Below are 57671 nucleotides of genomic sequence, written 5' to 3'. Positions count from 1 at the left end.
TCTTTGCTCTTTTGCAGGTAGCACCAATTAATAGTGCCCTGGCCAGATTCGTATTGGGTGGCTACTTTTTCTTCCAGCACTTCGCGTACGGCCCCGGTGTTGGCATCTGCAATACGCAGCTTTTCTTCTTTATGGTTGCGGGAGGTAGATACAAATGCCAGTTGCGTATCGTCTGCACTCCAATCCACATCATCAAACGTGCCGCTGCTGGAAATATCATCGCTCAGCGTTCCACGATGCGGGTCTGGCGGTACCTGTATATTTACTAAGCGGGGTGCATCGGTATGTATAATTACCCGGTGTATCATAACAACGGCGGAGTCGCCTGGCAGCGGATATTTCCACGATTGCAGGTTGGGTTTGCCAATGTTGGTACTTACCAGGTACATGTTGTTAACGTGGCGCTGATCCTGTTTAAAGGTGGCTATTTTGTGCGAGTCGTGCGACCAGCGTAAAACCGGTTTATCGCTATGGCTCCATCCGGCATTGTCGGTAGCATAACCAAAATCTGGAATACCGTCTTGTGTAAGCTGTGTTTCTTTACCGCTGGCAATATGGCGCATCCATAAGTTGTGATTTCTGATAAAAGCTGCCTTCTCCCCATCGGGCGATACTACTTCATTTGCGTGATGGCCACCGCCGGTGGTTGCGGGTATTGCTTGCTGCCGGGTAGGAACAGGAATACATTGCCCGGTTTGCAGGTTGTACAGCCATGTTTTACCCGCAGCAGTAAAAGTGATGCTTTGATAGTTGGCGGAAAAACTGAACGAGCGGAAGGGGAGTGCGTAGGGCTGATAAGTAGTGCCAGTTGCGCCGGAGAGCGCTGCGGCCAGCTTTTGCTGATTGAACGCTGCTGACTTTGTGGCTTTGGCGGGATTAACCAGTATAAACTCACTGCCCTTTGCGGTAAGCAACCGGTATACAAATTTACCGTCCGGCTGCCATTCCGGATTTACGTTGTTATTGTCAACCAGTGGTTCCGTACCGTAACTGAGTCTGCTTTCTGCCAGTTGGTAATTGGCGGGAGAAATTTGTTGCTGTGCCTGCAGAGTTTGTATAAGAAACATGCAGCTTGTAGTAATGAGTAGTGGGATACGTTTCATGTATATATGCCTATATGGTTATATGTGGGTCTAAAGATAATGTTGTTGTGGTTTCTAAAGTTATGAAGTATGTAAACAGCTGAATATTAAAGTTTAGTGGTGAGCGCGGGTGATTATTTGTAGATATCTTTTTTATTGGTTTCGGTGTATGGTGCGGTTGTTTTGAAGAATATTATATTTAAGCTAAAATAAATATATATGAGAAGAATGTTTTTGATGGCTGCTGTTTCTGTTGCGTTTATTGTGTGTTCCTGTACCAAACAAGGTACCTCTCCCGGTACTCTGCTTACTCCTGCTGCCAAAACTATGCAGGTGTTTTTGTCTGACGGAACCGAATTGAACAGTGTTCAGGATTTGCACGCTTATGTTCAGGAAAACGGTTTTACAGGTGATGTAAATGGATATCCTTTCAGGATGGGTATTGATGGCTTAAATAAAGGTCTTGATGAAGGGCTTGTAAAGGACACTACCGTTACATTTATACGTCAGTACAGTTTCCTTTTAAAGGTAATGGCAGTTGCTGAAGCTTATGCTACCTCTCTTTTTCACCCCGAAGATCCGTCTCTTTTGGGGTTGGTTGCGCATTTGCGGGATGTGCAGAAACATAGTTTTGCGCTATCTCAGAATCATAATGTTTTTGAGATGTTTGGCCTGCCTGGTGGACTGTCTCAATATGGAAACCATCCTCCTTCACTAAATAGTGATGGATTTTACCCCTGGGAGGTATTCTACCGGAATTGGCTGGATGGTATGATTAGCCAGTATATGAGTCATGTTTTTCCTGGAGCGTTTGCGTACGACTTTACCGGTGCCAAATTTATTTCAATGTTTAGAAATGTGTTGATGTTGAATTATGTTCCGGAGCCATTTAGCTTGTTTGAAGCTTTTCCATGGGCTTTGAATGCGCCGGTGGGACATACCATAGACGCTGTTTTTTTTAATATTCATGATAGAGGAACGGGGGCAGGAGTAATTGCTGACATTTTGCTGGATGAGGAGGGGCAGAGATTAGGGGTGCTTGTTAAAATAATGCACAGGTCTCTTTTGAGTGTAACGTATATGTACATAGGTCGTCGCGTTCAGGATGGGAATTCTACATACCACTGGAAAAGTACTGATCCTGCTGATAGTTTTAATCCATGGGATATTATGCCGGATTTCACTATTCTCGACCCCGTTGCCGGCGGTGGCCCGGTCATTACACCTCCTGAAATAGAGCCTTAGTTTCTGAAAAATATAGGTAAGGGCCTTCTCTTAAGGAGGGTCTTTGCTTTTTGTAATAATGGCTAATGCTTTGTGCCGGCCATATTGCTATAGTTAAATAAAAAAAAAGCAATGCCTGGAAAAATAGTAATTTTATTATCCCTGAATCAGTAACCAAAACTTACTATCTATGAATGTAAAAGAATACCTTATTCCTGCTGACGAAACAGATGTGTATATTACTGTAGCAGTGTCTACGGCGGGGGTAGCTTCCAGTGTTCTGGAACTGACGCTTACAAGCGGTATTAATCTGGAAATTGCTTCTTCCAGTGACCTGCCTCAGATGAATGGTTCGGGAAATATTAAAAAGACCTTGCTGGGAAAAGCTGCTGCTTTGGCAGGGGCATTAATAGAGGTAGATACCTCTATTACGCTGAAGCATATTCCTAAAACGGAATGGCCATCTTGTTTTGATAATCTGGATATTAAATACTTTCTGGAAGGGGGGAGCGCCAGCCAGCCATTGTTTTATCCACTGGAAGCAGTGGATAAAATCAAAACAGAATCGGGCAGAACCATTGTGGCTGAAAAATATATCCTTCTTAAAAACCAATAACCTTATATGATCCGCATTAACAAAGGTTGGCTGCTATTGGCAGCTGCCTTTAGCTTTTATAATGTAAGTGCGCAGGACGTAGCGCTGAAAGATTTGAGAACACCTAACTCACCAGGTTTTCAGATACTGGATATATCGCCTTCCAATATAGAGCGGCCCACCAATCCCAAAGCTTTTGCATTGGGGGTATTGAATCTTTCCACGCAGGGCTCTGTTATTCCTAAAAATTTTTCTTTTGAGTTATCGCCTTACTGGTACTTTAAGCCGCAAAACGCCACGGTATATAAATACCTGAACATACAAGGGCCGGATAGTAACCGGCATGTTTTTTCAGGTATACTGAATAAGCTGAGTGTATCGCTGGCTTCTTCTTTTATCGATTCTTCTTCGGGCAGTGTATTTAAAAATACCAATTATGTATCTGCCGGTATACGCACCAACCTGATAACCCTGCGGTCTGCGGGGCAGCACGCGCGTAACCGGGCGGCAGTAGCGGGTATAGCTGCCAGAATGAAAGCCTTTGGAGATAATAGCAGGGCAGCCAAAGGGCAGTTGAAAATATTGTTTGTGCAGTATGAAGATTCTGCCCGTCGGGCAATATCTGAAATTGCAAAGGCAGAAATGAAAGCAAAATCATTACAGGTGCAGGCGGAAATAGATAAGCTGGATGCGGCCTGGCCTGCTACCCTGGAAGGTTTGATGGATAATGATGCAGCGGTGCAGGAGTATTTTACCTCGCTGGAAGAGGCGCCGCTGTTTCAGTTAAATGTAGCTTATGCCTATTCCAGCGCTTTTCCGGATAATATGTATAAAAGCAAACGTTTTAACCGCAGCGGGCTGTGGCTGGATGCGGCGTTATCCGGTGCGGGGCTTACTACTAAGTTGAAAGCTTTTTCGTTGATTGCATCTGCAAGGTTTATGACAGATAATGTGCTTACAGATACTGCGCGTTTTGTATTTGACCGTAAAAACGCACTGGATGTGGGCGGGCGGCTGGAATACTCGCTGGAGCGTTTTTCTATTGGCATTGAATACCTGAAAAGAAGTTATTCCGGTGCTGGTGAATATAATAGCGAGCGCACGGTAGGAGTGATACAATACAAAGTGTCTGATAATTTATTTATTACGGGTACTTATGGTAAAAACTTTGGTAACGTTAAAAACCTGTTTACGCTGCTGGGGGTAAACTGGGGCATGGGTAAATCCACCGTAAGGGTGGAAGATTAATTTTTTTGCTACAAACGAAGGCAGGCGGTGTTGCGTGTACGATTAAACAAAGTGGAAACAATATATTATACAGCTGATTACCTCAAAAGCAACGAAGCTAAAATAGTGGACTAGTCATTTATTGTTGATAATCTGAAAGCAGCTGCCCCCTGAGTCTGATGGAGGCAGCTGCTTTTTTTATGCCAGCATCCGCTGCGCGTCCGGCTCTTCGCCGTTGGCCAATGCGGTTATACTGCTTAAAGTAGTTACAGCAATCTGTTTCAATGCTTCTTCGGTAAAGAAAGCCTGGTGGCCGGTTACCAGTACATTGGGAAAACTCATCAGGCGCTGTATGGCATCATCATCTATAATGCTGCCGGAGAGGTCTTTAAAAAACAGTTTTTCTTCCTGTTCGTATACGTCAATGCCCAGGTAGGCTATCTGTCCTGTTTTCAGCCCTTCAATAACATCGCCGGTGTTAATAAGTGCGCCGCGGCTGGTGTTAATAATGGTTACCCCTTTTTTCATCTGCGCAATGTTGGCTTTGTTAATAAGGTAACGGTTGTCGGGTGTAAGCGGGCAGTGTAGCGAAATAATGTCACTCTGCTGCAGCAGTGTTTCAAAGTTGCAGTAGCTAACGCCTGCTGCTGCCAGTTCAGGATCGCTTACAATATCGTAGGCTATTACTTTACAACCAAAGCCCATCATAATTTTACAAAAGGCCTCGCCTATTTTGCCGGTACCTACCACCCCTACGGTTTTACCATGCAGGTTAAAACCCAATAAGCCGTTGAGTGAAAAATTTTGCTCTCTTACCCGGTTATACGCTTTGTGTGTTTTGCGGTTAAGGGTAAGTAACATAGCCACAGCATGTTCGGCTACGGCTTCCGGAGAATAAGCGGGTACGCGGCATACGCGTATGCCATACTTTTTTGCGGTTTCCAGGTGTACATTGTTAAAACCTGCGCAACGCAGGGCAATTACTTTTACGCCTTTGGCAGCCAGTACTTCAATTACTTCAGGCGTAAGCCGGTCGTTTACAAAAACACATACGGCAAAGGTGCCATCCTCTACAGCATTCACAATATGTGGGCCCAGGTGGGTTTCCAGATATTCCAGCTGCAGATGCGGGTTGCTGTTGTGGGTGTTGAACGAAATTTTGTCGTAGGGCTTGGCTGAGAAAAAAAGTGTTTTCATACTGTATGTTTATTTATGGTAACAATGGTTATTGTTTTAACTGCTGCATATAGGCAGCAACCTCTGCCATGGGGGCTACCCATACTTCTTTCTCGTGTTGTTTAAGGTAGTGCAGCAGTTGACTGTGTTCGGCCAGGCCCTCGTTAATAGCATGTCCGCCGCCAACACCATGAAACAGGAACACCAGCAAGGTATGGCTTTTTATGGCTTCGTCTACCAGGTGAATCAGATAAGAAGCCGGCTGGTCCTGTATGGCAAAGGCGGGAATATCATCCAGCTTTATCTGTGCGGCGGTATAGAGCCCGCTGCTAACACCCCGCGCGCCCGGAAATTCATTTTTTACCTGTTCGTAAATGCTGGTATCGCCAATGCGCAGGTCGCCACAGGGAAAAGCAAAGGTGCGTTGTGTTTTACCGTCAATGGCTTGCAGTAAGGTGTTATTGGCTCGTATTTCACTTATTGCGCGGTTTACGGTGTATTTGCTCAGGTCGCGGTCCGGCTGTACCCAGGTGCGTCCGGGCAGTTGTGCGTTGCAGGGGTGAAAAAGTGTGTGGTTGCCCAGTTCATGCCCTTCCTGTGCAGCGCGCCGCCATTCTGGTATGCGGTTGCTTACGGCGGGTGCGCTGCCTACCAGATAAAAAGTGCCTTTCAGTTGCAGGGAATCCAGGGCGGGCAATACATTATCCAGATGGCCGTCTATACCATCATCATAAGTAAGTACTACAGCACATTTTTTCTGATTCCAGAGTGGGGGCTGTTGGGCGCAGGCTACTGAAGTGCTGATGATGAGCAGCAGGCTGCCAAGCATGTTGCGGTTGGTAAAAAGCATCGTTTATATTTGAAGTTAAACATACGAACTATGTATCAAAAGCGAACACTGTAACGTTGCAATTGCGTACAGGTGAATGGTTGGCTGTTTTTTAATACTATGAATTACAGTAGGTTGCGGTGTGGTGTGCTTATTGGTGGCAAAGGCGAAGTATGCCTATGTTTACCAGGTAAACTTATTTACATATGATCAGAAATTATCTGAAAACCGCCATCAGAAATATTGTTGCCCGTAAGTTTTATACGCTGATTAATATAGCCGGCCTTACTACAGGTATTGCTGTAGGGTTGCTGATATTGCTGTGGGTGCAGGATGAGTATAGTGTAGATGCGTTTCATAGCAAGGCTGATCATATTTACAAGGTGAATATTACCGACACAGGCGCGCATGGACGTATTTATTCCTGGATAATAGCGCCGGTGGCCACCTTTGCCCGGCAGGAGATACCGGCAGTAAAAGATGCCGCCCGTATAATGGGCACCGGCGGAAATGTTCCTTTTGCTTATAGGGATAAAGTGATGATAGAGGACAGGGTTGTGTTTGCCGACGCCTCTTTGTTTGGAATATTTGATTTTTCTTTTACCGGTGGTAACGCGCGGCAGCCTTATGCAAATGATGCATCGCTGGTGATAAGCCGTTCGCTGGCGGTAAAGTATTTTGGCAAAGAAGACCCCATAGGTAAGCAGGTGAATATTGGTAATGATGAGCTTTTTAATATCAGTGGTGTAGTGGAGGACATGCCTGTTACTTCTGCTGTGCGTTATGATGTATTTATTCCTATCCAGCGCTTCAATCGCCTTGCTTACAAAGAGGGGAATGTGAGTTATAATTCCACCAGCCGCCTGCCTTCTATGGATGCAGACTGGCACCGTTTCGGTTTTGAAACTTACCTGTTACTGAATAGCGGTGCTGATATAAAAAAGCTGGAAAGGCAGCTGCAGGCTATTCATGAACGTAACAAGCCTGATGATGCTCCGGTGCCCTATATTGCCCAGCCTTTAAAGCAGGTGCATTTGTACCGGGCAGATGGTACGGATGGTGGCATTGATACGGTGCGCATTTTTAGCCTGGTGGCGTTGCTGATAATGCTGGTGGCTTGTATTAACTATGTAAACCTGTCTACTGCACGCGCTATGCTGCGGGCAAAGGAGGTGAGTGTACGTAAAATGATTGGTGCAGCACGTTTTCAGCTGTTGATGCAGTTTTTAATAGAAACGGCGCTGGTATTTATGGTTGCGGTATTACTGGCAGTGGGGGTAATGTATCTGTTGCTGCCATTGTATAATCAGCTTTCGGGTAAACACCTGCTGTTACAGATGCAGAACAGACAGGCATGGCTGTATATAGGGCTGGCGTTGTTGGGTACACTGGCGGCTGCGGGTATTTACCCGGCGCTGCTGTTAAGTTCTTTTAAACCATTACAGGCGTTGAAGGGAAAGGTTACGGCGGGCGTGGGCAATGTATCGTTCCGGCGTGTGCTGGTGGTGGTGCAGTTTTCTGTATCGGTAGTGCTGATTATTGCTACGCTTATTATAGGTAACCAACTGGGGTATATCCGGAATAAGAATCTGGGATATGATAAGGAGAATACATTGTTTTTTACCATGCGCGATAAAATGCAGCCGCATTATGAGGCGGTAAAGGCTGAGTTGCTGAAGCAGCCGGGTGTGTTGGCGGTAACGCGTACCAGTGCCAATATGCTGCAGAATGGTGAATGGACGGGTGATACGGACTGGGAGGGTAAGCCGGAAAATAAGGCGCTGCGTTTCAGGCCTATGTGGGTGGATGAAACTACTATTCCTTTTTTTAAAATTCCCATATTGCAGGGTGCCGGTTTTACCGGTTCTCCGGCTGATTCTTTTCATATTATGGTAAATGAAACAGCTGTGAAGGAAATGGGCCTTACTGATCCTATAGGCAAACGCCTGCGTATTCAAAAAGTAAACGGTGTAATTACTGCAGTGGTGAAAGATTATCATTTCTCCTCTATGCGTGAGAAAATTGAGCCGGTTGCTATTCTCTACAATCACAATAACGCATGGCGTATGTATATTAAAATAGCGCCCGGGCATTCTGCAAAGGTAGCCGCAGCGGTGGAGCGGGAGTGGAAGCGTTATAATGGTCAGGTGCCTGCCAGTTATTCTTTTATGGAAGATGATTTTAATAAGCTGTATTTGTCTGAACAGCGTGTTTCTATGTTATCATGGGTATTTGCAGCGGTTACTATTATATTATCCTGCCTGGGTTTACTGGGACTGGCTACTTTTTCTGCACAGGTAAAGACCAGAGAAATTGGTATACGCAAGGTACTGGGTGCAGGTGTAACAGGTATAGTACAAATGCTGGCCCGCGAGTTTATGTTGCTGGTACTGGTTTCTTTATTAATAGGTATGCCGCTGGCCTGGTGGGCTATGAATAAATGGCTGGCTAATTTTGCTTACCGCACTTCTATTGGCTGGAGTGTGTTTTTGCTGGCGGGTATTGCTGCTTTATTAATTGCCTTTATATCGGTAGGTTTTCAGGCTGCCAAAGCAGCGCTGGCCAATCCTGTAAAGAGTTTGCGCAGCGAATAGTTTATTGTAGTTTTCTAATCTTCTGTTAATAAAATCTTTGATTCACAATCAGATAGTGACTGTTTGCCATTTATTTACTATTTTCAGCCGGTTTCAGTTAGTTCTTTTATGTGATGTGCTATATGTACCATCCGGACAACTATTTATTCACCTTAAAAAAATTGTTCCCCTTGATACATCATAACCTGTTGTTGATTCTGGCGTTGTTTTTTGTGATGGCTTTATTGTATATGCTTAGCCAGCGACTGAAAATTTCCTATCCTATTTTCCTGGTAATTGGTGGATTGGCAATTAGTTTTATACCCGGCCTTCCGCATCTGAATGTAGATCCTGATCTGGTATTTCTGATATTTTTACCTCCGTTGCTGTTTGAGGCTGCCTGGTACTCATCGTGGAACCAGTTGTGGAAATGGCGGCGATCTGTACTGAGTCTGGGCTTTGGGCTGGTACTGGTAACCTCGCTGGCCATTGCTTATTTTTCCTTACACATTATTCCTGATTTTACGCTGGCCCTGGGCTTTATGCTGGGCGGCATTATATCGCCGCCCGATGCGGTGGCAGCCACTTCTGTGTTAAAAGGTATGGAAGTGCCTAAACGGGGTACCACCATATTGGAAGGTGAAAGCCTGGTAAACGATGCAGCTTCTCTTACGGTACTCCGCTTTGCCATTGCTACCGTGCTTACGGGGCAATTTGTGTTTCAGAAAGCAGCGGTGGATTTTGCGGTGCTGGCGGTAATGGGGGTGTTTGTAGGTTTGCTTATTGCGCATATTCTGTATTATGTATTGCGCTACTGGGTAGGCTCTTCCAGCATTACCACGCCTATTACCCTTATTGCGCCGTACCTTATGTATATAGTGGCCGAACAATTTCATTGGTCGGGCGTACTGGCGGTAGTAAGCGGGGGATTGTTTCTTTCCTTCCGTTCCAGCGATTTTTTAAATTATCACACACGTTTACAAACCAAAGAAGTATGGGAAACGGTAGGGTTTCTGCTGAATGGTTTTGTGTTTATATTAATAGGGCTGGAACTTCCTGTTATTATTAAAGGCCTGGAAGGGTATGAACTGAGTGAGGCTATTTACTATGCCCTGGTTATCAGTGCTATGGTAATCGTTATCCGGATTGTGCTGGTGTATTTATCCACCTTTATACCCAGATGGCTGAGTAAAGACCTTCGTGAGAAGGAAAAAAGCCCGGGTCTGAAGCTACCTTTTATTATAGGCTGGGCAGGTATGCGTGGGGTAGTGTCGCTGGCATCTGCACTGGCTATTCCGCTTACGTTAAGCGATGGTACTACCGGCTTTCCGCACCGTAATCTTATTTTGTTTATCACCTTTGTGGTAATACTGGTAACCCTGGTGTTTCAGGGCCTTACATTGCCCTTGTTTATTCGCTGGTTAAAAGTGGAAGAAGTGGATGACTATATTCCGGAAGAAGAGCAGATTGAAGCTATACGCCTGGAACTGGCCAAACAATCTATTCAGTATCTCGATGCCAATTATGCGGTGGAAATGAGCCAGTATGAAACTGTGGGCCGTATTAAAGAGCAGTTGCAACGCAGCGTAAATGCTACGGAAAGTACCATGAATGAGGAGGATAAGAAAAAGGCATTGAGTTCTGTACGGGGCTTGTACCGGAAAATAATGCTGGAACTGGTGAGCCTGCGCCGGGATGGTTTGAAAAAGATGACGCAGCAAAACCAGTATGACGACCAGGTGCTGCGGGTAATGGAAAGCAGCCTTGACCTGGAAGAGGCCCGTTTAAACAAAGTGTAGCTTTTACCGCCGTAACCCGTTGAAGGGCATTTGGCAAAACATATTGTCCATATTTTATCAGCAAAGGGTTTGCCTTACCGGGTAAGCCCTTTGCTGTTTCTTGTTCTGGATTAAGTTTTTGCGGAGAAAAAAGGTGCAGGTTTGTGTTCTGAAACAATATTGTATGGACAGAAAAGATTTTCTCCGCAAAGGTTTAATGGGTACCGGTATGTTTGTGGCCAGCGCTGCTTTGGGTAATGTGCTGAAGAATGAGGTGGACGAACTGGCTGAACTGGAGCCTATGGGCTTTAATCATTTGCCTAATACAGCATCGAAAGTGAGTGAGAATATGGTACTGCACAAAGCGGCTACCAGAGGCCATGCCAACCATGGCTGGCTGGATACACACCATACGTTCAGTTTTGCCAATTACTATAATCCGGAACGCATGCATTTTGGGGTGTTGCGTGTGCTGAACGATGACAGGGTAGATGCCGGTATGGGCTTTGGCACTCATCCGCATGACAATATGGAAATTATTTCCATTCCGCTGGAAGGTGATCTGGAGCACAAGGATAGTATGAATAATGTGGCGGTAATACGCCAGGGCGATATACAGTGTATGAGTGCCGGAACAGGTATTTACCATAGCGAGTTTAATAAAAACTCCGATAAGCTTACCCGCTTTTTACAGATATGGTTATTTCCGCATACTAAAAATGTAAAGCCCCGGTACGATCAGGTTACGCTGAACCTGAAAGACCGGCACAATAAACTACAGCAGATTGTATCGCCCAATGCCAATGATACCGGCGTGTGGATACACCAGGATGCCTGGTTTCATATGGGCCGCTTTGATAAAGGGTTTACCACTTCCTATACCGTTAAAAAGCCGGGCAATGGTGTGTATGCTTTTGTAATTAAGGGCGATGTAACCATTCAGGGGCAGGCGCTGAACCAGCGCGATGGACTGGGCATGTGGAATACGGAAAGTATAGAAATTACGGCTGACTCGGCAGATGCGGAGGTACTGCTGATGGATGTGCCTATGGTAATAGGTTAGTAATTATGGCATATTTGTTTTGATTGTACAAGAAGCCGGGCCTGTTAAAACAGTAACCCGGCTTTATTGCTATTTACATACCATCTGACCGCATAGCCCATACCAGCTTCACGTGCCGGTAAGCGCCTGCGGCTGACCATTCACTATCATAATTTAAACCGTAGGGCCAGAAGTGGCCGCCACCGGTATTAATAACAGCACTGGTGCCATCGTAAGTTTTAATTACATCCACCGTGTTGGTACCCACAAACAGGCCGGAAGATATGTTGGCCGACCAGCCGGAAGATAATCCTACACCATACGTGTGTGCAATTTCGTGCATAGCAGTGCGTACGCCCTGGTAACTGGCAGTTGGCCCAAAACGGATATTGCCGTTAGTGCTGCCGTCGGCCGTAGCCACACCGGTGTTGTACTGTACCGTAAGGGTGCGTGCGGGCCAGTTAGCGCCTGCGTTGTAACGGGCGCAGGCATCGTTCATCGCATTGGTAATACGGGTTTGCACATCGGCTGGTACGCCGGTGCTGGTAAGTGTCCAGGTAAGCTGGCCGCTATAGGTAGCTGCCACAAATGCCCATTGCTGGTTTTCGCCACCCCAGTAGCTCCATTGTGCTATGCCGGCACCATCTGCCACGGATTGTCCGGCTACATCCAGGTCTTTACCGCTGTTGCGGTTAACAATACGGTAATAGCCATCGCCCAGGCTTATAAACTGCCATTGCTGGTTGTTGGCGCCTGAGTAATCCCAGATGTTTGCCTTTACACTGTCTGCAGTGCCTGACTGGTAAATTTCCAGTGCGCGGCCGCTGGGTACGCCAATAATGGAATAATAACCGCCGGATAGCTGTGTAAGCGTCCAGCGCTGGTTAGTGCCGCCATTGCCACCCCATTGCAGTACGTTGGTACCATTGGCAGTAGCAGCGCCTGATACATCCAGTAGCTTGCCGCTTTTGCGGTTTACAATTAAAAAGGTGCCGTTGGCTGGGGATAACCGTGTTTCGGTAGCAGGTATTTTGGCCAGTGTGTTTACCAGCGGTAAGCTACCGCTGTCTGTCGGTTCCGGCTGCGGGAAGTTTTCTTTTTTACAACTGGTAAGGCCAAGCATCACAGTTAGCAACACGCCGCCCGTAAGGCGGAAAAGGAGTGATTTGTTTTCCATATCAAGGTTTTTATTAACGGTGTGAAAATATCAGCGTAGGATATTGCCTGTTAGGGGTGAATTCATCAAATACAGGGGGTGTTTTCAGCCGCAAACGAATTGGGTTGCCGCGTAAAAGAGGTGGGGTAGGGTAATAACTACTACAGCTTAGTATGTACTGGTACTGATATTGAAGCCGTTAGTTGGCGCTATACTGCAACTGTGCAAAGGATAATCTGATTAGCGTATTGTGTTTGCTTACAAATACCGGATAAAGCGGCTGCCGGTAGTAAATAGCAGCCGCTTTGCAATAATTTAAGGCTGACCATGCCCGCCGGATGCACCATATATCTGCCCGGTGGCGTAACTGCCATCATTGGCGGCCAGCTGTACATAAATGCCAGCCAGTTCTGCAGGTTGGCCGGGGCGTTCCAGTGGTGTATCGCCGCCAAATTTTTTCAGTTTTTCCATAGTAGCACCACCGCTTACCTGTAGCGGCGTCCATATAGGGCCGGGTGCCACGCCGTTCACGCGTATGCCTTTGGGGGCCAGTTGTTCCGCCAGCGATTTTACATAGTTGGTAGTGGCGGCTTTGGTTTGCGCATAATCGTACAATTCTCCGGAAGGCGCATACGCCTGTACGCTGGAAGTTGCGATGATAGATGAGCCGGGCTTCAGATGCGGCAGGGCAGCTTTAATGGTCCAGAAAGGAGCGTAAATATTTGTTTTCATCGTAGCATCAAATTCCTCGCTGCTAATGTCCATAATAGAAGCCTTTGTTTGCTGACGGGCAGCGTTGTTTACCAGTATATCCAGTCCGCCCAGTTGCCGCACGGCTTCTTCTACCAGCTTTTTACAAAAGGCTTCTTCCCGCAGGTCGCCGGGTATAGCTACTGCTTTACGGCCTGCTGCTTTAATCAGTGCTACCACTTCCTGCGCATCCGGTTCTTCGGCAGGTAAATAGTTAATAGCCACATCCGCCCCCTCGCGGGCGTAGGCTATGGCTGCTGCACGGCCCATACCCGAATCGCCACCTGTAATCAGCGCTTTTCTGCCCGCAAGGCGGCCACTGCCCTTATAACTCTTTTCCCCATGGTCTGGTACCGGGTCCATTTTACCCGCCAGCCCGGGCCATGGTTGTAGTTGCTCTTTAAAAGGTGGTTTGGGGTATTTGTTTCTGGGGTCTTCCAGGCCTGCGCTTACAAAGGTTTCTTTACCTGTTTCCGGGGCGGCAAAAGCCTGTGTTACGGCCAGCGCGGCCAGGCCTGCGCCAATGCTTCCCAGTGCCTGCCGGCGACTGCATAATTTTTCGTTGTCCATAGGAAGTGCTTGTTTAGCATCAGGCACAGAAAATTCGTTCCATGGTTTCCGGCTGCAGAAAACTGGCGGCAAAAGCAAAATGCAGAGGTGTGTGCCCGTAAAATGGGGAAAATGCTGCCGGTAAAAAGCAGTTGCGGCCTGCTGCCACTGTAAAAGCGTTTTGCCTAAGCAGCAGCGCTGAAAACGGCTATTTATTTACAATGCAATATATTAGCAAAAGTAACGCCCCCTGGGTGTTGCTGCTAAATCTATCGATATGCGCTTATTAACTGCTACTTTATTGCTTGTGTTGCTGGTACCGGCGGGTGCTGTAAAAGCCCAGACGAAAGCAGATAGCATTAGTTTATTTTTTCCCAAAGTACTTATCACCGACAGTAGTAACCGGGTGCTGCTGGTGTACGATGCTAACCGTAAAGCTTATGAAATACCCAGTATTGGCACCATGGCCGGCCCTTCATCGATAAAAGATTATATACAGAAAACTGCGGAGGAGATAGGGATAACTTACCGGGGCTTCAGGCTGGGGGGCATGTTTACCTATATTTTCCCCGATAAGTACCGCACTTTTATAAGACCTTATTTTGTAGTACAATCAAACGGATATGCCAACGGAACAGGGTTGGCAGATACTACCTGCCACTGGTTTACCCGCGAAGAGGCTATTGCTTTAATACCTTATCCTGCATCGGCGCTGATTGTGCGGCAGCTGCTGGAAAAACCAGCCATCACATGGGGGGGCTCTTTTGAAGAGTATGGTTACACCAATCCGGTGGATACTTCTAAAATTGTATTCAGGCAGCTGGAGCATTTTTATCCGTTAAATTAAACGCCCGGCTGGCTCCGGTATTGCCAGTTGCCTGCTATGTGCCGCCAATGATACTAATTTTCATACCTATGCGTTTTACTGTATGCTGCGTTTGCCAGTGTATACGTTAATAATAGCCAGGAGCGATAAGGTGGCCATAAACGTGGTAGATAGTGGCCAGCCCCCTGCCTTCCAGCAAAGAATAGAAAGCCAGGTACCCAATGCGCCGCCTATAAAATAGCTGGTCATATACACGGTATTAATACGGCTGTTGGCGGTATGGTCCAGCGAATAGATGACGGCAATATTGGTTACCTGTGTAGCCTGTATACCAACATCCAGCAGAATAACGGTAACCCATATGGCAATAACAGCACCAGGAAACAGCTTTAATATCAATATCGCCAGCAGGGTAATGCCGGTACTGAACAACAGGGAGCGGCTGTGGCTTCCTTTATCGGCCAGTTTACCAAACACGGGTGCCATTAGCGCACCTGCCACCGCCAGCAGCCCAAACATACCAATGGCAGGTGTGCTGTAGTTAAAGGGGGCACCGCTCAGGTAAAACGTAAGTGTAACCCAGAAAGCGCTGAGCGTGCCGAAGGCCAGCATGCCTGTTAAAGCAGTGCGGCGCAGCAATGAAAAACGTTTGAGTTGTGCTACGGTGCTTTGTAACAGACCTGCGTACGTGCCTGTAAAGCGTTCCGGTGTGGAGGGAAAATCGGCCTGCATAAGTACGGTGGTGCCCAGTACCAGTGCGGCTGAAATAAAATATACATACTGCCAGCCCAGCCAGCTGTTAACAAAACCGCTGAACACCCGTGCTACCAGTATACCGGCCAGTATACCGGTAAAAACCTGTGCTACCGTTTTGCCTCTTTTTTCTTTACCTGCACTGGCAGCCATAGGTAGTATTACCTGCGCTACCACAGAAAAAACACCGGTAAGCAGGCTGCCTGCGTATAATAACCATAAGTGGGTGGAAAAACCGGTGAGTAACAGTGAAGCTATTAAGCCTGCCTGCAGATACAGTATCAGCTTTTTTCTTTCAATCATATCGCCTGCGGGCGTAATAAAAAACAGGCCCATGCCGTAGCCTATCTGTGCCAGTACGGTTAAAATGCCCGCCTTTTCTGCAGGTATATGAAAGCTGTGGGCAATAGCGCCCAGTATAGGCTGACTGTAGTATACGTTGGCCACGCTTATGCCAGCGGTGGCTGCCATAATAAATATTTGTGTGCGGGATAGTGGTGCCATTGTTAATTGATTTGTTGATACAAAGTTGGCATCTGAAAGGCCCTGGTTCCAATGAACTGTTTTAAGAAAAACGGTTAAACTGGTTGGGGTAAAAAAGTTGAACTGGATTAACTTTTTCTTGCAGCTCTTTTGCTGCGTAGTTTGGATAGATACTCTGTAGTTATACCCAGAAAGGAAGCCAGCGCATATTGCGGTACCCGGGATGCAATGTCAGGATATTTTTCCAGAAAAAGCTCATAGCGCTGCTCGGCAGATTTGGTGAGGTTGGTAATTACACGGCGCGCCATATGGGCTGCTGTGTTTTCTGCCAGTATACGAAAATAGGTTTCAAACACATGGCGGCTGCTTTTTAATTGCTGCTCCTTTTCAAAATCAATTTTCAGAATCAAACTATCCTCCAGCGCCATTACAAACATGGTAGCAGGTTGCTGAAAAATATAACTGTTGTAATCACTTATCCACCAGTCGTCAATAGCAAACTGAATGGTGTGTTCATCGCCTTCATCACCTATTACATAGGCCCTGAATGCGCCCTGTACTACATAGTAGCGTTGCCTGGCTACAAAGCCGGGTTGTATAATAAATTGTTTTTTCTTTACCCGGGCTACTTCAAATGCTTCATTAAACAGGGTGGCTTCTTCCGCTGTAAAACTTACTTTTTTGGTAACATGTGCCTGTAGCTGATTGTATGCTGTCATGGGTACTCCAAATGTATTAAAAAACTGCTACGGAGCTGTTCGTTGTCCGCAGTGTTGCTGTATGGCAATTTGCACCCAAAATATGGTAAAGGCGTTGTATAAACAGGAGATAATCTGGCGAAAAAGCTAAAGATGGTGGTGCCTGGTGCAGGGTGTCAGCTGGTGAAGGGCCGGAGTGAAATAAATGAATGAGCCACCGGAACTTAATGCGGCAGCTCATTGATGGGGAAGGTTTAATGGCCGTGCGCAGCTATGCTTACCTCTTTCCAGGTTTCTACTTCTGCCAGTTTTTTCGCGTAAGCCTGCACTACACCATGGTAGGCTATTTTGCCTAACAGTAAACGGGCAGGTGGGTTGGGGCTGTCTGCTATTTGTAATACAGGGGCAACGGTTGCCGCGGGTTTGCCCCAGGTATCCGGGTTGTCGCCTGCTGCTGCAAAGGCTTCGCGTACGGGCGCGTAATCTTCAATACCCGCTGCTGTTTGCGTGGCAGAGGCACCAGCCCATTCGGTAGCATATCCATTGGGTTCAATCAATGTTACTTTAATGCCCAGGTGTGCTACTTCTGTTGCCAGCGTTTCGCTCAGGCCTTCTACTGCAAACTTAGAAGCATTGTATACGCTTAACATAGGTAGAGTGGTAAGTCCCAGAAAGCTGGATACCTGTATAATATGCCCGCTCTTTTGCGCCCGCATTACCGGCAGTACTGCCTGTGTTACCCATAGCAGGCCAAAGAAATTGGTTTCCATCTGCGCGCGCGCCTGTGCTTCGGTGCTTTCTTCCAGCGTACCAAACAGGCCATAGCCCGCGTTATTAATTAATATATCTATGCTGCCAAAATGCGCTGCTACGTTATTGGTGGCATTAAAAACCGCTTCGCGGTCGGTTACGTCCAGTTGCACGGGTAACAGGTTGTCGCCATATTTTTCCACCAGATCGTCCAGCGTACTCAGGTTGCGTGCAGTAGCTGCTACTTTATCGCCCCGTTTTAAAAAGGCTTCTGCCCATAATTTTCCAAATCCTCTGGAAGCGCCGGTAATAAAAACTGTTTTAGCCATAGTTGTATGTTTTCTGAATTTGATAACACAAAGCTCGCTTGTTACTTACCGGCTAAATAGTCCGTTTGAGGGAAAGAATAGCACAAAACCACGTACAACGCTTATCTTCATCCGGTTGATTGATGTTGTTTATCAAAGAAGATTTATGAATACTAACGCCCTTGCCACAAAACCACATTATCCTATTCTGGACGGTCTGCGCGGTGTGGCTGCTTTACTGGTAGTAGCTTTTCACGTCTGTGAAGCCCATGCTACCAGCCATCTGGATCAGATGATTAACCACGGATACCTGGCGGTGGATTTCTTTTTTCTATTATCTGGTTTTGTAATGGGCTACGCTTATGACGACCGGTGGGGTAAAATGACCATCGGCGGTTTCTTTAAACGTCGCCTGATACGGTTACAACCCATGGTAGTAATGGGCATGCTGATAGGGGCTATCTGTTTTTATTTCTCTGCATCCAATATGTGGCCGGGCATCAGCGGGGTGCCTGTATGGAAATTGCTGGTGGTAATGCTGATTGGCTTTACACTTATACCGGTACCGGTTTCTATGGATATACGCGGCTGGCAGGAAATGCACCCGCTGGATGGGCCGGGCTGGTCGTTGTTTTTTGAGTATGTTGTAAATATATTGTACGCGCTTGGTTTTCGTAAGCTGGGTAAAGTAGCCTTATCGGTGCTGGTAGCGGTGTTTGGTATAGTGCTGATACATTATGCGGTAACCAGTAAAACAGGCGATGTAATAGGCGGCTGGTCGCTTACGGCAGAGCAGTTGCGCATTGGTTTTACACGGGTGATGTTTCCTTTTTTTGCCGGTTTGCTGCTGTCGCGCGTGGTTAAACCTACACAGCTGAACAACGCATTTTTATGGAGTAGTCTGTTACTGGCGCTTGTGCTGTGCTTTCCCCGTGTAGGTGGTGCGGAGCATTTATGGGCTAATGGTTTGTACGATTCACTGAGTATTATATTGCTTTTTCCGATAATCGTTTATATAGGAGCCAGCGGAAAGCTTGCTGAAGGTAAGGGGGCACGTGTATGCAAATTTCTGGGAGATATCTCTTATCCTATTTACATTACCCATTATCCTTTTATATACATTTATACCGGTTGGGTAAGTAATCATAAAGGAATGAAGCTGGTGGAAGCCTGGCCCTGGGCGCTGCTTACTTATACAGGTGCGTTTTTGGTAGCTTACGCGGCTTTAAAGTTATATGATGAGCCGGTGCGTAACTGGCTTACCAAAAAAACAAGATAAAATAAAAGCGTTAGTACCTGTGAAGTGCAGTACTAAGGTGATAGCAACAAAAACAGGCACTAACGTTTTTTACAACAGATTACCGGGTAACTGCTCCTTTCCACTCCCGCGCTTTCTGAGCTTCTGCTTCGTTCGGTTTATCTGATGCCCTGGTTTTGGTAAACATGGTAACGATCAGTTCAAAAATACCTGCTACCAGAAATGGTATCTTCAAACCATCGTCAAAAGAGAATAGCCAGGGCGATGCTGCCAGAAACAGACCACCTATAACATCCAGTATCAGGTGGGCGCGCATAGGAATCAGTTTAATGCCACCCAATTCGTAATTGGTCATAAAGCTATACACCACCAGGCTCAGGCCCATTAAAGAGGCCACTACGGCTGCCGGGCCTTCATATTTCAGTATCCAGGGTATCATCAGTACTACGCCCATCAGGTAGTCCAGCATACCATGTACTTTGGTTGGTAGAAATCGCATATATCACTTTTTAGGTTAACTGACTTGTTTACCCTTAAAAGCGACTAAAAAATTATGCCTGCACGTTGGTTAGTGCATAGGCGCATCTGTTATGCCTCCGGAACCGGATATAATCTCTGCCAGTTTGGGATCTTTTTTCTTTTCGCGGCTCAATACCGCGTAGCTGATAATCACGCTTAGCAGCATACATACTGCTCCTATTAAAAAGTGTATACCCGGAAAATGGAAAGGCGCTTTGGAGGAAGTGAAATAAGCGAACGTATTGTTCATAATTAACGGGCCGAAAATGGTGGTAAGGCTCATAAGGCTGGTAAGCCCACCCTGCAATTCACCCTGCTGGCTGGAGGGGACATGACCAGATATTACGGCCTGTAAAGAAGGGCCGCAGATACCACCCAGGCAATAGGGTATCAGAAAAGCAAACATCATCCAGCTTTGTGTGGCAAACGCAAACAGGATTAGCCCCAGTGTATACAGGCTCAGACCCAGATAAATACTTTTTTCATTGCCTATTTTAGGGTTTACCACACGTGTAAGCCCTGCCTGTACAGCGCCCACCAGCACGCCTACTACCGCCAGTGAAATGCCTACCATACGCTCACTCCACTGAAAGCGGTACATGGTAAAAAAGTTCCAGTTGCCCTGAACGGCCTGGCCGCCCAGATAAATCAGGAAAAAGCTAAAGGCCAGTCCGCCAATTTCCGGGTGCTTTTTTAAGAACATCAGTGATCCAACGGGATTGGCGCGTTTCCACTCAAAAGGGCGGCGGTTTTCTTTTGCCAGCGACTCGGGCAGAAAGAAAAAGCCGTACAGAAAGTTCAGCAGGCATAAAGCTGCTGCCGCATAAAAAGGTGCGCGGATACCCCAGCTTGCCAGCAGGCCACCCAACGCAGGCCCCAGCACAAAACCTAAACCGAAGGCTGCCCCTATAATTCCAAAGTTTTTGGCGCGGCTGGTAGCATCATGGCTTACATCGGCAATATAAGCGGTTGCTGTGGTAAAGCTGGCTCCGGTAATACCGGCAATAATACGGCCCACAAACAGCCAGTTGTAGGTAGGGGCCAGCGCCAGTATAACATAATCAATACCAAACCCCAGCAACGATAGCAGCAGTACCGGCCTGCGCCCGAACTTATCGCTCAGATTACCAATCAGCGGCGCAAACAAAAACTGCATTACTGCGAATACAGACAGCAGCATGGCGCCATACTTACTGGCTTCATTTACCGGTATTCCTTTCAACTGGGCAATCAGATCGGCCATTACCGGAATAATAAGGCCCCACCCCATAATGTCAATTAAAAGGGTAATGAAAATAAAGCTGAGTGCGGACTTGCCGGATTGTTGCATACAGTGGAATTTGGAAAAGGCAAACTTACCCCTAAACCGGCAATTTGTATGTGGTAATTCCGCCATTCGGAAGGGGTATTCAGGACGTGTTTATGAAATAGCTGCATGTATGAACTATCTTTGGAGAGAAACCTTAAACAGGACTTTCAGGTCAGAAACATATTATCTCGCATGAGGCTAAATACTGCTAAGCCAGTAAAATGGATATTTGTTATACTGCTGCTTTTTATTGCTACCAACTGTTCCGCCCCTGTTAAAGTGGCAGAGAGGCCGGGCTTTTGTCAGGTAATGAAAGCACAAATACTTTGTTTGGATAGTCTGGGCTCTTCAGGCATAGATGGATATGAAAAATTGGATTCTGTGAACCAGTATATCAGAAATCTTATTGAACAATACAGGAATGAGATAGCCACGATATCTGATACTTCTTTTGAAAATGTTGCTATTGTAGCAGCGGCGGATAAAAAACTGAGTCTTGTTTCCTGGGATACCAGAACGGGCGGAACGATGCCTGTGCTGGCTGCTATGGCTGTTTTTTGCACTCCCAGAGGAAAAGTGCATACCGTGTTTCTGAAAGATTCTCTGCCGGGAGAACAGGAAATGTCGATGATTGCCTATCAGCATTTATATACTATTCATAGTTCCCGTGGAGTGCTATATGTGGCATTGGGATACGGGCGGGGCTCTACTATATTACCGTGGCAACAATTGAAGGTTTTTGCCATAAAAGAAGAGCAGCTGATTTATCCGGCTGTTTTTCCGGGTGGAGTATCCACGTGCTTTGTTGAACTAGACCGGACACATCTTAAAACAGAGGAACTACCTGAAATAAAGGTAGAACGTAATGGTCAGCTGATACTGTTGCCTGAAACTATTGAACACGGTGGGTTTACGGGTTCTTTTAAAAAGCTGGTTTTTAAGGATAGTGCTTATTATGCGGCGTATTAAACTATAAAAATAAATGTTCACCCGATAAATAAATCTGAAATCAATGGAAAATAATCAGGAATCCTGGCAGTTAAACCAGATTGACGGTGAAGAGATAGCCGAGCTTATAATGGTGTTGCGGAAGTCGTTGGGGCTGGAATTTAAGGCAGACGCTTTTTTGCATGCCAGCACCTTTGGTGATTTGTGTGATGTGTTCGAACGGCATATAAGTTATGAGGATAAAGCAGGATGTACAAGTCAGCAGGCTTTTTATAAGCTGAGGAAAGCTATACTGGAAACGTCGGAGGTGGCTAAAGAAGATATTACAGCCAGTACCCCTATGGAACTGCTTTTTCCCCGGAAAAACCGACGGAGGCAGGTAAGGTTGATGCTGCAACAAATGGGATTGGGTGTGAAGTTGCTTACTTGTAAAAGCTGGATAAAGGATATTGCCGTTGGGGGCATGTTGCTTTCTTTCATTGTTTTGTTCTTTAATTTCAAGCGGGGTGGGGTCGGTATCACATTTTTCCTGGCAGGATTGCTGTTGGCCGAAAAATGGGGGAAAGAGTTTGATCAGGAAATAACAACCATAGGGAAGTTGGTGGAGTTGCTGGTTTCAGAGCATTATATAAAAGTAAGGAGATATCCCAACACGGTTAACCGTGCTGAAATTGTTCCGCTGATTACTAAGGTTTTTCAGCAAAAGTTATCTATGGATAGCGCAAACCTTACAGGCGATACCAGCCTGATTTAATGGGAGGAGCATGACCCTGTTTTTTGCCACTTATGTATACATGTATAGTGTCAGCACTATATACTTTATCTTTATGCCTCTGATATCAACACATTATGAACAAGATTTACACTGTTATCGTAGCCGCAATGCTTGCCGGTGCTACTTACGATGTGCAGGCGCAGGGTATTAAAATGCCTCAGGCCAGCTCTGCCCAAACAATTACCCAGGAATTTGCGCTGGGAAAAATTACCTTAACGTATGCACGCCCTAATGTAAAAGGCCGTAAAATTTTTGGTGAGCTGGAACCGTATGGCGCAGTATGGCGTACGGGTGCTAACTCTGCCACACTGGTTTCTTTTAGTGATGAGGTATCCATTGAGGGTAATAAAGTGCCTGCAGGTGAATACGCGCTGTTTACTATTCCTGGTGCAAAGGAGTGGACGGTTATACTGAATAAAGCTACCAAACAATGGGGCGCTTATGAATATAAGGAGTCTGAAGATTTTTTACGTTTTAAAGTAAAGCCTGCTAAAACTGACAAGCTGGTTGAAACTTTTACTATGCAGTTTAACAATGTTAAACCTACCTCAGCTGATTTTACGCTGGCGTGGGAAAATACCGCTGTTACCCTTCACCTGACTGCTGATATTGACAGCCGTGTAATGGCTTCTATTGATGAGGCTATGAAAGGGGAGAAGAAGCCTTATTTTCAGGCCGCTATCTATTACTACGAAAACAACAAAGACCTGAATAAGGCTTTAGAGTGGGTTACTGCAGCTGAAAAAGCAAACCCCGATGCATTTTACATCAAGCCTTGGAAAGCCCGTATTCAATTGAAAATGGGTGATAAAGCCGGTGCTGTAGCTACCGCTACTGAAGGTATTGCGATAGCGAAAAAAATTAAAAACGACGAGTATGTTCGTTTAAACGAAGCTATTATTAAGCAGGCTAAATAAGTATTGATACTGCGTAAAAATTATCGCATTAAAAAAGCAGGGCAGCATTTGCAGCCCTGCTTTTTTAATGTACATCTGATGCCGGGTTAGCTATTTTTTCTGATTGGGAAAGTTTTTAAAATCATACAGCAGGCTAACCAGCACCATGCGCTGTAACTGGTTGGTTTGCCGGGTATATATGTAGTTCTGCGAAGCGCTCTGTGAGTAGCTTCTGTTGGTGTTAAGCAGATCAAAACCGCTTAGGCGTACCTGCCACCGCTGATTGGTAAACAGGCGTTTAAAAATGGCTGCATTAAGAATGTAGTTTGTTTGCGAGGGAAGCAGGCCGTAAGTGTTCTGGTGCGAGCAGGAAAAACTGCCATAAATATTAATTCCCAGCGGTAGCTCGTAATTCAGGTTTATAATACCAATATGCGATTGGCTTTTGGTGTTCTGCTGTGCATTTACCGAATACCGGTAGGCCGAAAAATCAGAGCCTCCCATCAGTTCTGCTGATAGTTTTTTCGTAAGGTCGTAATTGAATTTCCAGCTGGGGGCCAGACTGATGCTGTTGGTTTTATTGGGCATACCATTAATTAATCCGGCGTCGTTGCTGAAACGGAGACGGCTTGAAATGCTGGCGCTGTTTTTCTGCCCTTTTTTTCTGCCTATGGCAAAACTGTAAGATATATAGGTGCTCATGTGCCAGGTGCCGTTTACGTTTACAAACTGTTGCTGTTGTACACCACCTGCAAGCAGGGTAGTGGATGAAACAATTTGATTATGTATCACGTCGCCATAAGCCGACAACATAAGCCCGTTAAACGTTTTCAGGTTGTAGGAGTTCAGGTTAACTGAGAAGTTGTGCGCAAAAGATTGCTTCAGATCGGGGTTACCTGTTTTTATAAATAACGGATTGCTGAGGTCGGGAACCGGCTGTAGCTGATCGATTGCCGGAGACGTGCTGTTGCCATTATAATTAAAGCTGAGGCTTTTGCCTTTCGAAAGATTAACATTTACGTTAGCCCGCGGAAACAGATTGGTAAAATGTTGCTTTATGTGCTGTACGGGTTCAAAATTAAAGTTGTCTAATGTACTGTATTGCCATCCCAATCCCAGTTGGTAGTTGAATTTCTCTCCGGTGCCGCCAAATCCGCTTTCCAGGCGGTGCGTAGTGTTCCGGTTGTTAAAGCGGTTAGTGGTTAGTGGGTTGGGCTTGTCATATTCCCCGGTAAGGCTGTCATAGTCATTGCTTCTTTTATCGTTTTGTTGTTGTTGTGTAGCAAAGCTGTAAATTAAAGACAGGTTATGCCGGTTAAACAATGGTTCTGTATACATTACTGAGCTGCCGTAACCATTGCCTTTGCTGGTTTGTGTATACCGTTGGTTGGTTACTGTTTGCTGCAGCAGGTTGCCTGTTGGTGCAAAACTGTTAAGTATAGAAAACAGGCTGCCCGGCGCGCTACCGGTTTGTGCAAACTGGCTGGCAGATACCTGTATGGTTCTGCCGGGTTTTATAAACCGGTGGCGCCATTCCAACTGATTGTTAATGCTAAAGCTGTTTTGCTGGTATGCGTTGCTGGTTTGCGTATTGCTGCCAGTGTAACTGCTGCCGGTATTATACAACGTGTGTATATTGGCGGTATCCTGGTTATTGCCACTGTTGCGTGTATGGGTAATACTGCTGCTTAGTTGCCATTGGTTCATACTGTCGGCATTATAGGTCAGCAGCATATTTATGGGATAGTTTTTAACCGTGGTAAGGCTTTGGCTTCGCCTGTTTTCCAACAGGCTGGAGTCGGTAAAAAAAGTACGTCTGCTGGTGGTTTGCAACGCTTCTGTTTTTTGGTTGTTACCCTTAAATGAAATGGCTGTTGTAAGTTTATTGCCCCATTTTTTAGTCAGGTTGAGGTCCAGAACAGCGGTAGATTGAATACCTGTCTGAGGGCCGGGCATTTTATTCTCTACTCCAATAAAACGGTTGTTGATATTGTTTACTTTCAGGTTGCTGTTTACCATCAGGTCTGCGCCCAGCCTGGTTATCTGTCCTCCACCGGCATAGCTGTTCTTTTGGCCTTTGCTGATGTAAGTATTACCCACCCAGGCTTCTTCCATCCCTTTTTTGGTTTTTATATTCAGGGTACGGGTCTCACTGTTTTCTTTTACACGGCTGAATTTAGCTCTTTCAGACTGAGTGCTATACACTTCAATAGCAGCAATCATTTCGGCTGGTAAGCTGTTGGCATTCTTAATATCGCCAATAAACAGGTCTTTTCCGTTAATCGTTATTTTGTCTATCCGCTGGCCCTGAAAAGTAATATTGCCATTATTGTCCACGTCTGCTCCTGGTATTTTGCGAAGCAGGTCTTCCAGTTGCGAATTAGGTCGCACATTAAAGGCATCGGCAAGAAAGGAAAGGGTGTCGCCTCTTACAGTAACAGGTTTAGGAGTGGTAGAAACCACCACATCGTTCAGTATGTTTTCCTGCGGATGAAGGGCCAGATCAAGTTGCAGGGTATCGTTTTTTTTCACATACAGAATGGTGGTATCGTTAACGAAGCCTACGGCAGCAATTACCAGCCGGTAACTTCCTTCCGGTATCTGGCGGAAATAAAATCCTTTCCCGCCTGTTCGGGTCTGAAACCGGGCTTTACTGCTTTCGCCGGGGAAAAGAAATACATCTGCCCCCTCTATAACTGTCTGATAGGCACTGTCGAGCACTTTACCGCGTATGCTGCCGGTTTGCGCCCGGGCAGCATGTTGTAACAACATAATCAGCAATACAGAAAAGCTTATACGTATCATTTGCTTTTTGCCGGGCCGGTATGGTTACGCCCTGTTTGCTGTAAGTAACTAATAATGCAGGTGGCTGGCGGGAACAGACACTGGTGGCTGGGGGGCATGTCTTATATCATGTTATTAAATCTTTATCATATTGAAGCTGATGCCTTACTGCCGGAACGGGTGGGGTATCTTGCTTTTTTTGATGGCTCCGGGCAGACAGGATGATGCTGAACGGGACTGAATTATTAGCAAATGGTATCTTTAAAAGCAATATGGTGTGTCAGCACCTTTGTGCCATCTGTAGCCGGATGGATAGGCACATTATCGTATCTGTTGGCTTATCTGCTGTTAAGCACCAATAAGCTGAAAGTAAATCAGCGGATTTATCACTTGCTGAATATTGTGGGCGCGTTCGGGCTCACCTGGAATGCGATAACGCTGAACGATTATCCCAATATTATCGTAAATGTTTCGTGGGCTTTAATAGCCAGCTGGGCTATCTTCAATATTCAGCATACTAAGAAAAGTTAAGCAGTAAAAGCGCCTGCTTTTTATATTGTTCCAGTTTTTGCTGGTATTCTTTTTTATCGCCTACCAGGCTCAGGTAATAATAAGCGCCGTCTACCAATACAAAAATAAGATCTGCTGTAAGTGCCGGGTTTTTTACCGATAATACCCTGGTGTTATTACATGCTGTAATCAATTCCTGCAGCCGCTGCCGCAGGGTGTCCAGTAATTCTTTGTATTTGCCTTTAATAGTTTTATCCCGAAAGGCCAGCGCATAGCAGCTGTATGATACACTGTCATCGAACAGCGTATTCCATTTACTGGAGAATATATTGTCTATTACTTTCAGCAGATGAGTTTTGGGGTCTGTAGCATCTTCTGCAGGTACCTTATATATCAGCAACCATTTATCCAGTATATACTCTATCAGCCCGTATACCAGATGGTCTTTGTTTTTAAAATAATGCACTACCAGGCTGGGGTTAATATCAATCAATTCAGCTGCTTTGGCAATAGAGGCATTTTCAAGGCCTTCTTTCTTAGCTACTTTATAAAAGGCTTTAATAATTTCCTTCTGGCGCTCTCCTTTCAGGCTCTTTCTACCCATATGTGATGGTGATATTATTTGTGCGCAAATATATACAGCTTGTTTAAATGGCCTGAAGAAGTATCGTTACCTGTAAAAACAAACCAAACATAAAAGCGCTTCAGGTTAAGTTTTAGTGAACTTGTTATTAATGATATATTAATTGAACGTTCATTCAATTTATGTATGCGCTGTTCTCTTCAAATTTGTCTCCGGTTTTAACGATTCATTATACCTAAATCATTTCAGCAATGAAAAAGATAGCGTTAGCTATATCTTTGTTAATGGCATTTTGCTATGCCGGTTTAGCCCAGACTAACAGGCTTACAGGTGTTGTAAGGTCCGCTACGGACAGCAGCACACTGGCAGGTGTTTCTATTACAGTAAAAGGCGCCAAAGGAGGTACTGTTTCCAATATGGAAGGGCAGTTTTCTCTCTCCATATCTAATGGCGCTAAACTGGTAGTAGCTGCCTTAGGCTATCAGGTGCAGGAAGCTACTGCTACTGTACCTGGCGAACTTACTTTGTATTTACAGCCCAGCGAAAAAGCGCAACTGGATGAAGTGGTAGTTACCACGGCGCTGGGTATTAAAAAGCAGCAGAAAACGCTGGGTTATGCTGTGCAGGAGGTAAACGGCGAGTCGCTTACCAAAAGCCGTATGGCCACGGCAGCGGGTGCACTGGCTGGTAAGGTAGCGGGTTTGAATATTTCCAATACCACCGATCTGTTTCAAAACCCCACTATTACATTGCGTGGCAAAACACCGTTAATTGTAATTGATGGTATTCCCGATCCGGATGCCGACCCTTTTAAAGTGAATGCTGATGATATTGAAACCATTACAGTACTGAAAGGTACTGCTGCCGGTGCGTTATATGGCGCATTGGGTATTAACGGTGCTATTGTATATACCACCAAAAAAGGAAATAAGAATGCACTAAAGGTAGATGTAAACTCTTCCACTATGTTTCAGACCGGCTATACGGTTGTACCTAAGGTACAAACACAGTATGGCGGTGGCGACCAGGGCAAGTATGCTTATATAAATGGTTCCGGTAACGGAACAGAAGGCGGCGGCTGGATATGGGGGCCCAAACTGGATCAACGTGATGCTACCACCAAAAGCGGTTTTTATGAAACTACTCAGTACGATAGCCCTATAGATCCTGCTACCGGTCAGCGTATAGCCACCCCATGGGTATCACGCGGTAAAGACAATATCAAAAACTTTTTCCGTACCGGCATACTGTCTACTAATAGCGTAGCGGCAACAGTTGGTGGCGAAAGAGGTGCTTTCCGGGTATCTGCCTCCCATATTTATCAGAAAGGAGTGGTGCCTAATACAGGGGTTAACAACTCTTCTTTTTCTATTGGCGGTAACTACGCATTGTCATCTAAATTGCGTGTAGATACCAAACTTACCCTGAACAAAGAGTATTCTAATAACTATCCTACGGTTGGTTATGGTCCTCAGAATCTGTTGTATAACCTTATCTTATGGATTGGGCCGGATATCGATATCCGCGATCTGAAAAACTACTGGATGCCGGGTAAGGAGGGAATACAGCAGCGGAACTACAACCTGTCCTGGTACAATAACCCTTATTTTGTAGTAAACCAGTTTTTAAACGGTTACCGCAAAAACAATATGTTTGGCCAGGCTACGTTCGATTATCAGTTAACCAAAGACCTGTCCGTTAAATTCCGTAATGGATTTAACCAGTATGGAATTAACCAGGATAACAAAGAGGCTAACAGTTATGTGGCTTACTCTTATGTATCCAGAGGTAACTACAGTACAACGAATTCGCAGTATTTTGATATCAGCAGCGATCTGATATTGAATTACAACCACCGCTTTAACAGCAACTTCTCTGTTAACCTTACTGCGGGTGGTGCCAATACTTATCGTAACTACAAATCTGTGTATACTACTACAGATGGTCTTACCATACCGGGTTTATATACTTTGTCTAACTCCATTAACCCGCTTAAGGGTACCAGTCTGTTGCAGGAGCGAAGAACTGCCAGTGCATATGCTATGGCAGATATTGAAGCAATGCGCTTTTTACATTTTTCATTTACCGGCCGTTACGATAAAACCAGTACGCTGCCTGTAAAAAACAATGGATATTTTTATCCTTCAGCGGGTGTTTCAGCGGTTTTGTCTGATGTGCTTACGCTGCCCCAAACCATTTCTTTCCTGAAGTTGCGTGCTTCCTGGGCTAAAGTAAACACTGGTTTTGTGAACAAGGATAACCCATATGCACATATGACGGTGTATAGCACTGCTACCAAATGGAATAATACCCCTGCGCTGGCATGGCCTTCTACTTATATTTCTCCAGACCTGATACCTGAAACCGTGCTTTCCGGTGAATATGGTGTGTCTGTGGGTTTGCTGAGAAATCGTATTAATGTAGATGCCACCTGGTTCAGAAACGAAGAGTATAATAACTATGCAAGCGTGCCTCAGTCCGAAGCCAGTGGTTATACCAGCCTGCTTACCAATGCCAACGTATTTGTAAGAAGAGGATGGGAAATGATGATAAGCGGTACCCCGGTTAAAAACCGCCATTTTACCTGGGAAACCGGTATTAACTTCAGCAACAACCACCTGTGGCTGAAAGAAGCTACCCTGAACCGCGATGGTTATGTTACTAATTATACCGACAGGTACAGTAGCGCTCACATCGTGAAGGAAGGGCAGCGTACAGATATGATTTACATTTCTCAGGCACGTACACCCGATGGCGCTGCCATTTACAACAGCAACGGTTTTCAGGCAACTTCGCCTTATGGGCAAGCATTTGGCAAAGGTGCTCCGGATTGGATTTATGGCTGGCAGAACACGTTCTCCCATAAAAATATATCGTTGCGCTTTTCTTTCGACGGTCGTTTAGGCGGACTTATTTACTCTACTACCAATCAGAAAATGTGGTGGGGTGGCACTAGCCCTGGTACTGTGAATCAGTATCGTGACGATGCTAATGCAGGTAAAGCAACTTATGTAGGCCCTGGTGTGGTAGTTACTTCGGGAAATGTTACTTACGACAACTATGGTAATATAACCTCAGATACGCGTAAGTATGCACCTAATGCTACTGCCGTTAACTACAATGGATTTATGCAGGCTACCAGTGGTGCTATGCTGAATAATTATTTCTATTACAGCGGCAGTTATCTGAAAATGCGTGAAGTGGTGTTAAGCTATCAGTTGCCTCAGCGCCTTATTAAAGGTGCGTTTAAGCAGGCTTCTGTATCCTTTGTGGCCAACAACCTTTTCATTCTGTCAAAAATGCCTAACGTAGATCCGGATGCTGAAGGTGATAACCTGCAAACGCCTTCTATGAGAAGCATGGGTGTTAACGTAAATCTTACTTTCTAAACTTACTCAGATGAACCGTTTAAAGATATCTTCTGTAGTGCTGTTGATGGCAGCGCTGAGTTCCTGTAAAAAGTTTTCCGATTTTCAGAGTAACCCTAATAATCCGGTTACCTCAGATCCGGCTTTGTTATTGACCAACCTGGAGCGCACGGCTTTTTCTAATATTAATACCGATGCTCCATTGGCCAGCCGCCAGCTGGTATATACACAGTCTGCCAGTAATGCTCAATACTATGGCTGGCAGCGCGGCAGTTTTAACTATGCCAGCGTAAGCCAAACGGTTAAAATGGAGCAGGAAGCTGCCCGTACCGGCAATGCTAACTACCGCTATCTTGCCCGCTTTCTGCGTGCGTATTATGTGGTAGGCATGACCCAGATGTTTGGTGATATTCCTTACAGCCAGATGATGCAGTCTATAGCCGGCAATAATTTTACCGATACGCTGGCATTACGTCCTGCTTATGATAAGCAACAGGATGTTTATCTGGGCGTATTAAATGAATTAAAAGTTATCAGCGATTCTTTGTCCACTACCGCGTTGGGCATCAGCGGTGATGTTATCTATAGCGGCAACATTAACCAATGGAAAAAACTGGTTAATTCTTTTACCCTGCGTGTGCTGATGAACCTTTCCAAAAAGGAATCGAACACTACGCTGAATATTAAGCAACGTTTTGCTGATATCGTATCGCAACCGGCTAAGTATCCGCTGCTGGGCTCTAATGCAGATAATGGTCAGCTGCCTTACTACAACGTAACCGGCAACCAGTATGTGTATTTCAATGATAATGGCATGAAAACGGATTATTACTTAGACAGCTCGTTTGTAAAGCTGTTGAAAGATAATGCTGATCCGCGTTTATTTGTGTTTGGCGAGCCCGCTACTAAAACCGGACTTTCTGCGGGTAATTTTGCGGCATATGATGGTCTGGTGGGTAGCGCTCCATTGGCTTATAATGTAAGTAAAAAGTCAGATGGCAAATCTTCGCAGATTCATAAGCGTTTTGCCTATGATGCCACCAACGAACCCAGTGTGCTGATGGGATATGCCGAATTGCAATTTGTACTGGCTGAAGCAGCGCTGCGTGGCTGGATCAGCGGAGATGCCAATGCCTATTATAAAAAAGGCGTAGAAGCTTCTCTTACTTTTTCTAATTATCAAAGCACTTATTCTGCTATTTCCATTGCAGATTATCTGAACAGGCCGGAACTGAACCTGAAGGCTGGTACTGAACTGCAGCAGATTATTACGCAGAAATATATCAGTATGTTTATGAACAGTGGTATGCAGCTGTTTTTTGAGCAGCGCCGTACAGGTTACCCTGCTTTTGAAACAGCAGGCGCGGGTATTCTTAACGGAGGTAAAGTGCCTAAAAGATGGATGTATCCTGCTTCAGAATATAATACCAATGCTACCAATGTAAACAAGGCTGTAAGCAGCCAGTATAATGGTACAGATGATATTAACGGTACTATGTGGCTGATTCAATAGTTGTAAATAAAAAGGGATAATATGAAACGTGGCTGGATATTGATGTTGTTACTGGGTAGTTCGGTAGCTGCTTTTTCACAAACCACACAAAAGGTGGTATTTGTAATAGCAGATGGTATACCTGCAGATGTGATTGAAAAACTGCATCTGCCTCATCTGGATACGATAGCTAAAAGCGGTGGGTATGCGCACGCCCATGTAGGTGGCGAAAAAGAGGGCTACTCCCAAACGCCTACCATTTCGGCAGTGGGTTATAACAGCCTGCTTACCGGTACCTGGGTAAATAAACACAACGTGTGGGATAACGATATTAAAGCGCCTAATTATAATTACTCCACCATCTTCCGCTTTTTTAAAGAGCAGTATCCGCAAAAAAAAGCAGCTGTGTTTTCCAGTTGGGAAGATAACCGTACCAAACTGGTAGGTGAGGGGCTGGCTGCTACCGGCCAGGTAAAGCTGGATGCGCATTACGATGGGCTGGAACTGGATACCGTACATTTTCCGCACGACCGGGCGAGAGATTTTATGCATCGTATTGATGAATCGGTAGTAGCGCATGCCGCTGCTGCTATTCAGCAGGATGCGCCGGATTTATCCTGGGTATACCTGGAGTATACCGATGATATGGGCCATATGCACGGTGATAGCCCGGAGTTTTACAAAGCGGTGGAAATGATGGATCAGCAGATGGGCCGGTTATGGGCTGCTATGCAATACCGCGAAAAGAAGTTTAAAGAGAAGTGGACCATTTTTATCACCACCGATCATGGCAGAAGTGAGAAGGATGGCAAAGGTCATGGTGGCCAGAGCGATCGCCAGCGTAATACCTGGATTGTAAGCAATGCCCGCGGATTAAACTCCTATTTCAAAACCGGCAACCCGGGCATAGTGGATATTATGCCTGCCATTGCCAATACGCTGGCGGTAACGATACCACGCCAACAGCTGATGGAAGTAGATGGTGTTTCTATTACCGGTACTGTATCTGCCATACACCCAGCCGCTGTTTTGCAGAATGGCAAGCTGGTAGTAAGCTGGCAGGCGGTGGATAAAAAAGGGGATGCTAAAATATGGGTAGCCACCACTAATCATTTTAAAGAGGGTGGTAAGGATGACTATACACTGCTGGCAACTGTGCCCGTAGCTGGTGAGCAGGCGGTTATAGATATACCTGGCCAGGCATCGTCTTTTTATAAAATAGTGATTGAAACGCCGCATAACATGCTGAATCGCTGGATTGTGGCAGACAAGAAATAATATCCCCTTACGAAAAACCAATCAGGTGTGCGGTTATATCCCTTTGGGGTATAGCCGCTTTTTATTTGTGTTTTTTATTAAATCTTTCCCCAAAACCTTGCATTTACAAACGTGGAAGAGGGGCGCAGATAGCCGGGCTGGTTTATTTCTGTCTTAACGTGTAACTTTGCTTTTTTTAAGATAATTGATTTCCCCTCATTGTCAGTACCCTCTGCATATAGAGAATCAGAACTGCTTCAGTTAATTGCCGCAGGCGATGAAAGCGCCTTCCGGGAGTTTTTTCATCTGTATCGTGACAGGTTATATACTTTTATCTTCCGCTTTACCAAGTCGGCGCATGTTACCGAAGAGCTGGTGCAGGATATTTTTATGAAATGCTGGACCAATCGCGCCTCTCTGCCCGATATTGCCAATCCCAACGGTTACCTTTCTTTTATGGCCCGCAACAAGTGTATTGACTATCTGCGTAAGGTGGCCAATGAAAATGCCATGCTGGAAACGGTGTGGAAGCGTATTGCCGCAGAGCAGAATACTACAGAAGAGCAGGTAAATATGGCGGAGGCCCGCAGGTTGATAGAGGCTTCGCTGGCACAGCTAAGCGCTCAGAAACGGTCTGTTTTTCACCTGAGCCGTTACGAGGGCTTGAGCAGCCGGGAAATTGCGGAACGCCTGAATTTGTCGGAGCGTACCGTACGTAATATTATGTCGGAGGTATTAAAGCATGTGCGCCTGTATCTGCAGCAGCACAATGTGCAGCTGGCGCTGGCTTTTGCAATGGTTTTCAGCGCGCTGTAATTTTTTTATTATTTTTTTCAGATTCGCCGTGACATATTCAGCAGCGGCTCGTCTTATTAAACAAAGGGCATTGTAATTACCATAATCAGCACAAATGAACCCGATATCACCGGAACGAGTAAAATACCTGGCAGCGCAATACGCTAATAATACCTGCACCCGTTCAGAACTGAACGAGCTGGTGGCGTATGCCGGTACAGAAGGTGCTGAGGAGGAGTTACAACGCGTATTACAGGAACACTGGAATACGTTGCAGCCCGAAGCACCGTTGCTGCCGGTAGATTGGGAGGAGATGTACGAACGCATCACAGCAACGGAAAATTCTGTAGTTCATTTCCCTTCCCCTATACCCATGTATAAACGCCGCTGGTGGGCGGTGGCGGCACTGTTGCTGCTGGCTGCCGGCGGCACCTGGCTATGGATGAACAACCGGCCAACCGATCGGGGGCATCATACGCTGGCCGTTCAACTGGCTACACCGGGCCACAGTGGTGCGGTACTTACCCTGGCAGATGGAACACAGGTGGTGCTGGACAGCGCGGCTAATGGTAACGTAGCACAACAGGCCAATGTAAGGGTAATGAAAAAGAACGGGCAGTTGATTTACGAGAAAGAAGGAGAGCAGGCAGCTGCCTCCGACAAGCCGCTGCTGAATACACTTTCTACCCCGCGCGGGCGACATTATCAGCTGGTATTGCCGGATGGTACTATAGCCTGGTTAAACGCGGCTTCTTCTATTCAATACCCTGCCGTATTTGCAGGAAAAGACAGAAGGGTTGCTATTACCGGGGAGGTATATTTTGAGGTAGCGGCCAGGGCAGAAGCTCCCTTTATTGTAACCACACCCAAACAGGAGATTATAGTACTGGGTACAGGTTTTAATATAAATGCATACACCAACGAAGCGGTAGAGCGCACCACGCTGCTCAGTGGCCGTGTAAAGGTAACCGCACAGGAAAACAGCGTAGTAGCCGATAGCAAAGTATTGCAACCCGGCCAGCAGGCTACATTCCATACCGGAGGCCGCCTGCAGGTGCAGGAGGTACAGGCAGATCAGTACATTGCCTGGGTGAAAAATTTATTCTGGTTTAACCACGCCACCGTGCCGGATGTAATGCGGCAGCTGGAGCGTTGGTACGATATAGAGGTAACCTATGAGGGCACAGTGCCGCAGCACGACTTTGGTGGTAAACTGGAGCGCAGCCTGCCTTTGGCAGATGTACTGCAGTTGCTGGAAAAAAGCGGCGTGTATTGTAAAGTGGAAGGACGCCGTGTAACGGTACTTTCCGGTAAACAGCATTGATAACCCTCAAGTATACAAAAATATGATTACGTAAAGCCTCAGCTAATGCACAGCAATAAAAAACCGGCATCCGACGGCCATCGGAAACCGGTACATGTTATGGCTGTCTGCTTATGTTACTAACTGTCATCAGTAATCCATTATTGACCTCCAAAACTAGTACGAAAGTATGCAAAATTACTTGTACGGGGCAGCGCTTTGCAGCAATGCTCCGGAATCAACGTCCGGCTTACGGGCGGCTTCTCCGTCCCGTGTGCTGTGGCACAAACTGCTTTTAGTTATGAAGCTTACTGCTGTTTTATTAACCATTGCCTGTATGCATGTATATGCAAACGGCCTTACCCAAAAGGTAAGTTTTACCGGAAAAAACGTATCGGTAGAGCAGGTGTTTGCTGCCATAGAAAAGCAAACCGGGTATGTGGTGTTTTTTGATTATGCCAGCCTGGGCGGTGTAAAGGAAGTGAGTGTATCTGTAAAAGATGCCAGCATTACCGAACTGCTGCGTGCCTGTTTTAAAGATGCGGCTATGGATTTTACCATACAGGGTAAAAACATATTAATCAGCCGGAAAGAAAAAGTGGCTGAGCTGGCTACAGCTTATACACCACCTCCTGTGCCGGATATCAGAGGTAAGGTGCTTGATTCGCTGGGTAATCCTTTAGTGGGAGCCACGGTTACCATCAAAGGCACTAAAAAGGCCGTTCAGACGAATGATGAGGGCATTTTTACAATAAAAGATACAAATCCGGATGTGTTGCTGGTTGTGTCTTTTACCGGCTTTGAATCGCAGGTGCTGGCATTGCCTAATAAGCAGGGACGTCCATTTTTTGTTATCCTGAAAGCTAGTTTTAATCCGCTGGACGAAACAATTGTACAAGCCTATGGTACCACCAGTAAGCGTTTTAACGTTGGCTCTATTGCCAAAGTAGGGCGTGAGGAAATCCAGTCACAGCCCATCTTTAACCCTTTGTCAGCCCTGGAAGGCCGCGTGCCGGGTTTACTGGTTACCACACAGAATGGTGTGGCAGGTGGTATGATTAAAATGCAGATAAGAGGACAGAATACATTGGGGGCGCAGCCTAAATCGGTGAGTATGATGACACCTGATAATCCGCTGTTTATAATAGATGGAATTCCGTTTGCACCACAGAACAATTCTTTTACGACTACAAACAATATACTTTATAATACCAGCGGTAATTATGGCGGTGGCTTAAGCCCGTTTGCGAATATTAATCCGGCAGATATCGAAAGCATAGAAGTATTAAAAGATGCAGATGCTACTGCTATTTACGGTGCAAGGGGAGCGAATGGGGTAATACTCATTACTACCCGTAAAGCTGCTGCAGGCAAAGCCAGTTTAAGTGGCAGTGTAAGTACCGGCTTTAACCGTGCGGGCCGAACCATGAAGCTGATGAATACAGAGCAGTTTTTGCAAATGCGTAAGCAGGCGTTGGCAAATGACAATATGCAGCCGAACCTTGTAGCAGGTAGTAACGGGTATGCGCCCGATTTACTTCTGTTTGATAATGCTAAATACACTAATCAGATGGATGAGTTGTTTGGCGGCACTGCCAGCACTTTGAGCGCCAATATGTATTTTTCTGGTGGGTCCAATTCCAATACTTTTTCTTTAAGCGCCGGTTACGATAAACAAACCAATCTGTATCCGGGCAATTATGCGGCTACCCGTTTTTCCATTAATTCCAATCTGCATCACAGCTCTAACGATCGCCGGTTTTCGGCTGATTTCAGTGCAGGGTACTCTTACGGTCTCAACAATCTGCCGGGCTCACCCAGCATTAGTCAGGCATTGGAGCTGGCCCCTAACTTTCCCGATCTGAAGCGTGCAGATGGCTCACTGGCATGGGATTATAACGGAACGCCTTTCAGTAATATTATACCCGGTTTTATTAATCCTTATTCTTATCTGCTGCAAACCAGCAATGTAGGGTCGCATTATATGACCATGAACCTGGCTTTGAGTTATCGTTTGCTACCCGGCCTTACTTTTAAAACTAATATGGGGTATAACCTGTTTACGGGTAATGAATATTGGACGTTCCCCATATTATCTCAGAATCCCTATCTTCCCTTTACCCGTACCGGCTCTGCTCAAAAACGAGATACCAGAAACTATGTATGGAATATTGAGCCTCAACTCAATTATAATAAAAAGATTGGCCGTGGCAAGCTGGATGTACTGGCAGGTATGACTTTCCAGAAAATGATGAGTTCGGGCACCTCTCTCTTTGGTATGGGATACGTAAATGATCTTCTGCTCAATTCTATTACGGCAGCCGGTACCATTCAGGTACAGGAAGACTTTTCGCCGTATAAATACAATGCGGTGTTTGGTCGTATCAACTATGTACATAATAATAAATACATCCTCAATTTCAGTGGTAGAATAGATGGTAGCTCCCGCTTCAATATTAATAGGCGCTGGGCCCGTTTTGGCTCGGTAGGTGGTGGCTGGATATTCAGTGAAGAAGCTGTTGTAAAGAAGGCCCTGCCTGTACTAAGCTTTGGTAAGCTGCGCGGCAGCTATGGTATTACAGGTGACGATGGCGTGGGTAACTATTTATATTATTCCAACTGGAAAACAGCGGGTACACTTTACCTGTATAATGGCAGCCAGGGATATACACCGCTTAACCCTGAAAACTGGGATTATAGCTGGAGTTCCAATAAAAAACTGGATCTGGGTATGGATCTGGGATTGTTTAACGACAAGTTATTGCTGAATGTTACCTGGTATCGTAATCTCAGTTACAATCAGTTAATTCAGTATCAGTTGCCCACGCAAACAGGCTTTACTAATGTAACCCAGAACTTTCAGGCAGTGGTAGAAAATAAGGGCTGGGAATTTTCAGCAACTGGTACCCCTGTTAAAAGCAAAAACTTTACGTGGAAAACAGCCGCAAATATTTCTTTGCCTAAAAATAAACTGGTGGATTTTCCGGGACTGGCCAGTTCTACCTACGGCAACATATTTACACTGGGCATGAGTACCGGCACTGTAAAGGGCTATAGCTATGCGGGGGTTAATGATACAACGGGAGTATATCAGTTTAAAACTGCATCTGGTGGTAAGGCGTATTTTCCTTCTCCTTCGGCTGATAATAAGTTTATTCTGGGTGATGTAAATCCGAAGTACTACGGTGGTTTCCGTAACACATTTACCTATAAAAAGCTGCAGGTGGAAATGTTCGTGGAGTTCAGGAAGCAATGGGGACCTACCTTTCTGAAAACGATGAATGGCACACCCGGTTATATGACTAATATGCCGGTTGAGTTTTTGGATAGCTGGACAAAAACGGGCGATAAAACTACTTACCAGCGGTTAACACAAACGTATTCTTCAGCAGCTTCTGCTATGGGGTACCTGCGGATGTCTGATTTTGTGTATGGTGATGCCTCTTATATCCGTTTCAAAACCCTGGGTGTTAATTACACGCTGGATGGGGCATGGCTAAGGAAAATAAAAGTTATCAGTTGCCGCCTTGCTGTAAGCGCTGCAAACCTGTTTACTATTACCGGCTATAAAGGCATTGATCCGGAAACGCAGAGCTATTACACGCTGCCTCCTTCAAAAACATTCAATACCAGCTTACAATTTAATTTTTAAGTTATGCCCTATTTATATATAAATATCCGAAGTGCTGTTGCTGCGGTTACTGTTGCAGCAGCGCTTATAACTAGTTCCTGTAAAAAATTTATTGAAATACCACCAAACCCCACCACGCTGGCACCTTCGCAGATTTTTGCTGACAGTGCAAATGCCACCGCGGCTATTACAGGCATATATATCAGTATGATTGGTACTTCCAGTCCGGCGTTAAGTATCGGAAACGATGGTATGGGTATGTGGACAGGTATGGCTGCCGATGAGTTTGATGCTACCGGTGCCGGTTTTGCCAAGGAGTTTGTAAACAACAATATTAGCATTACCAATACCTTTAACGGTTCCGGGTTGTGGGCCAATGCTTATAAGTTCATCTACCAGTCTAACGCAGTTATGGAGGGGGTGGCTGCCAGTTCAGGCATCAGTGCAGCGATGAAAAACAGGTTGATAGGCGAAGCGGAGTTTTTACGCGCTTATTTTCACTTTGCACTGATTAATGTGTATAGTGGAGTACCACTGTGTATTGTGTCGGATTACAAGGTTACCTCAAAATTGCCCAGGGCTGATACCGGCGCAGTATACCGTCAGATAGTGGCTGATCTGGAAGATGCTTATCAGCGCCTGCAGCATGATCCGCTGACTTTAACCAAAGTACGGGTAAATCGCTATGCAGTAAAAGCGTTGCTTGCAAGGGTGTATCTATACCGTAAACAGTGGACACTTGCAGAGGCAGCGGCTACAGAAGTAATTGGTGGTAACTACGGCCTGGTGACCAATCTGGATAGTGCATTTTTAGTAAACAATCGTGAAGCAATCTGGCAGGTGCCTTCTACCGCCCCGGGCTGGGAAACGGTTGTAGCTAATAATATTATACCTCAATATGGTGGTAATGTGCCTACTTCTATAGTGGCTCCTCATCTGTTAAACGCTTTTGAAACAGGCGATAAGCGTCGTACACAATGGATAGCAACCACTTCAACAGGTTTGTATACGTATCCTTATAAATTTAAGCTGGTTAATAACAGTGCTGTCACAGTGTCTAACCCTAAAGAGGCACACACGCCACTGCGCCTGGGAGAAATGTACCTGATCAGGGCCGAAGCCAGGTTAAAGCAGGGCATTGCCGGTGCAGCAGAGGATGTGAATAGAATCCGTAACCGTGCCGGGCTGGGGAATACCACTGCCGCTTCTGATGATGATATCATGAAAGCCATTATGCAGGAACGCAGGGTAGAGTTGTTTGGCGAGTGGGGGCACCGTTTCTTTGATCTGAAACGTACAGGCACCATTGATGCTGTTCTGGGTGCTGAAAAAACTACCTGGAGAAGTGCAGCCGCGCTTTTTCCGATACCTTACAATGAAACACAGTTAAACCCCAATCTTACCCCCAATCCCTAACTCACAAACAGTATTATCCATATTTAAATAACAGATTGTGAAAATGATTTCTTCTGTACGTACCATCCGCCTGCTGGCGGGTGGTATGCTAACACTGGCATGCCTGAACGGTAGGGCACAGCAGCCTGCTGCTGCACCACAGCAACCGGCGCCGCCGCCCGTATTTGGCTGGAGCCCCGGTGGGGTTATTACTTACGGCGATACTTTTCGTGTAGTGTATCGTCCGCGTGTGCCTGCTAATACACCGGTAAAAGGTTTTGTGTATATCTATAAAGATTTTACCTGGCAGGGCTACGATTTTCCGTTACAAAAAACTGATACGGGCTGGCTGGGGCAAAAGATCGTGCCGGAAGGAGCAGGGTTGATCTGTTGTCGTTTTTATGTGGGTGATACCATTGATAATGGTAACCGCTGGCCTTATGTAGTGCTGATACATGATAAAAACCGGAAAATGACACCCGGTGCTTATACTGAATATGCGCTCATGCGCCGCCGCGATGTTAACGGGCACATGATTGAGCTGGGGCGTCCGGAATCTATCATTGAACCCAAAGTAGCTGTACAACTGTACATTGCTAAAGAGTGGGGTAATGTAGAGGTAAGAAAGCGCCGTTTTTATGAAATAGCTTTAAACCTGAAGGAGTATTTCTCTAAAGAAAAATGTGATTCCGTACTGCGCCAGGGTGCAGAAGAAATAGCTGCATACCCCGGTGTTACCGAGAAAGATCTGATTCAGATACAAAAGGTGTACAGCCGTGTTATCCAGAATCAATCTTCGGCCGATTCTATGATGCAGGTGATACTGGCGCGTTATCCCAACGGCCTGGCATACTGGGATAAACAATTGTTTAAAAGTTACCTCATCCGCGAACCGGAAGCGCATAAAACCGCGTGGGAACAGTTTCAGAAAAACCTGCCGCGTGATAAGGTTACCTATGAAGACCTGATGAACCCTGTGTGGGGCGAGATTTCCTTTTTCTTCAATTCTTTTACGGGAGAGGGAAATGAGTTGTTTAAGAAGAATGACTGGGAGGCTATTAAAAAGATGAGTACAAGAGTGCCACTGAAACTGCTGGCTTATATGTATGCGCACTATGTAGTAAACCCTTTTCACAATGCAGAGCCGCCTATCAGCGAGGCGGATGCTTACAGCATAGCCAAAGTATATATGCCGGAAACGATGCGCAGGCTGTACAGCCCTGATGCGGCAGTATCTGAGCGTGGCATTTTTGCGGCTTCTGAATGGCCGGGTGTATTTATGCGCAACGAGTCTGAAATGTTTGTACACCACACCAAATTGTTGTATGAGCATGGGGAATATGCTGCTGCTATGGAATTTGCAAAAAAGGTATTTGAGGGTATTCATTACATGAACCCTGTTTTTAACGATGTGTATGTAAAGCTGCTGCTGCGCGAAAAGAAGAACAAAGAAGCTTTGGCGTATGTGAAAGGGGCGGTATATGCCAGTGCTTTTACAGCAGATATGGTAAAGGTGCTGAAAGAGGATTATCTGAAAAACAAGGGCGATGAAAAAGCTTTCCCGGCTTATGTGGTTTCTATGAAGTCTAAAGAAGGGTTGGAGCGCGAGCATGCTGCTATTCGCAATGCACTTATCTCTAAACCCGCACCTGCTTTTGAGCTGAAAGATACACAGGGGAATTCCGTATCGCTGGCTGGTGAAAAAGGGAAGATAGTAGTGCTGGATTTCTGGGCTACCTGGTGCCACCCTTGTAAAGCGGCTATGCCCGGTATGCAAATGGCAGTAGAGCGTTTTAAGGAAGATAAGGAAGTGGCCTTCTATTTCATTTCCACCCTGGAACGGGACCCCCGTTATAAAGCCATGATCAATTCTTTTATCGCTGCAAAGAAGTATGATTTTACAGTGCTGTACGATAATAAGCTGGACAGCGGCGACATGCGTTATCAGGTGTTTGAAGATTATCAGAAAGTACTTCGCTTTAGTGGTATACCTCAAAAGGTAATTATTGATGCTAATGGCGTTATCCGCTGGTGGTCTTCCGGTAGTGGTGGTGAAAACCATGTTGCCCTGGCAGAAGAGCTGGCGTATGTAATTGAACTGCTGAAGCAGGAACAGGAAAACAAAGTTGCCGCAAAGTAAGCGGGTATAAATACGAACGAATGAATGCAAAGAATTGGTTAAGAAAAGCAATGCTGCCGGTAACTGCCGGCAGCCTGCTGTTATGGTTGGATGCACAGGCGCAAGCGGGCAAAACCGGCGCTCCTTTACCGTTAGATACGGCTGTGCGTACCGGCAGGCTTGCTAATGGTTTCCGGTATTTTATCCGGCACAATACGACTCCTGAAAAGCGGGTGGTGCTGTATCTGGTATGTAAGGCAGGTTCTATCCTGGAAACAGAGGAACAGCGCGGCATGGCACATTTTATTGAGCATATGAGCTTTAACGGTACCACGCATTTTCCCAAGAATGCACTGGTAGATTACCTGCAGAAGTCGGGCGTACGTTTTGGTGCCGACCTCAATGCGCATACCTCGTTTGATGAAACGGTATACCAGCTGCCGTTACCTTCCGATAACAAGACATTATTGCAGAACGGTTTGCAGATTATGTGCGACTGGGCGCAGGAAGCTACGCTGGATGCTACAGAAATTGAAAAGGAGCGAGGGGTGATACTGGAGGAAGCGCGTTTAAATAAAGGCGCTCAAAACCGTATGCGCGATCAGTTTTTGCCGGTGATGATGAATCACTCCCGTTATGCTGAGCGGATGCCGATTGGTAAAGACAGCGTGCTGAAATACGGTAAACCCGAAACCTTCCGTCAGTTTTATCACGATTGGTACCGGCCCAACCTGCAGGCGCTGATTGTGGTGGGCGATGTGGATGTAAAGCAGATAGAAGCAGAAGTGAAAAAGCTTTTCGGTAATCTGGCTAATCCCAAACCCGAAAAGCCACGGGTAAACTATACCATACCCTTAACCGGTAAAAATCAGTTTCTGGCTATTACCGATGCGGAAATGACGGCTACTACGGCTGAAATATCCATCAAGTTACCAGGCGTGCAGCTGCGTAGTGAAGGTGATTACCGTAATGCGGTAATGCAGCAACTGCTGAATCAGATGCTGGGGCATCGTTTTAACGAAGTGGGTAAACAGGCCAGTCCGCCTTTCTTAAGCGGTGGCGCTGGTGTGCAGGATTTTTTAAACCAGTTGCAACTGTTTGCGGTAAACGTAAGTGTAGACAAAGGTGGTTTGCAAAAAGGCATAAGCGCAGCCTGGCGCGAAATAGAAAGGGCTAAGCGTTTTGGCTTTACCGAAACAGAACTGCAGCGTGCTAAGCAGGATTATCTGGGGGGGATGGCCGCAGCCTGGCGGGAAAAGAGTAAAACCAATTCTGAACAGTATGTAAAAGAATACATGCAGTACTTTCTGCACGATATAGCTGCGCCGGGTATTGATAAAGAATATCAGATGACGAAAGAACTGCTGCCGGTTATTACTGTAGCAGATATCAACGCATTGATGCAGGGGCTGGTAAAAGATACCGACAGGGATATCATACTCAAAGCTCCGGACAGTGAGCGCGGTAGTTTGCCTGCGGAAGCAACAGTTACCGGTTGGCTACAGGCTGTTCAACAAGAGTCACTGGAGGCGTATAAAGATGCTGCAGTTACCAAACCGTTGCTGGCAGCGGAACCGGTTACAGGTAAAATAGTGTCTGTACGTCAGCTGCCGGAAGTTGGGGTAACAGAATATACGTTAAGTAACGGTGTAAAAGTGGCATTGAAGCCTACCGCCTTTCAGAAAGATGAAATAGGCTTTGCCGGTTTTGCAGCGGGTGGTACATCGCTGTACAGCGATGCTGATTATCAGTCTGCTTCCGGGGCGGCAGGCATTGTTTCACTCAGTGGTGTGGGCGAATACAGTAATACCGATCTGGGCAAATTACTGGCAGGTAAACAGCTTACGGTAAGTCCGTTTATTTCTGAAAGGGGGCAGGGGATTAACGGCCGGGCTACTCCGGAAGATCTGGAAACGGCATTGCAACTGGTATATCTGTACAGTACTGCGCCGCGGAAAGACGAAGCGTTGTTTCAAAACCTGATAGCGCGTACACAGGCGGGACTTGCCAACCGCTCTAACGATCCTAACAGTGTGTTTGGTGATACCATTGCAGCGGTAATGGGCAACTATAATATTCGACGTACCGGCCCCACGCCGGAAAAACTAACGCAGGTAAATCTGGAAAGGGCGCTGGCTATTTATAAAGAACTGTTTGCTGATGCATCGGGTTTTACGTACCTGTTTGTAGGCAATATAGATACTGCTGCTATCAAACCCCTGCTGGAAAAATATCTGGGCGGTTTGCCTGCCACATACAAACAGGCAGCAGCAAAAGATCTGGGCATTCCTATCCCGAAGGGGGTAATTGAAAAGAATGTATATAAAGGCCAGGAAGATAAAGCCACTGTGCAGCTGTTTTTCAGCGGCGATTATACATGGAATGAAACTACCAACAGCGAGTTGCTGGCATTGTCAAAAGTGCTGGGCATACGCCTGCTGGAGCGTTTGCGTGAGGAAGAAGGTGGCGTGTACTCGCCCAGCGCCAAAGTAAGCATGAACAAATATCCGCAGGCAGGTTATGTATTTAGTGTGGCATTTGGTTGTGCGCCTGCCAACGCTGATAAGCTTATTGCTTCTGTACAGGATGAATTGAAGAAGCTGCGCGAAGCAGGGCCGGCGCAGGTAAACCTGGATAAGTACAAGGCGGAAGCACGCACTGCTATTACCAGCTCGTTACAGAATAATGGTTTCTGGATGAGTTACCTGAGCAGTCAGTATCAGAACCAGGAACCGCTGACTACTGTGTTGGCACAGCAGCAACTGCTGGATAAAATGACGGTACAGTCATTACAACAGGCAGCTGCAAAGTATTTAACAGAAAAGAATTTTATCCGTTTGGTATTGTTACCCGAAGCGGCAAAATAAAGTGTGTTTGGTTGGATTGTATGGGGCCGCGCTTACAGGAGCAGCGGCCCTTTTTTGTTTTCAACAGAATGCCCTATCTTCCGTTCTGCCAAAACAAAAAATACATGTCTGCCAACTCACAAACTATCCAGCAACTCGCTGCTCAACTGGTTCAGAAAGCACAGGCGCTTGATGATAAAACAAAAAGAGCCTACCGGATAAAATATGTGGCAGGCACTGCGGAAAAGGTGGCGGCCAAAACGGCTGAAACGCCCGATACGGAGTATATTTCGCTGCTTCAAAATGTGGTTAACAGCTATCCCGCTACCAAAGAAGAAACAAAGGTGTATGCAGGCCATATTAACCGTTACGATGCTTATGTGCGTAAAAAATACTTTCTGGTACCCGCGGGTTATTACAGAGCAGTGTGGCTGTCGCTCGGTATTGCTATAGGTTTGCCGCTGGGCTTGTCGTTTAAAAATATAGCAGCAGGTATTCCTATTGGTCTGGGCATTGGTTTAGCTGTAGGAACCGGCCTGGAGAGCAAAGCCCGTAAAGAGGGGCGTCTGGTAGATTTATAACCAGATTTCGTAAAAAACAACTGCTTTTATTCCAACTTTTGTTGTATTTCCTGCTCTATACTATATAAGATATAATACAGCATGAAATACACGATTCTTTTAATGCTGCTGTTGTCCGCGGCTACCGCACCCGCACAGCAGCAGGCACCACGTAACCCAAAACTCGCAGCTTACATTGACAGTTTGTATAAGGCAGATCAGCAAACAGCTACACTGGGTGATAGTGCTGCAGCAGCCTATCAACGGGCCATACATACTAATTTTCCCCACGTTAAAGCCATTCTGGAACAGTATGGTTTTCCCGGTTATGATCTGGTAGGCAAAGAGGCCAGCGAACATTACTGGCTGTTGGTGCAGCACAGCGATTTTGAGGTGGCTTTTCAGAAAAAGGCGTTGCCCCTGATGCATCAACAGGTGATGCGTAACAATGCTACCGGAAAGTTTTATGCGTATCTCGCTGACAGGATAGAGGTAAACGAAGGCAGGAAGCAGCGTTATGGTACTCAGATTGTTATGACTGCCAATGGGTATCAGCCCAAACCGCTCGCTGATACCACCCAGGTAGCGCAACTCCGGAAAAGTATCGGATTAAATACACTGGCTGAGTACCTGAACGAGTCTAATGAAGTATTCAACATGCTTAATAAGGGGCATTCCCAGATTATTAATGGAAGATTGGTCAGAGACTCTACCGGCCAGTAATCAATCAGTTATCACCGGTTCGCGCAGCCGCGTGCTAACACTTACATCAGTTTATGAAAAATAGCATGGTTTTAGTGTAAGTATGCATCGTAAAACCATCCGCTATGAAGAATATCCTCACTTCTCTTTGTGTGGCATTATTACTTTCCGCTATTGCGCGGGCACAATCCAAAACATTAAATGGTGTATATGCCGGTGTTCGTGTAACGCCGGGTGTGGTAATGGGCGGCGGTATGACGCGGGAAGATGTAGTAGTGTATTTCAGGCCCGATGGCAGTTTTACCTACGACCTGCATAAGGCAGATTGGCAAACCCGGTCAGATGGTAAGTATACCATTCAGGGTAACAACCTCACCCTGAATTATCAGGTGCATAACAGAACCATCCGTTATAAGCTGGATAAGGATGGTGATATTGATGCAGATGGCTGTACGCTGCTGAAAATGCCGGTAGATGGCAGTGTGCCCAAAGGATATTTTAAATTCAGTATCATCAACAGTTCCGGCGGAGGCAGCAGCCCGGTAACCTATGTGGGCGCTGCCAAAGATCAGGGTTTGCTGTTTGATGGTAAGGGAGGGTTCAGCAGCAACAGCGCCTCCGCTACCGTTATATCCGGCAACGGGGTAGGTGGTGGTAGCAGCCGGGAAAGCAGCGGCAAAGGAACTTATACCATTCACAAAGGCGTGCTTTCTCTGAAATATGAAAACGGCAAAACTGCTGTGCATTCTTTCTTCTGCCGCCCCGGCGATCCGGTAATGGCGGTAATAGATGGTAATATCTATTTTATGGAGGAGCCTCCCAAAGCGGCCTCCCGTAATACAGCTGCTACAGGAAACGCCAGGCAAAATAACACAGGGCCGGCTGCCACCCCGGTGCCTGAAACTGCCGATGGAAAAACACTTTTGTTAAAAGCCAATGCTGTGCATGGTGGTGCAGCACTGAATCAGGTAAAAACATTTGGGTTTACTGCCCTTTTACAGGGGTTGAATGTGCGCAGTATTGCAGATGTGGCGGGTAACCGCGTACGTATTGAAATGCGGAAGGGCAATCAGCTGGTACAGGTAGAGCAACTCGAAGGCAACGCTGGCTGGCAGTGGAAGCAGGGCAAAACCGGAACTTTGTCTGCCGTAAGGGCGGCTGAAATGATGGCTGTTTTTCATGCCGGTGTACTGGGATTGCGTAAACAGGAAATTGAAGCACTTGCCATTAAAGAAGTAAAACCTGCAAAGGCCGGATACAGTGTTCATGGCGGGCAGCAGGGCAAACAATATCTTTTTTTACTCAATAACGAATCGCAGCTGATGGCTGCCGGAGATAATACAGGTAATGTATTGTCTACTTCGGTATACAGCAACTGGAAAAAGGTAGACGGCTTACTGCTGCCCTTTACAGAAGCGGTTTCGGCCGGGGGGCAAAAAGCTACCATTCAATATCAGCAGTATGAAATTAATACGGCGTATCCGGAAACGGTGTGGGCTAAGCCTTAAACTACAAAGCCCGTAGTTGCCAGATGGCTGCTACGGGCTTTGTTATATCTGATTGTCAGTATTACGACTCTTATTTCTTAGGTGCTCTTTTTTTCAATTCCGCTACAGGCATATGCTGCATTCTGCCAATAGGCTTGCCATTCCTATAGGTAATTACCCGCATCATCACTGCATCAACCGGTACGGTTACCGGCGCTGTGTACGCAGGGTAAAACTTATCCGGAAAGCTATTGTCAAAGCTGTAATACATATCCAATCCTTCTATTTCTGTGCTCAGGCTTACTACCAGGTTGCCTGCTGCATCTTTGCTTACGCCGAATAGGGGGTCGTATACACCGGGGCCATATTTTACTTCGGCTGCATCCAGTCTTTTAAAATGTGCTTCGGTGCGTTGCATAAAGTAAGGCCAGTTTTTTCTGCCACCGGGGCTCCAAAGCGCTTCTGCTATGGCAAATCCGCGTGGCCAGGTCATATACTCTGCCTGGCGCATATTGTATACCTGTTCTGCCCACAGGTTGCCTTGTCCGCCTTTAATATAACGTACATCTGCACCGGCAGGTACCGGATCAAACTCATAGGTTTTACTCAGCCGCAGCGAGGCGTATACCGGTGGCTCTGTAATAACATCTGCCTGCATATAATCCAGATACACGTATTTTGCCGGGGTCATTATTACTTCATATTGTTTTAACGAGGCGGCTATGCCGGTATCCTGTTCGCGCCAGTTCATAATTACCGCGCTGTTGGGTACACCAGCCGTGTATATCTCGTCCCAGCCCACCATTTTCTTTCCATGCTTTTCCACCATCTTCATTACACGGGTTTGAAAGTATGCCTGCACTGCGTGCATATCTTTCAGTTTCTCACGCTGCATCAGTTGTTTAATGGCTTCGTTTTTCTGCCAGAAGTTAATAGGGGCTTCATCACCTCCCAGGTGTATATATCCAAAAGGAAACAGCGCCGCCACCTCTTCAATCACTTTATCCATAAACACATACACCTTTTCATTGGCGGGGCACAGGGTATTATCTACCAGGGCAATGGGCGGTGCGCCGTGCGACCAGTCCATAATCTGCTCCCCCGATCGTACTACATATTTATCCGCACCCGGTGTGCAACTCAGTTCGGGGTAAGAGGCAATGGCAGCCAGGCTGTGGGCGGGTACATCCATTTCCGGCATTACCTCCACAAACCGCTCGCGGGCATATTGCACCACCTCCTTAATATCCTCCTGCGTATAAAATCCGCCGTAGGTGCGTGGCTCGTCTGCCGCCGGAGGCGTAAAAAAGCCAAAGCTGCCTGTTTTCTTCACACTCCAGGCGCCTTTATCAGTAAGGTTGGGATAGCTTTTTATCTGAATACGCCAGCCTTCATCGTCGGTCAGGTGCCAGTGCAGTACGTTGTATTTATAACGCACCATGTTATCAATATACTGCTTCACCTCTGCTTTGGTAAAAAAGTGACGGGATACATCTAACATCAACCCGCGCCATCCCAGTCGCGGGTAATCGGTAATATCCAGGCAGGGTAGCTGCCATGGTGTGCCGGTGGTGGCTTTTTTACCTTCTATCGCCTCCGGAAATACCTGCCACAGGGTTTGCGCACCGTAAAAAAGCCCTGCCGCCTGGTTGGCCCGTATGGTAATCTGGTTTGGTTGTATGGTTAACTGATAGCCTTCTTTTCCCAGCTGCGGAACGGCAGTGTCATTCACCAGTAACACAATGGTGCTATTGCTCCGGTCGTTGGAAATAACTACGTTTTTGCCGGTGGCGCGTGTAAGTTTGTCCCGCACATGCCCTGCTACATAGCTGTTTAAGGCAGCTTTATCTGTGCTTACAGTTATCTGGTCAGGCAAGGTAAAAGTTCCTGTTGTTTTTACTACCGATACCGGTTGCGGTATAATGGCTGGTAAAGAACCATCTGTTTGTGCGTGCGCGCGTGACAGAAAAGAGATGATTAATAGAATATAAAGCTTTTTTTTCGGCATTTGGTCAGGCTTTTCGTTATATAGGTGTGGAATAAGCCCATAAATTAATGAATATTTTGTTTTTCACTGCAGAAAAGAAAAAGCTTTGCTCAGTTATGAAGAATGTATTCATGGCAGGTGACAAGCGTTGTAATCCAGAGAATAATGTATATCTTGGTTAAATAAATTATTCAATTACTAATAACTTTAGAAAATGCCTGCTATTAAACTCAATTTTATTAACCAATCTAATGATACCAATAACTCACAGATAGTTATATTTCAGAAAACCAATTCTGCCGGGGATATACCTGCTATAGCATGGACGGTTATAAAAAACTGTGGTAGAGATTTTACGCATCCTTTTGAATATCCGATGTCGTATCAGATAACTGCCACAGATAGCTTCGGCAATACCAGTCCTAAACTTGCTGCAAACAATGGCGATCAGTTTAGTTTCGTATTAGAGCCTTCAGGTCATGCGCTTCATCTTTTGCAGGAAGCCGGAAATCCGGAGGCGGTTACAGTTGCTAATAACCTGGCAGAGGGGGCTATCAACGCCGGAATTTATAAGGATGGGCGTTTACTGGCTGCTATAGATCGTATTTTGCCGGAAGAAAAAGCCAGTTTTAGCTTTACACCTACTATCTGGATTGGTGCAGTTTCGCAATTAGAAGAAGGAGCCGTAATTGATACCGCTATTGCTCAACAAATAGATACAGAAATCAGTTTGCTCGGTATTCAAAGCGCGGATATTATTATGAGAGGCGGCGGATCGGGCCCTGATGCAAAACCCTTTACCTTTAATCTGGAAAATATTAATTACGCATAAACCGTTAAAGTAACCGGGCCCACCCATGTCGGCACCGCCTAAAATACCTGGATAAGGGTATCCGCCGCGCCCAGCCTTTCGGTTACATTTGTTTTATATGACCATAATAATGAAACTAACTAAACCACTCCTGACCGCATTGTTATTACTGCTTACCAGTATGGCTGCTTTTTCGCAGCAACAGCAAATTGTAAAAATTTTAAACGACGAATTGAAGCGTGAGGCCAAACGCGAGCTGGAGAGCGCTTCTTTCGATGGGGATACACTGGTGGTAACGCAGCCTTACCATATTAAGAACAATATACTCAGCTTTTCGGTGAAGAAGAAGGATTATTATGATAGTGTATGGTATATACATACGCAGTCGGTTGATCTGAGTAAGATTACGGCGATAGTAAAAGACATCAATGTGATTTTTGAAACGAAGGCGGATGCAGTACAACTCACGGATAGCATACTCAATCCATTGCCAGGAACCGCTGCGGTTAAAAAAAACACCGGCGATATGCTTTTTGTGCATCTTTCTTACGAGAAAAACAATGAGTCGCTGGCTGTAAAGCTGGTGCAGGCTTTTAAAAAGGCTGGCTACACTATTGAGAAGCGATTTTGGGCAGATTAACTGGCTTTACCGAGTGTTATTAGCGTTTTTTCTGATAACGTACCACCGGTGCGCACAGTAGTTTACAGCAAATGCCGCTCCTGCAGTCGCATGCGGTAGGCGTTTATGGCGGTTTTTCCCAGTTGGTTAATCAGCCGGTAATTCACCACTACCCCTACCACAGCGCCAATGCCAGGTATTAACTGCGCTATCTTGGCCAGATCAATATAATCCCGGTATTCCTGCTGAAAGTGCAGCCAGTCAAACTGATGAATATCCTCCGGTATCGCTTTGCTTTTTTCATCCCATTGGGTAATCTGTTCATAAATGTTTTTCCGGTGTTCCTGGCTGGAAAAAGCCAGCTGAAAAATATGCAGTATAAACAGGCGTTCCCGGTAGTCTTTGGTAGAAAAGCCATAAGCATTGGCTATATCAAAAAGCAGCTTCAGTTTAATGCTCAGCAGAATAGGAAAGTCTGCCAGCGCCAGTAGCAGCCCTCCGGCACCGGTAACGCCGCCTTCTGCCGCCGCCGTGTTCCGGTAAAATTTTATCTTTTCCTGTACAGCGGCTTCTACGGCTTCCAGGGAGGAATAAGGTTTGGCGTTGGATGTGGTATACGTAGCCCCAAACAATACACCGCGCACCATTTGTTTTATGGTGGCCGTTATGGCACTGTGTACTTTATCAGGTATCAGGCTGTTGAGTTTGTTTTGTGCTTTTTTAGAAAGGCGGCTGAAAATGCCGGGCTTACTACGCATTTTCTTTTGCCAGGTGTTTAGTTCTTTTAGGGCCTGCTGGTTGTATAGGATAGACATGGTGTTGCGGCTTTGCTGTAAGTTACGCTAATTTTCGCTGGCCTTGCCGATGCAACTTGCTGCACCATTTATAAGTACATATATTGTACTATTCAAGTTTATGGATATGACGGTAAAAGAAATACTGGCGCAACTGGCCGCCCTTGGCAACGAAAAAATGCGGGCCATTAATGCAAAGGCTGGTGCCGGAGATAATCAGTTTGGTGTTAAAATGGGTGACATACGCGCTATTGCCAAAAAGCTAAAAACCAATCACCCGCTGGCGCTGGAATTGTGGAATACCGGATATATAGAAGCACAACTGCTGGCTATGCTGATTATGAAGCCTAAAGAGCTGTCTGCACAGCAACTGGATGCAATGGTGCGGTCCATCGACTTTCATTGGGTGGCTGACTGGTTCAGCAGTTATATATTGAAAGAGCATCCGGAGAAAGAAACCCTGCGCGAAGACTGGATGAATGCTGATAATGTATGGGCAGCCCGTGCGGGCTGGAGCCTTACCGCAGGCCGCATGGCCCGCGACCCGGAAGGGCTGAACCCCTCAAAAATATTAGACCGCATTGAAAAGGAGATGCCCAAAGCTGCACCGGAGGTGCAATGGACTATGAATACCACACTGGCGCAGATTGGCATTAATATGCCTGAACACCGGGCACGTGCGTTGGCTATTGGTGAAAAACTGGGTATTTACCGGGATTATCCGGTGTCTAAAGGCTGTACTTCACCGTTTGCGCCTATATGGATAAATGAAATGGTGAGCAGGCAGAAGTAATCCGTTGGCTCTTGAAGCATTTTATTGCTGTTCCAGTTCGTACAGCGCCAGCTCTATAGCTGTTATGGTGTAAATTCTATCTTTTGTATAACTAACCAGTTTATCAAGAAGATCAATAATACGGCCGGTTTGAGAATCAGGAGATGGGGAATGTTTAAAAACCTGCTTTGGTTCTCCATCTATCATCATACTCAGGCGGTATTGTGTACCGTCCAGTACTATTCTTTGCGCGTCCGGGTTCCTGGCCTGCCTGATATTTTTTCCCAATAACGTCATTAATCTGTCACCCAGCGGCTTGCTCAGTTCACGTTGTGTTATCGTTTTAACTGGCTCTTCGTTTTTTTGATAGTAGATAAACTGAAAATAGTTTTTGCTTAGCTCCAGATAAGTGAGTTGATACTCTTTTTCATGCTGTTCGAGTATTAATAAGCTTTCTCCTGTAAAAGAGGGCTGTATAAGGTAGTAGAATGGTATAGAGGTTAATGCATCGGGTTGCAGGAATGCCTGCAACTCTTTATCGTAGTTACTTAGGCGGCTTCTTCTATCCCCTTCATTTACCGGTTCAAATACATCCATGTCAGCCCGATCCTGAAGGTATTGCTGATATTGTTTCAGCATCCGGGCTTCCAGTTCAGGAGTGTTTCCGGGATTGAATCTTTGCCAGTTGGATTTAAAAGTTTCAAAATCATTATTCATAATAACACTACAAAGGGTTATGAACAAAAATAGCGTTTCTTCTTATGCATGCTCTTTCGTTTTTCACACTAAATTGGTACCTATTATGGGAACGTTTAATAATTTGATTGTTGAGGTTGTTTGCGCTTCGTGTAGTACGCGGTATAAAGCAGGTATTCAATTTAAATACGCTCATACCTGGTTGTTAGATTATCGGATCGGCGATAAGCTGGAATGGTTTAACGAAAGGTATGATATTGGTGCACCCGGCAAAAAGCTGGTGAAAATGTACGGCGTTTTAGGTGTTGAACACTGCCCCCAGGGCTGCGTGGTAGGCGAGGAAGAGTTCGATATTATTCTGCGTAATGATGTGTTGGAGAGCTATCGTAAAATAGAAAAGCGGGAAGATTATCTGGATGGTAATGGGGAGTATTTTGTGATAGAGCATTAATTATCATTAAACAATCGCAACTTCTTTCTTATAAAGGCCAGTGCACGGGTAATATTGCCCTCCACGGCCTTTTCTGTTATCAGCAGGGTAGCTGCAATAGATTTATTGTCCATACCGTTTTCCCGGCTTAACAAATATACTTCCCGGCTTCTTTCGGGCATCAACTGTATAGCTGTGTGCAGGGCGTGTTGTAATTCGTTATAGTGTATCTGTTTTTCAGTGTGGTTTACGGGTGGGGTGGCGGTGGTGGTTTTATAGGCCACGTATTGATCGCGCACCTGTTGCTTGCGATAGTATTCCAGTATTTTCAGTTTCAGCGCGCTGAACAGGTAGTTTTTCAGGGTGGTTTCTATTACGCGGTTGTGCCGCTTTTCCCACAGGCTGATGAATATTTCCTGCACCAGTTCTTTAGATACTTCTGTATCTGTTACGTGTTTGTTGCAGAACACATACAGGTCGCGCCAGTGTGTTTCGTACGCCTGTACAAACACTTCTTCTGTAATACGGATGCCGGCGCTTTGTGTCATTAACCTCTGATCTCACTTTTTTTTGAATGCGGCAATAATAGTCTGCGAATCAGCCTGCGGGTTTACGCAAAAAGGAAAAATGATTTGAGTAATCGGGAAAAGAAATCCATTTAAAAAAAAGATAAAAGTGCATGTAGGGTTACGGAACCGTTGCGCAACTTCAGTAGTGCAATAAGCTGAATATGTCGCCAGAGTTACTGAAAAAATATCACAGTGCTACCTGCACCGCCGAAGAGCGTGCAGCGGTAGAGGCCTGGCTTCATGCAGAGGAAGTGTTGCCAATAAGCAATACGAACGAGGTGGAAGATGCGCCGGTAGTAAAAAAGGAGATATGGCAGGGCATAGCCCAGGCTATGCAGCAAACAAGGCGGCGGCGTTTGATGTTGCGGTATACCGGTATAGCTGCTGCGGCCTGTATGTTGCTGGCAGTGCTTACGGGTAAAACCTTTTCGGGTCTGTTTCATAAAACCATTACCATAGATAACCGGCTGGGCGCTGCGGTGTCTACCGTGCATATAGGCAATCTGCAGTTTGCCGTACAACCCAATAGCAGTTGTACGGTTACGCTGCCATTCTGGGGCAATACGCCGGGGCAGGTGCAGTTATGCGGCGCAGTATCGGTGGTTAACGCTGCCGGTGTAGCAGTACGGTTACAGGTAAACAGCGATCAGCAGCATTGCCCCGGCAATGAAGGCAGTGATGTTGTTTCGCTTAACCGCGGGCAAATGTATCTGGCTATGACCGATCAGCAATATCATTTAATATCCGCTACCCAACAGGAACTGCGCGATGGGCTTCCCCGCTCGTTCAGCGCGCGACTTACAGAGCGTTTTAAACTATAATCAACAAGCATGTTGCTTCGTATAACCGGATGGTGTATCCTGTCCTTCTTTGTTATGCCCCTATGGGCACAGAACGATACTGCTTCACTACCTGCAGCCGGTGCGGCAGTGGTGGTAGAGGCGGCGCGCACACTGGAGCGCGTAAAGCAGGTGGCTTTTCCGGTAACGGTAGTAAACGGCAAAGAGCTGCGCAACCGTAATGCCGATGTAAACCGGGTGCTGGATGCCTTGCCGGGTATGCGGGTACGCGAAAGTGGCGGCATGGGGTCTGCTTTTGAATATTCCATTAACGGACTATCTGGTAAAGCGGTTAAGTTTTTTATAGATGGTATTCCTATGGAAACCATGGGTGGTACGTTCAGCATTAACAATATTCCCGTAAATGTTATTGACCGTATAGAAGTATATAAAGGCGTAACCCCGGCAGAGTTGGGTGGCGATGCGCTGGGCGGTGCGGTGCATATTATTACGCGTAAAGATGTATATAGCTTTCTGGATGCCTCTTACAGCTACGGCTCTTTCAATACCCATCGGGCAGCTGTATCCGGTAAATGGTATACGCCGCGCAGCGGCTTTACGCTGTCAGCCAATGGTTGGGTAAACCATTCTGATAACAATTATCAGGTATGGGGTAATACAGTGGAAGTGGCAGATGAAAACGGGCGGCCTATAGCAGGCAATCATAAGTACCGGCGTTTTAATGATGATTACCGGGCCATTAGCGGCAGGGTAGAAGCGGGGTTTACCAACACTGCCTGGGCCGATCAGTTGTTGCTGTCGTTTACCCTGTCCCATCAGCATAAAGGCATACAAACAGGCCGTACCATGGCTTTTATATATGGTGATGTGCGGTATAAAGAAAAGCTGCTGATGCCATCTATCCGGTATGCTAAAAAGAACTGGCTGGTGCGTGGTTTGCAGGTAGATTTGTTTGCTGCTTTAAACCGGGTGGAAGGTAGTACCATAGATACCGGCTCCAATAAATACAACTGGGCAGGCGCGGTAATTACCAGCGGGGTAAATGGCGAGCTGAATGGCATTCGCGCACAAAAATCGCTGTACACTTTTACCGATCATACCCGAATGGCCGTAGCGCATTTGGGTTACCAGCTGTTGAGTGGCCATACCATCAGCCTTAACACCAATGCCCGTTTTACCACCCGTAAAGGCAGTGATGCCATTGCCAGGGCGGAGTGGACAATCCCTTTTCGCGAGCCGCAGCACCTGAACAAAATCATCAGCGGTTTATCGTACCAGGCACAGTTGCTGAATGGTAAATGGACCAACAGCGTATTTGTAAAAAGCTTTGCCTACACGGCTGAAGCCAATGTATATGATTATAACGGTGGTCAGCAGAAAGAACTGATTACCTACCGTACCTCCAAACACACCTGGGGTGTGGGCTATGGTACCGTAATAAAACCAGATGCCAACCGGCAGATTAAGTTTTCAGTAGAAAATGCCTCCCGGTTACCCGAAGCGCAGGAGTTACTGGGCGATGGTAATACCATACTCAATGCACCTATGCTGCAACCCGAGCGCAGTTTGAATATGAACGCGGCCTATATACAACGCATTCCGCTGGGCAAGCAGGAACTGAACCTGGAAGGTGGTGTGTTCTTCCGCAATACCAGCAACCTTATCTGGCTGGGCGAGGGCGATTTGTTTGGTACTGCCCGGTACGAGAATATCAACAAACTCAGAAGCATGGGCATAGAAGCGTCGGTTGCTTACACTAACAAAAAATGGTTAGAGGTATCTGCCAACGCTACCTGGCAGGATGTGCGCAACCGCCAGCGCTACACCACCTCGGGTGCGCGGAATATTGTATATAAC

General features: G+C 46.1%; 46 protein-coding genes and 1 pseudogene (2 of these 47 cut by a window edge). 30 read left to right on the top strand and 17 right to left on the bottom strand.

The features are described from left to right. On the bottom strand, positions 1-1067 hold the 5' portion of the coding sequence (locus tag IEY13_RS11340) for a S9 family peptidase (RefSeq protein ID WP_188952086.1). The gene continues 1219 nt to the left of window position 1, outside the view; the window shows 1067 of its 2286 coding nt (coding positions 1-1067); the start codon lies at positions 1065-1067; its stop codon lies off the left edge, out of view. Between the two features lie 234 nt (positions 1068-1301). Here IEY13_RS11340 and IEY13_RS11335 point away from each other — a divergent pair, with 234 nt between their 5' ends. The 3 genes from IEY13_RS11335 (at position 1302) to IEY13_RS11325 (ending at position 4149) form a co-directional block, all read left to right on the top strand. Then, positions 1302-2327, top strand: coding sequence for a hypothetical protein (locus IEY13_RS11335; protein WP_188952085.1), 1026 nt, complete (start codon positions 1302-1304; stop codon positions 2325-2327). A gap of 169 nt (positions 2328-2496) precedes the next feature. Continuing rightward, positions 2497-2922, top strand: a complete 426-nt coding sequence (locus IEY13_RS11330) for a hypothetical protein (RefSeq protein WP_188952084.1) — start codon at positions 2497-2499, stop codon at positions 2920-2922. Positions 2923-2928: 6 nt separating this feature from the next. After that, entirely contained in the window at positions 2929-4149 is a 1221-nt protein-coding gene (locus tag IEY13_RS11325; protein ID WP_188952083.1) for a hypothetical protein, read from the top strand. Between the two features lie 177 nt (positions 4150-4326). On the opposite strand, the gene IEY13_RS11320 is transcribed toward IEY13_RS11325, so the two are convergent. Further along, positions 4327-5325 (bottom strand): 2-hydroxyacid dehydrogenase, encoded by a 999-nt coding sequence (locus tag IEY13_RS11320; protein ID WP_188952082.1) that lies wholly within the window; start codon positions 5323-5325, stop codon positions 4327-4329. A 28-nt stretch (positions 5326-5353) separates the two neighbouring features. Continuing rightward, on the bottom strand, positions 5354-6154 hold the full coding sequence (locus IEY13_RS11315; RefSeq protein ID WP_188952081.1) for a polysaccharide deacetylase family protein: 801 nt from the start codon (positions 6152-6154) through the stop codon (positions 5354-5356). A 185-nt stretch (positions 6155-6339) separates the two neighbouring features. Between IEY13_RS11315 and IEY13_RS11310 the strand changes: the two are divergent. Beyond that, positions 6340-8679 (top strand): annotated as a pseudogene (locus IEY13_RS11310) (ABC transporter permease); the annotation flags it as partial. Here IEY13_RS11310 and IEY13_RS30440 read toward each other — a convergent pair. Next, positions 8673-8720, bottom strand: a complete 48-nt coding sequence (locus tag IEY13_RS30440; protein WP_373286926.1) for a hypothetical protein — start codon at positions 8718-8720, stop codon at positions 8673-8675. The pseudogene IEY13_RS11310 and the gene IEY13_RS30440 overlap by 7 nt on opposite strands. A gap of 177 nt (positions 8721-8897) precedes the next feature. Here IEY13_RS30440 and IEY13_RS11305 point away from each other — a divergent pair, with 177 nt between their 5' ends. Beyond that, positions 8898-10505 (top strand): Na+/H+ antiporter, encoded by a 1608-nt coding sequence (locus tag IEY13_RS11305; RefSeq protein ID WP_188952079.1) that lies wholly within the window; start codon positions 8898-8900, stop codon positions 10503-10505. 163 nt (positions 10506-10668) lie between these two features. Beyond that, complete coding sequence (locus IEY13_RS11300; protein ID WP_188952078.1) at positions 10669-11547, top strand: pirin family protein; 879 nt, start codon at positions 10669-10671, stop codon at positions 11545-11547. Between the two features lie 73 nt (positions 11548-11620). Here the strand turns inward: IEY13_RS11300 and IEY13_RS11295 are convergent, their stop codons facing one another. Beyond that, the gene (locus IEY13_RS11295; RefSeq protein ID WP_188952077.1) at positions 11621-12703 is read right to left on the bottom strand and encodes an RICIN domain-containing protein; all 1083 of its coding nucleotides are present in this window, start codon (positions 12701-12703) and stop codon (positions 11621-11623) included. 294 nt (positions 12704-12997) lie between these two features. Beyond that, positions 12998-14002 carry an SDR family oxidoreductase gene (locus IEY13_RS11290; RefSeq protein ID WP_188952076.1) on the bottom strand — a complete coding sequence of 335 codons (1005 nt, stop codon included), beginning with the start codon at positions 14000-14002 and terminating at the stop codon, positions 12998-13000. A gap of 256 nt (positions 14003-14258) precedes the next feature. Here IEY13_RS11290 and IEY13_RS11285 point away from each other — a divergent pair, with 256 nt between their 5' ends. Continuing rightward, the gene (locus IEY13_RS11285) at positions 14259-14828 is read left to right on the top strand and encodes an NUDIX hydrolase (RefSeq protein WP_188952075.1); all 570 of its coding nucleotides are present in this window, start codon (positions 14259-14261) and stop codon (positions 14826-14828) included. Between the two features lie 75 nt (positions 14829-14903). Here the strand turns inward: IEY13_RS11285 and IEY13_RS11280 are convergent, their stop codons facing one another. From IEY13_RS11280 to IEY13_RS11270, 3 genes are all read right to left on the bottom strand, one after another. After that, positions 14904-16064 carry an MFS transporter gene (locus tag IEY13_RS11280; RefSeq protein WP_188952074.1) on the bottom strand — a complete coding sequence of 387 codons (1161 nt, stop codon included), beginning with the start codon at positions 16062-16064 and terminating at the stop codon, positions 14904-14906. A gap of 107 nt (positions 16065-16171) precedes the next feature. Further along, entirely contained in the window at positions 16172-16762 is a 591-nt protein-coding gene (locus tag IEY13_RS11275) for a Crp/Fnr family transcriptional regulator (RefSeq protein WP_188952073.1), read from the bottom strand. A 233-nt stretch (positions 16763-16995) separates the two neighbouring features. Continuing rightward, a complete protein-coding gene (locus IEY13_RS11270) occupies positions 16996-17820 on the bottom strand; it encodes an oxidoreductase (RefSeq protein ID WP_188952072.1) in 825 nt (274 codons plus the stop codon). A 145-nt stretch (positions 17821-17965) separates the two neighbouring features. Here IEY13_RS11270 and IEY13_RS11265 point away from each other — a divergent pair, with 145 nt between their 5' ends. Continuing rightward, positions 17966-19078, top strand: a complete 1113-nt coding sequence (locus IEY13_RS11265) for an acyltransferase family protein (RefSeq protein ID WP_188952071.1) — start codon at positions 17966-17968, stop codon at positions 19076-19078. Between the two features lie 79 nt (positions 19079-19157). On the opposite strand, the gene IEY13_RS11260 is transcribed toward IEY13_RS11265, so the two are convergent. After that, a complete protein-coding gene (locus IEY13_RS11260) occupies positions 19158-19556 on the bottom strand; it encodes an SPW repeat domain-containing protein (RefSeq protein ID WP_188952070.1) in 399 nt (132 codons plus the stop codon). Positions 19557-19625: 69 nt separating this feature from the next. Then, positions 19626-20906, bottom strand: a complete 1281-nt coding sequence (locus tag IEY13_RS11255) for a TCR/Tet family MFS transporter (RefSeq protein WP_188952069.1) — start codon at positions 20904-20906, stop codon at positions 19626-19628. A gap of 171 nt (positions 20907-21077) precedes the next feature. Between IEY13_RS11255 and IEY13_RS11250 the strand changes: the two genes are divergently transcribed. From IEY13_RS11250 to IEY13_RS11240, 3 genes are all read left to right on the top strand, one after another. Further along, positions 21078-21854, top strand: coding sequence for a hypothetical protein (locus tag IEY13_RS11250; RefSeq protein WP_188952068.1), 777 nt, complete (start codon positions 21078-21080; stop codon positions 21852-21854). A gap of 43 nt (positions 21855-21897) precedes the next feature. Next, complete coding sequence (locus IEY13_RS11245; RefSeq protein ID WP_188952067.1) at positions 21898-22587, top strand: hypothetical protein; 690 nt, start codon at positions 21898-21900, stop codon at positions 22585-22587. 95 nt (positions 22588-22682) lie between these two features. Then, a complete protein-coding gene (locus IEY13_RS11240; protein WP_229687827.1) occupies positions 22683-23525 on the top strand; it encodes a DUF2911 domain-containing protein in 843 nt (280 codons plus the stop codon). Between the two features lie 90 nt (positions 23526-23615). On the opposite strand, the gene IEY13_RS11235 is transcribed toward IEY13_RS11240, so the two are convergent. After that, positions 23616-26309: a TonB-dependent receptor gene (locus tag IEY13_RS11235; protein WP_188952066.1), complete on the bottom strand. Its 2694-nt coding sequence runs from the start codon at positions 26307-26309 to the stop codon at positions 23616-23618. Positions 26310-26540: 231 nt separating this feature from the next. Here IEY13_RS11235 and IEY13_RS11230 point away from each other — a divergent pair, with 231 nt between their 5' ends. After that, entirely contained in the window at positions 26541-26819 is a 279-nt protein-coding gene (locus IEY13_RS11230) for a CBU_0592 family membrane protein (protein WP_188952065.1), read from the top strand. Here IEY13_RS11230 and IEY13_RS11225 read toward each other — a convergent pair. Beyond that, the gene (locus IEY13_RS11225; RefSeq protein ID WP_188952064.1) at positions 26806-27402 is read right to left on the bottom strand and encodes a TetR/AcrR family transcriptional regulator; all 597 of its coding nucleotides are present in this window, start codon (positions 27400-27402) and stop codon (positions 26806-26808) included. The two genes, IEY13_RS11230 and IEY13_RS11225, sit on opposite strands and share 14 nt — an antisense overlap. A 230-nt stretch (positions 27403-27632) precedes the next feature. Here IEY13_RS11225 and IEY13_RS11220 point away from each other — a divergent pair, with 230 nt between their 5' ends. The 12 genes from IEY13_RS11220 (at position 27633) to IEY13_RS11165 (ending at position 48357) form a co-directional block, all read left to right on the top strand. Further along, positions 27633-30770 (top strand): SusC/RagA family TonB-linked outer membrane protein, encoded by a 3138-nt coding sequence (locus IEY13_RS11220; RefSeq protein ID WP_188952063.1) that lies wholly within the window; start codon positions 27633-27635, stop codon positions 30768-30770. A gap of 10 nt (positions 30771-30780) precedes the next feature. Then, positions 30781-32262: a SusD/RagB family nutrient-binding outer membrane lipoprotein gene (locus tag IEY13_RS11215; protein WP_188952062.1), complete on the top strand. Its 1482-nt coding sequence runs from the start codon at positions 30781-30783 to the stop codon at positions 32260-32262. 21 nt (positions 32263-32283) lie between these two features. After that, a complete protein-coding gene (locus IEY13_RS11210; RefSeq protein WP_188952061.1) occupies positions 32284-33519 on the top strand; it encodes an alkaline phosphatase family protein in 1236 nt (411 codons plus the stop codon). Between the two features lie 198 nt (positions 33520-33717). After that, on the top strand, positions 33718-34314 hold the full coding sequence (locus IEY13_RS11205; protein ID WP_188952060.1) for an RNA polymerase sigma factor: 597 nt from the start codon (positions 33718-33720) through the stop codon (positions 34312-34314). A gap of 94 nt (positions 34315-34408) precedes the next feature. Beyond that, positions 34409-35617 carry a FecR family protein gene (locus tag IEY13_RS11200; RefSeq protein WP_188952059.1) on the top strand — a complete coding sequence of 403 codons (1209 nt, stop codon included), beginning with the start codon at positions 34409-34411 and terminating at the stop codon, positions 35615-35617. 280 nt (positions 35618-35897) lie between these two features. Next, on the top strand, positions 35898-39248 hold the full coding sequence (locus tag IEY13_RS11195; RefSeq protein WP_188952058.1) for a SusC/RagA family TonB-linked outer membrane protein: 3351 nt from the start codon (positions 35898-35900) through the stop codon (positions 39246-39248). Positions 39249-39251: 3 nt separating this feature from the next. Beyond that, positions 39252-40643: a RagB/SusD family nutrient uptake outer membrane protein gene (locus IEY13_RS11190; RefSeq protein ID WP_188952057.1), complete on the top strand. Its 1392-nt coding sequence runs from the start codon at positions 39252-39254 to the stop codon at positions 40641-40643. 43 nt (positions 40644-40686) lie between these two features. Beyond that, positions 40687-42762 (top strand): TlpA family protein disulfide reductase, encoded by a 2076-nt coding sequence (locus tag IEY13_RS11185; protein WP_229687850.1) that lies wholly within the window; start codon positions 40687-40689, stop codon positions 42760-42762. Positions 42763-42782: 20 nt separating this feature from the next. Then, on the top strand, positions 42783-45608 hold the full coding sequence (locus tag IEY13_RS11180; RefSeq protein ID WP_229687826.1) for a M16 family metallopeptidase: 2826 nt from the start codon (positions 42783-42785) through the stop codon (positions 45606-45608). A gap of 104 nt (positions 45609-45712) precedes the next feature. Then, a complete protein-coding gene (locus IEY13_RS11175; protein ID WP_188952055.1) occupies positions 45713-46168 on the top strand; it encodes a glycine zipper domain-containing protein in 456 nt (151 codons plus the stop codon). 81 nt (positions 46169-46249) lie between these two features. Further along, positions 46250-46870 carry a DUF6624 domain-containing protein gene (locus tag IEY13_RS11170; RefSeq protein WP_188952054.1) on the top strand — a complete coding sequence of 207 codons (621 nt, stop codon included), beginning with the start codon at positions 46250-46252 and terminating at the stop codon, positions 46868-46870. A 104-nt stretch (positions 46871-46974) separates the two neighbouring features. Beyond that, positions 46975-48357 (top strand): hypothetical protein, encoded by a 1383-nt coding sequence (locus IEY13_RS11165; RefSeq protein WP_188952053.1) that lies wholly within the window; start codon positions 46975-46977, stop codon positions 48355-48357. A gap of 70 nt (positions 48358-48427) precedes the next feature. On the opposite strand, the gene IEY13_RS11160 is transcribed toward IEY13_RS11165, so the two are convergent. Further along, complete coding sequence (locus tag IEY13_RS11160; RefSeq protein WP_188952052.1) at positions 48428-50344, bottom strand: beta-N-acetylhexosaminidase; 1917 nt, start codon at positions 50342-50344, stop codon at positions 48428-48430. A gap of 193 nt (positions 50345-50537) precedes the next feature. On the opposite strand from IEY13_RS11160, the gene IEY13_RS11155 reads away from it, so the two are divergent. Both IEY13_RS11155 and IEY13_RS11150 read left to right on the top strand, forming a co-directional pair. Continuing rightward, positions 50538-51155, top strand: a complete 618-nt coding sequence (locus IEY13_RS11155; RefSeq protein ID WP_188952051.1) for a hypothetical protein — start codon at positions 50538-50540, stop codon at positions 51153-51155. Positions 51156-51264: 109 nt separating this feature from the next. Further along, on the top strand, positions 51265-51774 hold the full coding sequence (locus tag IEY13_RS11150) for a hypothetical protein (protein ID WP_188952050.1): 510 nt from the start codon (positions 51265-51267) through the stop codon (positions 51772-51774). Between the two features lie 62 nt (positions 51775-51836). Here IEY13_RS11150 and IEY13_RS11145 read toward each other — a convergent pair whose 3' ends face one another. Next, positions 51837-52568, bottom strand: a complete 732-nt coding sequence (locus IEY13_RS11145; RefSeq protein WP_188952049.1) for an EcsC family protein — start codon at positions 52566-52568, stop codon at positions 51837-51839. A 100-nt stretch (positions 52569-52668) separates the two neighbouring features. Between IEY13_RS11145 and IEY13_RS11140 the strand changes: the two genes are divergently transcribed. Further along, positions 52669-53340, top strand: a complete 672-nt coding sequence (locus tag IEY13_RS11140) for a DNA alkylation repair protein (protein ID WP_229687825.1) — start codon at positions 52669-52671, stop codon at positions 53338-53340. 21 nt (positions 53341-53361) lie between these two features. On the opposite strand, the gene IEY13_RS11135 is transcribed toward IEY13_RS11140, so the two are convergent. After that, positions 53362-54036: a hypothetical protein gene (locus tag IEY13_RS11135; RefSeq protein WP_188952048.1), complete on the bottom strand. Its 675-nt coding sequence runs from the start codon at positions 54034-54036 to the stop codon at positions 53362-53364. An 85-nt stretch (positions 54037-54121) separates the two neighbouring features. Here IEY13_RS11135 and IEY13_RS11130 point away from each other — a divergent pair, with 85 nt between their 5' ends. After that, a complete protein-coding gene (locus IEY13_RS11130; RefSeq protein WP_188952047.1) occupies positions 54122-54466 on the top strand; it encodes a hypothetical protein in 345 nt (114 codons plus the stop codon). Here the strand turns inward: IEY13_RS11130 and IEY13_RS11125 are convergent. After that, positions 54463-54993 carry an RNA polymerase sigma-70 factor gene (locus tag IEY13_RS11125; protein ID WP_188952046.1) on the bottom strand — a complete coding sequence of 177 codons (531 nt, stop codon included), beginning with the start codon at positions 54991-54993 and terminating at the stop codon, positions 54463-54465. The genes IEY13_RS11130 and IEY13_RS11125 overlap by 4 nt on opposite strands. Positions 54994-55175: 182 nt before the next feature. Here IEY13_RS11125 and IEY13_RS11120 point away from each other — a divergent pair, with 182 nt between their 5' ends. Then, entirely contained in the window at positions 55176-55835 is a 660-nt protein-coding gene (locus IEY13_RS11120) for a hypothetical protein (RefSeq protein WP_188952045.1), read from the top strand. A 9-nt stretch (positions 55836-55844) separates the two neighbouring features. Further along, a protein-coding gene (locus tag IEY13_RS11115) for a TonB-dependent receptor (protein WP_188952044.1) crosses the window boundary here: on the top strand, positions 55845-57671 show its 5' portion. 354 nt of this gene lie beyond the right edge of the window; the window shows 1827 of its 2181 coding nt (coding positions 1-1827); the start codon lies at positions 55845-55847; its stop codon lies off the right edge, out of view.

Source organism: Filimonas zeae (assembly GCF_014641615.1).
GTDB classification, from domain to species: Bacteria; Bacteroidota; Bacteroidia; order Chitinophagales; family Chitinophagaceae; genus Filimonas; species Filimonas zeae.
This window is presented reverse-complemented; position numbering and strand designations above follow the sequence as displayed.

Excerpts from the sequence above, each read along its gene's own strand:
- IEY13_RS11335 (WP_188952085.1), top strand. The coding sequence starts at position 1,302 with ATGAGAAGAATGTTTTTGATGGCTGCTGTTTCTGTTGCGTTTATTGTG.
- IEY13_RS11330 (WP_188952084.1), top strand. The coding sequence starts at position 2,497 with ATGAATGTAAAAGAATACCTTATTCCTGCTGACGAAACAGATGTGTAT.
- IEY13_RS11325 (WP_188952083.1), top strand. The coding sequence starts at position 2,929 with ATGATCCGCATTAACAAAGGTTGGCTGCTATTGGCAGCTGCCTTTAGC.
- IEY13_RS11320 (WP_188952082.1), bottom strand. The coding sequence starts at position 5,325 with ATGAAAACACTTTTTTTCTCAGCCAAGCCCTACGACAAAATTTCGTTC.
- IEY13_RS11315 (WP_188952081.1), bottom strand. The coding sequence starts at position 6,154 with ATGCTTTTTACCAACCGCAACATGCTTGGCAGCCTGCTGCTCATCATC.
- IEY13_RS11300 (WP_188952078.1), top strand. The coding sequence starts at position 10,669 with ATGGACAGAAAAGATTTTCTCCGCAAAGGTTTAATGGGTACCGGTATG.
- IEY13_RS11295 (WP_188952077.1), bottom strand. The coding sequence starts at position 12,703 with ATGGAAAACAAATCACTCCTTTTCCGCCTTACGGGCGGCGTGTTGCTA.
- IEY13_RS11290 (WP_188952076.1), bottom strand. The coding sequence starts at position 14,002 with ATGGACAACGAAAAATTATGCAGTCGCCGGCAGGCACTGGGAAGCATT.
- IEY13_RS11285 (WP_188952075.1), top strand. The coding sequence starts at position 14,259 with ATGCGCTTATTAACTGCTACTTTATTGCTTGTGTTGCTGGTACCGGCG.
- IEY13_RS11280 (WP_188952074.1), bottom strand. The coding sequence starts at position 16,064 with ATGGCACCACTATCCCGCACACAAATATTTATTATGGCAGCCACCGCT.
- IEY13_RS11275 (WP_188952073.1), bottom strand. The coding sequence starts at position 16,762 with ATGACAGCATACAATCAGCTACAGGCACATGTTACCAAAAAAGTAAGT.
- IEY13_RS11270 (WP_188952072.1), bottom strand. The coding sequence starts at position 17,820 with ATGGCTAAAACAGTTTTTATTACCGGCGCTTCCAGAGGATTTGGAAAA.
- IEY13_RS11265 (WP_188952071.1), top strand. The coding sequence starts at position 17,966 with ATGAATACTAACGCCCTTGCCACAAAACCACATTATCCTATTCTGGAC.
- IEY13_RS11260 (WP_188952070.1), bottom strand. The coding sequence starts at position 19,556 with ATGCGATTTCTACCAACCAAAGTACATGGTATGCTGGACTACCTGATG.
- IEY13_RS11255 (WP_188952069.1), bottom strand. The coding sequence starts at position 20,906 with ATGCAACAATCCGGCAAGTCCGCACTCAGCTTTATTTTCATTACCCTT.
- IEY13_RS11250 (WP_188952068.1), top strand. The coding sequence starts at position 21,078 with ATGAGGCTAAATACTGCTAAGCCAGTAAAATGGATATTTGTTATACTG.
- IEY13_RS11245 (WP_188952067.1), top strand. The coding sequence starts at position 21,898 with ATGGAAAATAATCAGGAATCCTGGCAGTTAAACCAGATTGACGGTGAA.
- IEY13_RS11240 (WP_229687827.1), top strand. The coding sequence starts at position 22,683 with ATGAACAAGATTTACACTGTTATCGTAGCCGCAATGCTTGCCGGTGCT.
- IEY13_RS11235 (WP_188952066.1), bottom strand. The coding sequence starts at position 26,309 with ATGATACGTATAAGCTTTTCTGTATTGCTGATTATGTTGTTACAACAT.
- IEY13_RS11230 (WP_188952065.1), top strand. The coding sequence starts at position 26,541 with ATGGTATCTTTAAAAGCAATATGGTGTGTCAGCACCTTTGTGCCATCT.
- IEY13_RS11225 (WP_188952064.1), bottom strand. The coding sequence starts at position 27,402 with ATGGGTAGAAAGAGCCTGAAAGGAGAGCGCCAGAAGGAAATTATTAAA.
- IEY13_RS11220 (WP_188952063.1), top strand. The coding sequence starts at position 27,633 with ATGAAAAAGATAGCGTTAGCTATATCTTTGTTAATGGCATTTTGCTAT.
- IEY13_RS11215 (WP_188952062.1), top strand. The coding sequence starts at position 30,781 with ATGAACCGTTTAAAGATATCTTCTGTAGTGCTGTTGATGGCAGCGCTG.
- IEY13_RS11210 (WP_188952061.1), top strand. The coding sequence starts at position 32,284 with ATGAAACGTGGCTGGATATTGATGTTGTTACTGGGTAGTTCGGTAGCT.
- IEY13_RS11200 (WP_188952059.1), top strand. The coding sequence starts at position 34,409 with ATGAACCCGATATCACCGGAACGAGTAAAATACCTGGCAGCGCAATAC.
- IEY13_RS11195 (WP_188952058.1), top strand. The coding sequence starts at position 35,898 with ATGAAGCTTACTGCTGTTTTATTAACCATTGCCTGTATGCATGTATAT.
- IEY13_RS11190 (WP_188952057.1), top strand. The coding sequence starts at position 39,252 with ATGCCCTATTTATATATAAATATCCGAAGTGCTGTTGCTGCGGTTACT.
- IEY13_RS11185 (WP_229687850.1), top strand. The coding sequence starts at position 40,687 with ATGATTTCTTCTGTACGTACCATCCGCCTGCTGGCGGGTGGTATGCTA.
- IEY13_RS11180 (WP_229687826.1), top strand. The coding sequence starts at position 42,783 with ATGAATGCAAAGAATTGGTTAAGAAAAGCAATGCTGCCGGTAACTGCC.
- IEY13_RS11175 (WP_188952055.1), top strand. The coding sequence starts at position 45,713 with ATGTCTGCCAACTCACAAACTATCCAGCAACTCGCTGCTCAACTGGTT.
- IEY13_RS11170 (WP_188952054.1), top strand. The coding sequence starts at position 46,250 with ATGAAATACACGATTCTTTTAATGCTGCTGTTGTCCGCGGCTACCGCA.
- IEY13_RS11165 (WP_188952053.1), top strand. The coding sequence starts at position 46,975 with ATGAAGAATATCCTCACTTCTCTTTGTGTGGCATTATTACTTTCCGCT.
- IEY13_RS11160 (WP_188952052.1), bottom strand. The coding sequence starts at position 50,344 with ATGCCGAAAAAAAAGCTTTATATTCTATTAATCATCTCTTTTCTGTCA.
- IEY13_RS11155 (WP_188952051.1), top strand. The coding sequence starts at position 50,538 with ATGCCTGCTATTAAACTCAATTTTATTAACCAATCTAATGATACCAAT.
- IEY13_RS11150 (WP_188952050.1), top strand. The coding sequence starts at position 51,265 with ATGAAACTAACTAAACCACTCCTGACCGCATTGTTATTACTGCTTACC.
- IEY13_RS11145 (WP_188952049.1), bottom strand. The coding sequence starts at position 52,568 with ATGTCTATCCTATACAACCAGCAGGCCCTAAAAGAACTAAACACCTGG.
- IEY13_RS11140 (WP_229687825.1), top strand. The coding sequence starts at position 52,669 with ATGGATATGACGGTAAAAGAAATACTGGCGCAACTGGCCGCCCTTGGC.
- IEY13_RS11135 (WP_188952048.1), bottom strand. The coding sequence starts at position 54,036 with ATGAATAATGATTTTGAAACTTTTAAATCCAACTGGCAAAGATTCAAT.
- IEY13_RS11130 (WP_188952047.1), top strand. The coding sequence starts at position 54,122 with ATGGGAACGTTTAATAATTTGATTGTTGAGGTTGTTTGCGCTTCGTGT.
- IEY13_RS11125 (WP_188952046.1), bottom strand. The coding sequence starts at position 54,993 with ATGACACAAAGCGCCGGCATCCGTATTACAGAAGAAGTGTTTGTACAG.
- IEY13_RS11120 (WP_188952045.1), top strand. The coding sequence starts at position 55,176 with ATGTCGCCAGAGTTACTGAAAAAATATCACAGTGCTACCTGCACCGCC.